At 71.9% G+C, this 54263-nt stretch carries 59 protein-coding genes (2 of these 59 only partly in view); 17 read left to right on the forward strand and 42 right to left on the reverse strand.

Going from position 1 to position 54263, the window contains the following annotated elements; all coding sequences use genetic code 11:
- Positions 1 to 199, forward strand: partial view of an NAD(P)/FAD-dependent oxidoreductase gene (locus tag MKK68_RS15310; RefSeq protein ID WP_244031025.1) — the 3' end only. It extends 701 nt beyond the left edge of the window; the window shows 199 of its 900 coding nt (coding positions 702–900); its start codon lies beyond the left edge, outside the window; its stop codon occupies positions 197 to 199.
- A gap of 286 nt (positions 200 to 485) precedes the next feature.
- Positions 486 to 704, forward strand: a complete 219-nt coding sequence (locus MKK68_RS15315) for a hypothetical protein (RefSeq protein ID WP_147842991.1) — start codon at positions 486 to 488, stop codon at positions 702 to 704.
- A gap of 19 nt (positions 705 to 723) precedes the next feature.
- Here MKK68_RS15315 and MKK68_RS15320 read toward each other — a convergent pair whose 3' ends face one another.
- The 3 genes from MKK68_RS15320 to MKK68_RS15330 all read right to left on the reverse strand — a co-directional run bounded on the left by MKK68_RS15320 (position 724) and on the right by MKK68_RS15330 (position 4490).
- Entirely contained in the window at positions 724 to 1536 is an 813-nt protein-coding gene (locus tag MKK68_RS15320; protein WP_244031027.1) for a hypothetical protein, read from the reverse strand.
- Between the two features lie 108 nt (positions 1537 to 1644).
- On the reverse strand, positions 1645 to 3723 hold the full coding sequence (locus tag MKK68_RS15325; protein ID WP_244031040.1) for a M3 family metallopeptidase: 2079 nt from the start codon (positions 3721 to 3723) through the stop codon (positions 1645 to 1647).
- Between the two features lie 89 nt (positions 3724 to 3812).
- Positions 3813 to 4490: an alpha/beta fold hydrolase gene (locus MKK68_RS15330; protein ID WP_244031041.1), complete on the reverse strand. Its 678-nt coding sequence runs from the start codon at positions 4488 to 4490 to the stop codon at positions 3813 to 3815.
- Between MKK68_RS15330 and MKK68_RS15335 the strand changes: the two genes are divergently transcribed.
- Positions 4489 to 5538 carry an extensin family protein gene (locus MKK68_RS15335; protein ID WP_313899232.1) on the forward strand — a complete coding sequence of 350 codons (1050 nt, stop codon included), beginning with the start codon at positions 4489 to 4491 and terminating at the stop codon, positions 5536 to 5538. The genes MKK68_RS15330 and MKK68_RS15335 overlap by 2 nt on opposite strands.
- Before the next feature lie 122 nt (positions 5539 to 5660).
- Positions 5661 to 6764 carry a L,D-transpeptidase gene (locus MKK68_RS15340; protein WP_243937373.1) on the forward strand — a complete coding sequence of 368 codons (1104 nt, stop codon included), beginning with the start codon at positions 5661 to 5663 and terminating at the stop codon, positions 6762 to 6764.
- Between the two features lie 104 nt (positions 6765 to 6868).
- Here the strand turns inward: MKK68_RS15340 and MKK68_RS15345 are convergent, their stop codons facing one another.
- From MKK68_RS15345 to MKK68_RS15365, 5 genes are read right to left on the reverse strand one after another with little or no spacing between them, the layout of a single operon-like run.
- Entirely contained in the window at positions 6869 to 7066 is a 198-nt protein-coding gene (locus MKK68_RS15345) for a DUF2283 domain-containing protein (protein ID WP_244031043.1), read from the reverse strand.
- Positions 7050 to 7379: a DUF4258 domain-containing protein gene (locus MKK68_RS15350; protein WP_244031045.1), complete on the reverse strand. Its 330-nt coding sequence runs from the start codon at positions 7377 to 7379 to the stop codon at positions 7050 to 7052. Before MKK68_RS15350 ends, MKK68_RS15345 begins: the two co-directional genes overlap by 17 nt.
- 57 nt (positions 7380 to 7436) lie before the next feature.
- Positions 7437 to 8159 (reverse strand): ABC transporter permease subunit, encoded by a 723-nt coding sequence (locus tag MKK68_RS15355; protein WP_409566098.1) that lies wholly within the window; start codon positions 8157 to 8159, stop codon positions 7437 to 7439.
- Positions 8160 to 8164: 5 nt separating this feature from the next.
- Positions 8165 to 9340, reverse strand: a complete 1176-nt coding sequence (locus MKK68_RS15360; protein WP_243949491.1) for an ABC transporter permease — start codon at positions 9338 to 9340, stop codon at positions 8165 to 8167.
- Positions 9337 to 10266: a glycine betaine ABC transporter substrate-binding protein gene (locus MKK68_RS15365; protein ID WP_409567250.1), complete on the reverse strand. Its 930-nt coding sequence runs from the start codon at positions 10264 to 10266 to the stop codon at positions 9337 to 9339. The genes MKK68_RS15360 and MKK68_RS15365 overlap by 4 nt, the downstream gene beginning before the upstream one ends.
- 271 nt (positions 10267 to 10537) lie before the next feature.
- Here MKK68_RS15365 and MKK68_RS15370 point away from each other — a divergent pair, with 271 nt between their 5' ends.
- Complete coding sequence (locus tag MKK68_RS15370) at positions 10538 to 10927, forward strand: response regulator (RefSeq protein ID WP_147729180.1); 390 nt, start codon at positions 10538 to 10540, stop codon at positions 10925 to 10927.
- A 7-nt stretch (positions 10928 to 10934) separates the two neighbouring features.
- Here MKK68_RS15370 and MKK68_RS15375 read toward each other — a convergent pair whose 3' ends face one another.
- The gene (locus tag MKK68_RS15375; RefSeq protein WP_243949495.1) at positions 10935 to 11315 is read right to left on the reverse strand and encodes a YraN family protein; all 381 of its coding nucleotides are present in this window, start codon (positions 11313 to 11315) and stop codon (positions 10935 to 10937) included.
- Positions 11302 to 12270 carry a 16S rRNA (cytidine(1402)-2'-O)-methyltransferase gene (rsmI, locus tag MKK68_RS15380; RefSeq protein ID WP_147843564.1) on the reverse strand — a complete coding sequence of 323 codons (969 nt, stop codon included), beginning with the start codon at positions 12268 to 12270 and terminating at the stop codon, positions 11302 to 11304. The genes MKK68_RS15375 and rsmI overlap by 14 nt, the downstream gene beginning before the upstream one ends.
- A 195-nt stretch (positions 12271 to 12465) precedes the next feature.
- On the opposite strand from rsmI, the gene MKK68_RS15385 reads away from it, so the two are divergent.
- Positions 12466 to 13716, forward strand: coding sequence for a penicillin-binding protein activator (locus MKK68_RS15385; RefSeq protein WP_244031046.1), 1251 nt, complete (start codon positions 12466 to 12468; stop codon positions 13714 to 13716).
- A gap of 14 nt (positions 13717 to 13730) precedes the next feature.
- Here MKK68_RS15385 and MKK68_RS15390 read toward each other — a convergent pair whose 3' ends face one another.
- From MKK68_RS15390 to rph, 4 genes are all read right to left on the reverse strand, one after another.
- Positions 13731 to 14036 carry an EamA family transporter gene (locus MKK68_RS15390; protein WP_243949497.1) on the reverse strand — a complete coding sequence of 102 codons (306 nt, stop codon included), beginning with the start codon at positions 14034 to 14036 and terminating at the stop codon, positions 13731 to 13733.
- A 228-nt stretch (positions 14037 to 14264) separates the two neighbouring features.
- Positions 14265 to 15443: a radical SAM family heme chaperone HemW gene (gene hemW / locus MKK68_RS15395; RefSeq protein WP_147844311.1), complete on the reverse strand. Its 1179-nt coding sequence runs from the start codon at positions 15441 to 15443 to the stop codon at positions 14265 to 14267.
- 49 nt (positions 15444 to 15492) lie between these two features.
- Positions 15493 to 16125 (reverse strand): RdgB/HAM1 family non-canonical purine NTP pyrophosphatase, encoded by a 633-nt coding sequence (gene rdgB / locus MKK68_RS15400; RefSeq protein ID WP_243937362.1) that lies wholly within the window; start codon positions 16123 to 16125, stop codon positions 15493 to 15495.
- On the reverse strand, positions 16122 to 16835 hold the full coding sequence (rph, locus tag MKK68_RS15405; protein WP_147728963.1) for a ribonuclease PH: 714 nt from the start codon (positions 16833 to 16835) through the stop codon (positions 16122 to 16124). Before rph ends, rdgB begins: the two co-directional genes overlap by 4 nt.
- A 148-nt stretch (positions 16836 to 16983) precedes the next feature.
- On the opposite strand from rph, the gene hrcA reads away from it, so the two are divergent.
- On the forward strand, positions 16984 to 18078 hold the full coding sequence (gene hrcA / locus MKK68_RS15410; RefSeq protein WP_244031049.1) for a heat-inducible transcriptional repressor HrcA: 1095 nt from the start codon (positions 16984 to 16986) through the stop codon (positions 18076 to 18078).
- Positions 18079 to 18264: 186 nt separating this feature from the next.
- Here hrcA and MKK68_RS15415 read toward each other — a convergent pair whose 3' ends face one another.
- A complete protein-coding gene (locus MKK68_RS15415; RefSeq protein WP_244031051.1) occupies positions 18265 to 19092 on the reverse strand; it encodes a DUF1236 domain-containing protein in 828 nt (275 codons plus the stop codon).
- A 244-nt stretch (positions 19093 to 19336) separates the two neighbouring features.
- On the opposite strand from MKK68_RS15415, the gene MKK68_RS15420 reads away from it, so the two are divergent.
- Positions 19337 to 20686: an MFS family transporter gene (locus MKK68_RS15420; protein ID WP_147729610.1), complete on the forward strand. Its 1350-nt coding sequence runs from the start codon at positions 19337 to 19339 to the stop codon at positions 20684 to 20686.
- A gap of 30 nt (positions 20687 to 20716) precedes the next feature.
- On the opposite strand, the gene MKK68_RS15425 is transcribed toward MKK68_RS15420, so the two are convergent.
- Positions 20717 to 21097 (reverse strand): glutathione S-transferase N-terminal domain-containing protein, encoded by a 381-nt coding sequence (locus MKK68_RS15425; protein WP_244031053.1) that lies wholly within the window; start codon positions 21095 to 21097, stop codon positions 20717 to 20719.
- Between the two features lie 199 nt (positions 21098 to 21296).
- A complete protein-coding gene (locus tag MKK68_RS15430) occupies positions 21297 to 21854 on the reverse strand; it encodes a superoxide dismutase family protein (protein WP_147729999.1) in 558 nt (185 codons plus the stop codon).
- Between the two features lie 133 nt (positions 21855 to 21987).
- Between MKK68_RS15430 and MKK68_RS15435 the strand changes: the two genes are divergently transcribed.
- Together MKK68_RS15435 and MKK68_RS15440 are read left to right on the forward strand one after the other, a co-directional pair.
- Positions 21988 to 22755 carry a TlyA family RNA methyltransferase gene (locus MKK68_RS15435; protein ID WP_243937359.1) on the forward strand — a complete coding sequence of 256 codons (768 nt, stop codon included), beginning with the start codon at positions 21988 to 21990 and terminating at the stop codon, positions 22753 to 22755.
- The gene (locus MKK68_RS15440) at positions 22742 to 23992 is read left to right on the forward strand and encodes a class I SAM-dependent RNA methyltransferase (protein ID WP_244031055.1); all 1251 of its coding nucleotides are present in this window, start codon (positions 22742 to 22744) and stop codon (positions 23990 to 23992) included. Before MKK68_RS15435 ends, MKK68_RS15440 begins: the two co-directional genes overlap by 14 nt.
- Before the next feature lie 148 nt (positions 23993 to 24140).
- Here MKK68_RS15440 and MKK68_RS15445 read toward each other — a convergent pair whose 3' ends face one another.
- From MKK68_RS15445 to MKK68_RS15480, 8 genes are all read right to left on the reverse strand, one after another.
- Complete coding sequence (locus MKK68_RS15445) at positions 24141 to 24359, reverse strand: hypothetical protein (RefSeq protein WP_243931806.1); 219 nt, start codon at positions 24357 to 24359, stop codon at positions 24141 to 24143.
- 37 nt (positions 24360 to 24396) lie between these two features.
- Positions 24397 to 24870, reverse strand: coding sequence for a hypothetical protein (locus tag MKK68_RS15450; RefSeq protein WP_244031057.1), 474 nt, complete (start codon positions 24868 to 24870; stop codon positions 24397 to 24399).
- 240 nt (positions 24871 to 25110) lie between these two features.
- Positions 25111 to 25875 (reverse strand): SOS response-associated peptidase, encoded by a 765-nt coding sequence (locus MKK68_RS15455; RefSeq protein ID WP_244031059.1) that lies wholly within the window; start codon positions 25873 to 25875, stop codon positions 25111 to 25113.
- A 56-nt stretch (positions 25876 to 25931) separates the two neighbouring features.
- Positions 25932 to 26936: a magnesium transporter CorA family protein gene (locus tag MKK68_RS15460; RefSeq protein ID WP_147728142.1), complete on the reverse strand. Its 1005-nt coding sequence runs from the start codon at positions 26934 to 26936 to the stop codon at positions 25932 to 25934.
- Positions 26937 to 27022: 86 nt separating this feature from the next.
- A complete protein-coding gene (locus tag MKK68_RS15465) occupies positions 27023 to 27883 on the reverse strand; it encodes an SDR family oxidoreductase (RefSeq protein WP_243931801.1) in 861 nt (286 codons plus the stop codon).
- 33 nt (positions 27884 to 27916) lie between these two features.
- The gene (locus tag MKK68_RS15470; protein WP_147859566.1) at positions 27917 to 28759 is read right to left on the reverse strand and encodes an SDR family NAD(P)-dependent oxidoreductase; all 843 of its coding nucleotides are present in this window, start codon (positions 28757 to 28759) and stop codon (positions 27917 to 27919) included.
- The gene (locus tag MKK68_RS15475; protein WP_244031061.1) at positions 28756 to 29523 is read right to left on the reverse strand and encodes an enoyl-CoA hydratase-related protein; all 768 of its coding nucleotides are present in this window, start codon (positions 29521 to 29523) and stop codon (positions 28756 to 28758) included. The genes MKK68_RS15470 and MKK68_RS15475 overlap by 4 nt, the downstream gene beginning before the upstream one ends.
- Positions 29524 to 29725: 202 nt before the next feature.
- Complete coding sequence (locus tag MKK68_RS15480; RefSeq protein ID WP_244031069.1) at positions 29726 to 31471, reverse strand: acyl-CoA dehydrogenase; 1746 nt, start codon at positions 31469 to 31471, stop codon at positions 29726 to 29728.
- Positions 31472 to 31615: 144 nt separating this feature from the next.
- Between MKK68_RS15480 and MKK68_RS15485 the strand changes: the two genes are divergently transcribed.
- On the forward strand, positions 31616 to 32629 hold the full coding sequence (locus MKK68_RS15485; RefSeq protein WP_244031073.1) for an L-threonylcarbamoyladenylate synthase: 1014 nt from the start codon (positions 31616 to 31618) through the stop codon (positions 32627 to 32629).
- Positions 32630 to 32807: 178 nt separating this feature from the next.
- Here MKK68_RS15485 and wrbA read toward each other — a convergent pair whose 3' ends face one another.
- Positions 32808 to 33407: an NAD(P)H:quinone oxidoreductase gene (wrbA, locus tag MKK68_RS15490; RefSeq protein ID WP_244031075.1), complete on the reverse strand. Its 600-nt coding sequence runs from the start codon at positions 33405 to 33407 to the stop codon at positions 32808 to 32810.
- A gap of 140 nt (positions 33408 to 33547) precedes the next feature.
- Here wrbA and MKK68_RS15495 point away from each other — a divergent pair, with 140 nt between their 5' ends.
- On the forward strand, positions 33548 to 34441 hold the full coding sequence (locus tag MKK68_RS15495) for a LysR family transcriptional regulator (protein WP_244031078.1): 894 nt from the start codon (positions 33548 to 33550) through the stop codon (positions 34439 to 34441).
- A 21-nt stretch (positions 34442 to 34462) separates the two neighbouring features.
- Here the strand turns inward: MKK68_RS15495 and greA are convergent, their stop codons facing one another.
- The 5 genes from greA to MKK68_RS15520 all read right to left on the reverse strand — a co-directional run bounded on the left by greA (position 34463) and on the right by MKK68_RS15520 (position 38800).
- Positions 34463 to 34930: a transcription elongation factor GreA gene (gene greA, locus MKK68_RS15500; protein WP_244031079.1), complete on the reverse strand. Its 468-nt coding sequence runs from the start codon at positions 34928 to 34930 to the stop codon at positions 34463 to 34465.
- 83 nt (positions 34931 to 35013) lie between these two features.
- Complete coding sequence (locus MKK68_RS15505; protein WP_243949523.1) at positions 35014 to 36000, reverse strand: MDR family oxidoreductase; 987 nt, start codon at positions 35998 to 36000, stop codon at positions 35014 to 35016.
- A gap of 99 nt (positions 36001 to 36099) precedes the next feature.
- Positions 36100 to 36705, reverse strand: a complete 606-nt coding sequence (locus tag MKK68_RS15510; protein WP_244031081.1) for a hypothetical protein — start codon at positions 36703 to 36705, stop codon at positions 36100 to 36102.
- A gap of 204 nt (positions 36706 to 36909) precedes the next feature.
- Entirely contained in the window at positions 36910 to 38064 is a 1155-nt protein-coding gene (locus tag MKK68_RS15515; RefSeq protein WP_147862922.1) for a cell wall hydrolase, read from the reverse strand.
- 199 nt (positions 38065 to 38263) lie between these two features.
- A complete protein-coding gene (locus tag MKK68_RS15520; RefSeq protein ID WP_147843704.1) occupies positions 38264 to 38800 on the reverse strand; it encodes a hypothetical protein in 537 nt (178 codons plus the stop codon).
- A gap of 124 nt (positions 38801 to 38924) precedes the next feature.
- On the opposite strand from MKK68_RS15520, the gene MKK68_RS15525 reads away from it, so the two are divergent.
- From MKK68_RS15525 to MKK68_RS15540, 4 genes are all read left to right on the forward strand, one after another.
- Complete coding sequence (locus MKK68_RS15525) at positions 38925 to 40316, forward strand: aminotransferase (RefSeq protein ID WP_244031083.1); 1392 nt, start codon at positions 38925 to 38927, stop codon at positions 40314 to 40316.
- 199 nt (positions 40317 to 40515) lie between these two features.
- Positions 40516 to 40740: a hypothetical protein gene (locus tag MKK68_RS15530; protein ID WP_147843706.1), complete on the forward strand. Its 225-nt coding sequence runs from the start codon at positions 40516 to 40518 to the stop codon at positions 40738 to 40740.
- Between the two features lie 147 nt (positions 40741 to 40887).
- A complete protein-coding gene (locus MKK68_RS15535) occupies positions 40888 to 41808 on the forward strand; it encodes a metallophosphoesterase (protein ID WP_244031085.1) in 921 nt (306 codons plus the stop codon).
- A 61-nt stretch (positions 41809 to 41869) separates the two neighbouring features.
- The gene (locus tag MKK68_RS15540) at positions 41870 to 42316 is read left to right on the forward strand and encodes an ABC transporter ATPase (protein ID WP_147843707.1); all 447 of its coding nucleotides are present in this window, start codon (positions 41870 to 41872) and stop codon (positions 42314 to 42316) included.
- A gap of 15 nt (positions 42317 to 42331) precedes the next feature.
- On the opposite strand, the gene MKK68_RS15545 is transcribed toward MKK68_RS15540, so the two are convergent.
- The 10 genes from MKK68_RS15545 to MKK68_RS15590 form a co-directional block, all read right to left on the reverse strand.
- Entirely contained in the window at positions 42332 to 42661 is a 330-nt protein-coding gene (locus MKK68_RS15545; protein ID WP_244031087.1) for a type II toxin-antitoxin system HicB family antitoxin, read from the reverse strand.
- Positions 42658 to 42864 (reverse strand): type II toxin-antitoxin system HicA family toxin, encoded by a 207-nt coding sequence (locus MKK68_RS15550; protein ID WP_244031089.1) that lies wholly within the window; start codon positions 42862 to 42864, stop codon positions 42658 to 42660. The genes MKK68_RS15545 and MKK68_RS15550 overlap by 4 nt, the downstream gene beginning before the upstream one ends.
- 130 nt (positions 42865 to 42994) lie before the next feature.
- On the reverse strand, positions 42995 to 44527 hold the full coding sequence (locus tag MKK68_RS15555; RefSeq protein WP_147727895.1) for an acyl-CoA carboxylase subunit beta: 1533 nt from the start codon (positions 44525 to 44527) through the stop codon (positions 42995 to 42997).
- 220 nt (positions 44528 to 44747) lie between these two features.
- Complete coding sequence (locus MKK68_RS15560; protein WP_244031094.1) at positions 44748 to 45542, reverse strand: ATP12 family chaperone protein; 795 nt, start codon at positions 45540 to 45542, stop codon at positions 44748 to 44750.
- 41 nt (positions 45543 to 45583) lie between these two features.
- A complete protein-coding gene (locus MKK68_RS15565; protein WP_147729967.1) occupies positions 45584 to 46243 on the reverse strand; it encodes an HAD-IA family hydrolase in 660 nt (219 codons plus the stop codon).
- 22 nt (positions 46244 to 46265) lie between these two features.
- Entirely contained in the window at positions 46266 to 46631 is a 366-nt protein-coding gene (locus tag MKK68_RS15570) for a hypothetical protein (protein ID WP_243985685.1), read from the reverse strand.
- 166 nt (positions 46632 to 46797) lie between these two features.
- The gene (locus tag MKK68_RS15575) at positions 46798 to 48333 is read right to left on the reverse strand and encodes an RluA family pseudouridine synthase (protein WP_244031096.1); all 1536 of its coding nucleotides are present in this window, start codon (positions 48331 to 48333) and stop codon (positions 46798 to 46800) included.
- 70 nt (positions 48334 to 48403) lie between these two features.
- A complete protein-coding gene (locus tag MKK68_RS15580) occupies positions 48404 to 49651 on the reverse strand; it encodes an Hsp70 family protein (RefSeq protein ID WP_244031097.1) in 1248 nt (415 codons plus the stop codon).
- 70 nt (positions 49652 to 49721) lie between these two features.
- Positions 49722 to 50051 (reverse strand): GlpM family protein, encoded by a 330-nt coding sequence (locus tag MKK68_RS15585; protein WP_244031099.1) that lies wholly within the window; start codon positions 50049 to 50051, stop codon positions 49722 to 49724.
- A gap of 8 nt (positions 50052 to 50059) precedes the next feature.
- On the reverse strand, positions 50060 to 51373 hold the full coding sequence (locus MKK68_RS15590) for a replication-associated recombination protein A (RefSeq protein WP_244031101.1): 1314 nt from the start codon (positions 51371 to 51373) through the stop codon (positions 50060 to 50062).
- 314 nt (positions 51374 to 51687) lie between these two features.
- Here MKK68_RS15590 and MKK68_RS15595 point away from each other — a divergent pair, with 314 nt between their 5' ends.
- Positions 51688 to 53205 (forward strand): putative bifunctional diguanylate cyclase/phosphodiesterase, encoded by a 1518-nt coding sequence (locus MKK68_RS15595; protein WP_243949541.1) that lies wholly within the window; start codon positions 51688 to 51690, stop codon positions 53203 to 53205.
- 30 nt (positions 53206 to 53235) lie between these two features.
- Here the strand turns inward: MKK68_RS15595 and MKK68_RS15600 are convergent, their stop codons facing one another.
- Positions 53236 to 54263, reverse strand: partial view of a Do family serine endopeptidase gene (locus MKK68_RS15600; protein ID WP_244031110.1) — the 3' portion only. 472 nt of this gene lie beyond the right edge of the window; the window shows 1028 of its 1500 coding nt (coding positions 473–1500); its start codon lies beyond the right edge, outside the window; it ends in the stop codon at positions 53236 to 53238.

Here is a 54263-nt window from a genome sequence, read left to right on the forward strand (position 1 = left end):
GCTCATCCGGCAGCTGGGCTGCGCCCTGAACGAGGCCGGCGTGGTGCCGACGCGCGATTACGAGAAGACCGACGTGCCGGGGCTCTACGTAGCCGGCGACGCCTCGCGCCGGGTGCAGTTCGCGATCGTCGCCGCCGCCGAGGGCGCCATGGCGGCCTTCGCGGTCAACACCGAGCTCCTGCGCGAGGACACCCGCTGACGTTTCCGAGAGACGCGATTAGCCGTGCATCCGCAGGGTGCATTTCGCGGGGCTGCCGACGACTTGCGAAGCCACGTCGCGCCGGATGCGTAGTCTGGAGATCTGCCGAAAGGCGAAGTCGGCGTGCGATTTCACACCAGGGCCGGGGCGCTGCAATGCAATGATGAAAAAATAGTTCCGTTCTCGAAACTTTCGGAACTTGTTCAGGTTGTCCCCGTTACTCACGTACGGCCGAGGTTTCCTGGACCGCCGGTGCCGACGCTCCGCTGTCTCTGCAAGGCCGGTCATGCCCGTCTTCGACGCCAAAAACCTCGGGACCCAGTTCGAAGGCCAAGCCTTGCTCGCGGCGATCCTGCACCCGACGCGCATCGCCCAGACTCGCGCCCTCACCCATGGCCGCCAGCGCGCCGAGCGCGCCGCCGCCATGGCGGACCCGATGACGATCGAGCCGCGCTACCCGGTCGGCGCCGGCGTGCTGACCCAGACGCCGATCGCCTCGACCTGACGGCGTTGCGCGCCGCGTCCTACCAGGGCTGCGGCGTGACGAGGCCCTGACGCGTCACCACGACCCATTCCCACCCGCGCCGCTCGACGGCTTCGACCCGCCCGACTCCCGGAATGGCGTCGCCGATCGCGACCTCCACCAGGCGGCGGCGGCGATCCTCCAGCATGGCGGTGCCGTCGTACACGTCGCGGACGGCCCAGGACTCGATCACCGCCGGCTTCGGCTTGGCGTCCGGGATGCTCCCGGTCTGGACCGGCTCGGGCTTCGCGACCGGAGCCGGCGGCGCGGCGGACGCGACGGTGCGCTTCTCGGCTTGGGCCGCCGCCGCCGCGAGGCGGGCGCCCTGCTCCTTCTCCGCCTGCTCGATCCGCTCGCCGAGGGCGGCGATCTTCGCCACCAGGGCGGATTCGGTCTTGCCGACCTTCTCGGTCAGCGCGGCGCTGCGGGCCTTCGCCTCGCTGCGCGCGGCGTCCGCAGCGTCCTTGAGGGCCGCGACCGACTTGTCGAGGCGATCGGAAGCGATGGCGAGGCGCGACGCCTCCGAGCGGTTGGCCTCGAGCGCCGCGTTGATCTCGGCTAGGACGACCGCCGTCCCCTGAGGCCGGGGCGTCGCCAGGATCGCGGTGCCGGCGCCGAGCACCGTGCCGACCGCGAGTGCGGCGCCCGCCAGCCCCATCGTCACCGCATCGAACCGGCGGACGGCCCTGGCAGCCGTCGGCACGGGCGCCGCCGCCTTGCTCTCGGCGGGCTTCGCGCCGGAGACCGCGGCCTTCAGCAGGGCCTCCGGCGAGGCGGCCGATTTCTCCACGGCCGAATCGATGATCGTCGTCATGGCCCTCGCCTCCGCGTCCGGCATCTCTGTCGAAAGCTTTGGTTAAGGACGTTTGTTTACCGAAGGGTTACCGCGCCGCGCGTGCCGAGGCGGCGCGGGCCTTCCCCCTCAGGCCGCCAGCCCGCGCTTGCGCAGCAACGGCTCGGTGCTCGGCAGGCGCCCGCGGAAGGCGGTGTAGGCCTCGCGCGGGTCGCGCAGGTTGCCGGCGCCGTAGACGTAGGTGCGCAGGCGCGCGGCGGTCGCCGGATCGAAGATGTCGCCGGCCTCGCGGAAGGCGTCGAAGGCGTCCGCATCCAGCACCTCGGACCAGAGATAGCTGTAGTAGCCGGCCGCATAGCCGTCGCCCGAGAAGATGTGGGCGAAGTGCGGCGTGCGGTGGCGCATTTTGATCTCGGCCGGCATCGCGATGCGCTCGAGCGCGTCGGCTTCGAAGGCCCCCACGTCGAGCCCGTTCTCGCCCTCGGCCGAGAGGTGCAGCGTCATGTCGACGATCGCCGACGCGGTGTACTCGACGGTGGCGAAGCCCTGATTAAAGGTGCGGGCGGCGAGCAGCTTCGTCAGCAGCGCCTCCGGCATCGGCTCGCCGGTGCGGTGGTGGCGGGCATGGGTCCGCAGCACCTCCGGCTGCTCCAGCCAGTGCTCGTAGAGCTGCGACGGCAGCTCGACGAAGTCGCCCGACACGGCGGTGCCGGCGAGCAGCGGGTAGGTCACGTCGGAGAGGAGGCCGTGCAGGGCATGGCCGAACTCGTGGAAGAGGGTCCGGGCGTCGTCGAAGGACAGCAGGGCCGCCTCGCCGGCGGGCGCCTTTGCGAAGTTCATCACGTTGACGATGATCGGCTTCACGTCGCCGGTGAGCCGTTCCTGCGAGCGGAAGGCGCTCATCCAGGCGCCGCTGCGCTTCGACGGCCGTGCGAAGTAATCGCCGAGGAAGGTGCCGACCTCGGAGCCGTCGGCGTTCGCGACGCGCCAGGCGCGCACGTCCGGGTGGTAGCGCGGAACGTCCTTGAGCTCGGTGAAGCGCAGGCCGAACAGGCGGGAGGCCGTGTCGAACGAAGCGGCGATCACCGAATCGAGCGGCAGGTAGGCCTTGATCTCGCTCTCGTCGAGATCGTGCTCGGCGCGCCGCAGCTTCTCGGCGTAGTGACGCCAGTCATGGGCCTGGAGGGCGAAATTGCCGCCCTCGGCCTGGACGATCGCCTGGAGCCGGTCGCGCTCGGCCCCGGCCTGCCTGCGGGCCGGGGTCCAGACCTCGCGCAGCAGGCCCATCGCCGCGTCCGGGGTCGCGGCCATGGTGTCGTCGAGCTTGAAGTGGGCGAAGCTGTCGAAGCCGAGGAGCCTGGCCCGCTCGGCGCGCAAGCTGACGATCTCGCGGATGATGCCGCGGTTGTCGGTGGCCCCGCCGCCCTCGCCGCGGCGGATCCAGGCCTCGTAGGCGCGCTCGCGCAGGTCGCGCCGGGTCGAGCACACCAGGAACGGCTCGATCAGCGAGCGCGACAGGGTGATGGCGTGGCTGTGCGCGCCCCCGCGCTCCTTGGCGGCGTCGGCCGCCGAGGCGATCAGGAAGTCGGGCAGGCCGGCGCGGTCCTCCGCCGCGTCGAGGGGCAGCAGGAAGCTGCTCTCGTCGGCCAGCAGGTTCTGGCTGAACTGGGTTCCGAGTTCCGACATCCGCGCCGCGATCTCGGCGACGCGGCGCTTGTCCTCGGGCCCGAGGTCGGCGCCGGAGCGACGGAAGCGGGTGCGGTAGCGGGACAGAACCCGGCGCTCCTCGCCGCCCAGGCCTTCGGCGTCGGCGTCGACCGCCGAGATGCGCGCCCACAGGTCGGGGTTGAGGTAGATCGCGCTGCTGTGGCGCGACAGCTTCGGGCCGATCGTTCGCTCGATCGCCTGAAGCTCGGGGTTCGTGTGGCTGCCGGTGAGGTTGTAGAACACGCCGGCGACTCGATCGAGGGCCAGGCCCGCCCGCTCCATCGCCGCGACGGTGTTGGAGAAGGTGGGCGCCGCGGTCTCGCCGGCGATCGCCGCGATCTCGGCCTTGTGGGACGACAAAGCCGCCTCGAAGGCCGGCAGGTAGTGCTCGGGGCTGATGCGCTCGAACGGCGGAAGCTCGGCCGGCGTGCCCCAGGCCGTCTCGGAGAAGGGGTTGTCGGCCGGAAGGTCGGCGAGCCCGGGGTTTTGCGCTGTCGTCATCTGAAAGGTCCCGATGTCGCGCGCCGTGCCCTGGCCGGCGGCGTTCCGGCCTGGGCCGTCGACGGCCGGCGATTCGACGCGCTCCCGCTTCAGATAGGCCCGAACCCACGCTTCAGGAAGGCGATACCGCGTGCCACCGCGTCGGCATCGGTTCGCGGATCGAAGGCGTGGCCCTGGTCTTCGTAGAGGTGGACGCGGCAGCTTCCGCCCGCCTCGGCCATCCGCCGGTGCAGGTCCTCGGGGTGACGCCGACCGACCAGGGCGTCGCGGGCGCCGTGCAGCGCCAGCACCGGCGGCAGTGCGAGGGGGCCGGCGCTCGGGCCGCTGCCGAGTTCCGGCGGCAGGAAGGCCGAGCGCAGCACCAGCGCCGCGATCGCCTCGGGCGCCCGCGCGGCGAGCGCCAGCGCGAGGGCGCCTCCGAGCGAGCGGCCGACCAGCGCCGCCGGGCCGGGGACCTGCGCGCGCACGATCTCGAGGGCATCCCGCCATGCGCCGAAATGCCGGCTGATCCCGGAGAACCCGACCCGCGCCTCGCCGGTCCGCTCGAGATAGTGCGGCAGCAGCACCGCGAAGCCGGCTTCCGCCAAAGCTGCGGCTTCGGCGCGGACCGGACGGTCCGGGCCCGGTCCTTCCGCGTCGTGCAGCAGAATGACGGTCGCCGTGGCCGTCGCGTCCTTGCCGCGCGGCGCGAACCGCTCGATCGTGACGGGCCGTCCCTCGCACAGGATCGTGTCGCGGGTGACGGCCGGATGGGGTGGATAAGTCATGGCGTCAGGTCGGTCTCGACGGTTCGCGGCGCTCGCGCTCGCCGGCACGGCCCTGCTTGCCACGACGGCGGGACGGGACGCGAGGGCACAGGAGTCGAAGCCGCATCCGCCCGAGGCGACCGTCCCCGTGCCGCCGCCGCTGCCGCCCGAGCGGCCCGCCGAGCTGAAGCCCGCGACGGCGCCGGGCGCGACGATGACCGACCCGCCGCGCCCGCCGGAGCGCCCCGCCGCGCTGACGGCGCCGGCGACACCGCCCGCGACGCCCGAGACGAAGCCCGCCGCGCCGCCCGCCGATCCGGCTGCCGTCGCGCCGCCCGCACCGAGGCCGCCGGAACGCCCGGCCGACCTCGTCCCGAACGCGTCCTCCGGCGCACCGCCGGTCCCGGCGGAGGCCAAGCCCGGCGACAAGGCCGCCGACAAGCCCGGCGAGATGCCGGTGCCGCCGCCGCTCCCCCCGGAGCGCCCGGCCGAGCTGTCGGGCGAGGCGGCGCTCGCCCTCAAGGTCGCGGCGCCGGACGACACCGCCTGCCGGGTCAGGCTGAAGCGCCTCGGCGCGGCGTTCGAGCCGCTGCCGGCGATCGTCAACGGGCAGTGCGGCACGCCGCTGCCGCTGAAGGTGACGGGGCTGCCCGACGTCGCGCTTCCGCAATCGACGACGCTGACCTGTGCGGCCGCCGAGGCGCTGGCGCGCTGGGCGACCGAGGCGCAGGTCGCGGCCGAGCGCGAGCTGAAGCAGCCGCTGACCGGGATCGCGATCGGCACCTCCTACGAGTGCCGCGGGCAGAACCACGACGTCGAGGCCAAGCTCAGCGAGCACGCCTTCGCCAACGGCGTCGACGTGATGAGCTTCACCTTCGCCGGCCGTCCGCCGATCGCGGTCGGGGCGATGCCGGAGGGCTCGGCCGAGGGGCGCTTCCTCGATGCGGTGCGGGCGCGGGCCTGCGGGTTCTTCCGCACGGTGCTCGGCCCCGGCTCAAACGCCGCGCACGCCAACCATCTCCATCTCGACGAGCGCGAGCGCAACGCCGGGCACCGCCTGTGCCAGTGAGGGCGGTCGCGGAAACCTGATGCCGCCGTGCCGTTTGGCGGGGAACGCTCACGCTTCGCCGACACTTGATCGCGTGGAGCGAATCGGCTCCGGGAGCCTCGACCATGACGTGCGGATCGACGATGCGGACCGGCCTCGCGGCCGTCGTCCTGGCCTGCCTCGCGGGCCAGGGTCTTGCCGCATCGGATAAGGAGCCGGCCAAGGCGTCGGGCAAGAACGAGCCCGCGGCGCCGAGCGCGCAGGCGATCCGGGACGCGACCTTCGCCGAGCCGGCCCAGGATGCGAAGACGGATGCGAAGAAGGACGAGGCGAAGTCGTCGGGGGCCGCGAAGGCGAACGACCGGCCCGATCCGCTGACGATCAAGGTCCAGGTGCTGCTCGACCGGGCGCGGTTCTTCCCCGGCGCCATCGACGGGCGCGACGGCGAGAACCTCCAGGGCGCGCTCTCGGCCTACGCCGTGGCGCAGGGCCTGCCCGCGACGAAGACGCTGACGAAGGACGTCTTCGACAAGCTCGCCGCCACCGGCGGCGATCCGGTGGTCGCCGACTACACCATCACTGAGGCGGATGCGGCCGGCCCCTATGTCGAGACGATCCCGCCGAAGATGGAGGCCCAGGCCGACCTGAAGGCGATGAGCTACACCAACCCGCGCGAGATGCTGGCCGAGCGCTTCCACATGAGCCGCGACCTGCTGAGCCAGCTCAACCCGGACAAGCCCCTCGACAAGGCCGGAACGGTGATCCTGGTCGCGGGCGTCGCGCCGATGGGCCTCGACAAGCCCAAGGCCAAGGACCTGCCGCAGGACCCGAAGGTCGACCGCGTCGAGGTCGACAAGGGCAGCCGCGACGTGCGCGCCTTCGGCAAGGACGGCAAGCTTCTGGCCTACTATCCGGCCTCGATCGGCAGCGAGGAGAAGCCCGCGCCGAGCGGCGAGACCAAGGTGAAGGGCGTCGCCTTCGACCCGTTCTACACCTACGATCCGAAGTACCGCTTCAAGGGCGTGAAGAGCCGCAAGAAGTTCTCGATCCGCCCCGGCCCGAACAACCCGGTCGGCCTCGTCTGGATCGACCTCGCGATTCCCTCCTACGGCATCCACGGCACCCCGGAGCCGGAGAAGGTCGGCAAGACCGAGTCGCACGGCTGCATCCGGCTGACCAACTGGAACGCCCGCGACCTCGCCGCCCACGTCGCCCGCGGGGCGAAGGTGTCGTTCAAGGACGAATAGAGCGGGCGCTTGCATCTCGTCGAGGCGACCGGCTCCGAACCGCCGTTCGGCCTCATGTCCTTCCGGCGAGCGAGCTTCCACCTTGCTTGGAAATGCTCCTGCGATCAGGCCGCCGTCAGGTGCCGGAGGTCCGCACCGGTGGACAGGTGCTCCGATGCATCGAGGATTTCGACCGCCACGATCCGACCGGCGGCATCGAAATCGAGGACTAGGCCGGGATGGACTTCCTCGCTTTCGACGACGGGGGCATCCGCGAAGCGCACGTAGAGCGCATCGGTCTTAGCGTCATACCGCGACTTCACGTGAGCGCCTCCGGCTGCGATCGAAGAATGCGGTCACGACGTGCACGCCATCTTCGGTCGGCACATATACCACGCGCAGCATCCTGCCGTCGCGCTCCGGCACCGAGCGATAGGCCCGTCTTCGTTCCGGGTGCTTCGGGTCCGTCTCGGTCTCTTCCGGCTCTGCCACGGTGCGTTCGATCCACACGCGCTCCAGTGCTCGATCCACCAAATTGCCGAGGGCATGCGTACCGTAGGTGATCCGCACACGCCCTCCCAAAAGACCGAAGCCAATTTCGCGTGCGACGAAGCCGGTGGACGTCGCGTACCTCACGTAGAGTATTTTCCTATTCAGGCCTATTGGATTCGCGCTTCGTCGTCGAAGAGGCGATCAGCGGCGAAGCAGGCCTGCCGCCGCGACCATCAGCGCGTCGCACAGGAAGGCGAGCGCCGCCGTCGCGGCGGCGCCCTGGAGCATCGGCACGGTGTTCTGGTTCTGGAGGCCGGCGACGATCGGCGTGCCGAGCGTCGCGGCGCCGGCCAGCGCGCCGACCGCGGCGGTCGCCACGGCGAGGACGAGGGCCGTGCGCAAGGTCTCGACGATGGCGGGCGCGGCCAGCGGCAGCTCGATCCGCGTCAGGGTCTGACGGGCGGTAAGCCCAAGCGCTTTGGCGGCCTCGCGCGTCTCCGCCGGCACCGCCTCCAGGGCGCCGACCGTGCCGCGGAGCGTCGGCATGATGCCGTAGAGCACCAGGGCCAGCAGGGTCGGCGGGCCGCCGAAGCCGAGCACCGGCAGGGCGAGCGCCACCACGACCACCGGCGGCACCGCCTGCGCCGCGGCGGCCAGCGTATCGATCCCGCCCCGGACCGAGGCCGCGCCGGGGCGGGTCGCGAGGATCCCGAGGCCGATTCCCGTGATCGCGACGAGGACGAGGCCGGTCCCGGCGAGGATCAGGTGGTGCAGGGCGAGCGCACCGAGATGGTCGAGCGGCAGCGCCCGCCGCGGCGTCTCGCCGAGCGCCGAGACGATCGCCGCGGCGACGGTCGGATGACTGAAGCACGCGAGCACGAGGCCGGCGGCGACGGCTCCGAGGGCCGGGTGCAGGGCACGCAGCCGGGTCATGCCGGCGTCCCGCGCCAGCGATCCTCGGCGAGGCTCAAGGTCCGCTCGACGACGAGCGAGAGCGCGACGATCGGGATCGCGCCGAGCAGGATCAGGTCCGGGGCGAACTGCGCCATGCCGTCGAAGACGATGCCGCCGAGGCCGCCGGCCCCGACCAGCGCCCCGAGGGTCGCGAGCCCGATCCCCTGGACGCAGGCGACGCGCAGCGCCCCAAGCAGGATGCCGGCGCCGATCGGCAGCCGCACCTGGAACAGGATCGTTCGTGGGGGCAGGCCGAGGGCCTCGGCCGCGTCGAGGGTCGCCGGGTCCGGCGCTGCGAGCGCTAGAGCGAGGCCGCGCCACAGCGGGAGCAGCAGATAGGCGGCGATGCCGATCACCGCCGGCACCGGCCCGAGCGCGCCGAGGCCGGCCTCGCGGAGCGCCGGGACCGCCTGCAGCAGGCCCGAGGCGACGGCGACCAGCGCGCCGAGCAGGGCCACGGCCGGCACCACTTGGATGCCGCCGACCAGCACCTCGACGAGGCCCTGCCCGCGTCGCCACAGCGAGAGCAGCACGGAACCGCCGACTGCCAGCAGCACCGCGCTTCCCGAAAGCAGCAGATGCCGCACCAAGGCTTCGCCGACCACGTCCTTGCGCGCCGCGAACTCGACGGCGAGCGACAGGCTCCCAAGCGTCCCGGTCGAGCCGGCCAGCGCGACGAAGCCCAGGAACGCGGCCGCGAGCGCGCCCTCGAGCCCGGGGACGGCCATGCGGCGGGCGAGGTGGGCGAGCCCGCCCGCGAGCAGCAGCAGCGCCGTCCAGGCACCGGAGGCGAGGCCGGCGCGGGCGGCCGGCGGCTCGCCGGCGAGAAGGTCCCCGGCCGTGCTGCCCAGCGCCAGCATCAGCAGCCCGAGGGCCAGGGCGAGGAGCACGGTGGCGGCGCCGACGCCGATCCGCGTCCGCCCGATCCGGGCGAGCAGCACCGCGCCCAGCACGAGCCCGGCCACCGCCTCGATCTCCGGCCCGAATCCGGGCAGGGCCCCGAGGCCGTCCAGCGCGTAGACAGGCTCGCCGACGACGAGGCGGTTCTTCGCGATGCGCAGCAGCGGCAGGCCGTAGACCGCACCGAGGAAGGCGGCGGCGAACAGCGGCGGGCCGATGCCCCCGCGTCGATCCTCCGTTGCGGGCGTCAAGCGATGAAGCCGGCGTCGCGCAGGAACGTCCGTGCCACCGTCTCGGCGACCTGGCCCTCGACGGTGATGCGGGCGTTGAGCCGGCGGAGCGTATGGGCATCGAGGCGCGCGAACACCGGATCGAGCTTCTCGCGGATGCGCGGGTGGCGCGCCAGGGTGTCGGCGCGGATCACCGGGGCGACCTCGTAGACGATCTGCGCGCCCTTCGGATCGCTCATCACGGTCAGGTCGAGGGCGTCGAGCGCCCCGTCGGTGCCGTAGACCATGCCGGCGTTGACGCCGCTGATGCCCTGCGCCGCCGCCCGCGCGGTCACCGCCGTGTCGCCGCCGGGCAGGCTGATGATGCGGTTCATCGGCAGCGAGAACCCGTAGGCCGCTTCGAAGGACGGCAGGGCCGCCGGGCTCTCGACGAACTCGGTCGAGGCCGCGAGCAGGATCAACCCGCGCCGCACGGCCCCGGCGAAATCCGCCATGGTGGCGAGCCCTTCGCGCCGGGCGAGGCTGCCGCGCACCGCGATCAGCCAGGTGTTGTTGGCCGGCGCCCGCCCGAGCCAGACGAGGCCCTTGGCCCGATCCGCCGCCGCGATCGCGGCGTAGGCGCCGTCGGCCCGCTTCCAGGCCGGATCGCCCTCGGTGCCGGTGAAGAAGGCGCCGTTGCCGGTGTATTCGGGATAAAGGTCGACATCGCCCGACATCAGGGCCGAGCGCACGATCAGCGTCGGCCCGAGGCCGAGGCGGCGCTGCACCGGGATGCCGAGATCCTCCAGGCACAGGGCGATCATGCTGCCGGTGAGCGTGCCCTCGGTGTCGCTCTTCGAGGCGACCACCACCGCGCCCTGCCCGCGCGCGGGCGCCGCCGCGATGGCGGCGCCGAGGCCGACCAGCACGGCGCGGCGGTCGCAGATCGGAACGGGGCGACCCCTCACAGGAAAAATCCGGTCGTGTCAGGAAAAGATCGGCCCATTGCGGGTTCTGCCCTCACGCGGACCGTGCCACACCCTATCGCGAAATGTATCGCCGTGTAACATTGCCGACGGAACAGCCCGCGCCGGACGCTTGACACAACCGGCGTTCCGGGCGACCCCTCAGCCGCCCGGTGTACCCGCTTGGTTCTCCTGGCGCGACGATCGGATCCGACCAGCCATCATGGCGACGTTCCGTTGAAGCGGAGCGGATCGACAAGGAAGACACCTCGGCGTGAGCGCGGAACCGAACGACGACGTTCTCCAGGGTAAGCGGGTGCTCGTCGTCGAGGACGAAGCCGCGATCTCGATGCTGCTCGAAGACATGCTGCTCGATTTCGGCTGCACCGTGGTCGGCCCGGCCGCACGCCTCTCGACCGCCCTGGAGATGGCCGAGGGCGAGACCTTCGAGGTCGCGATCCTCGACGTGAACGTCGCCGGCGAGCCGATCTACCCGGTCGCCGAGGCGATCGCGAAGCGCGACCTGCCGCTGATCTTCTCGACCGGCTACGGCGGCGCCGGCATCCGCGAGCCGTTCCGCGATCGCCCGGTGGTGCAGAAGCCGTTCAGCCAGGCCGACCTCAAGCGCACGCTCATCGGCGCGATCAGCGCCGCGCGCGCCTGACCGTCCGCTACAGGCCCTCGATCGGGAACGCGTCGACGAGGTGGACCGGCCAGCTGCGTCCGCCGATGAAGACCGCGTCCGCCCGCAGGGTCAGGCTCCCGGCGAACGGATGCCGCGCGATCCAGCTCCGCACCGCGCGCGAGAAGCGTTGTCGCTTGACCCGGCCGATCGCGCCCTGCGCCTCGATCAGCGTCGCGCGCGCCTTGACCTCGACGAAGGCGATGGTGCCGCCGCGGCGCACGATCAGGTCGATCTCGCCGCCCGACGCGCTCACCCGCATCGCTAAGGGACGATAGCCCTTCAGCATCAGCGCGCCGAGCGCCAGCCATTCGGCCCGGCGCCCGCGGCGTTCGGTCGCCTTCCGGCGCGCGGCATCAGGCGTCCGCATCGGTCTCGCGAGCCAGCACCAGCGCACGGTTGTAGACGGCGCGGCGCGGCTGCCCGGTCTCGTCGGCAACGAGGCTTGCGGCATCCTTGATCGAGTGCCGCGCGAGCGCGACGCGCAGGGCCGCGTCGAGGCCGGCATCGGCCTCTTCCGGGGTGGCCTCGTCCGGCGCGGTCCCGATCACCACCACGACCTCGCCCTTCGGGGCGCCCTCCTCCGCGAAGGTGTCGTTGAGGCTGGCCAGGGTGCCGCGGCGGATCGTCTCGAACATCTTCGTCAGCTCGCGCGCCACGGCCGCGGGACGGGTGCCGCCGAGGACCTCCGCCGCGTCCGCCAGCATCTCCGGCAGGCGGTGGGGCGATTCGAACAGGACCAGCGTGCCGGGCACGGTCGCCAGCGCCGAGAGCCGGTTGCGGCGGGCGCCGGCCTTCTGCGGCAGGAAACCCTCGAAGAAGAACCGGTCGGTCGGCAGGCCGGCGGCGACGATCGCCGTCATCACCGCCGACGGGCCGGGAATCGGCGTGATGCAGATCCCCGCCTCGATCGCCGCCTGGACCAGCTTGAACCCGGGATCGGAGACCAGCGGCGTGCCGGCATCCGACACCAGCGCCAGCGCCTCGCCATCCAGCATCCGCCGCACCATGCGCTCGCGGACGGCGGCGTTCGAATGCTCGTGGTAGGCGACAAGCGGCGTGGTGATGCCGTAGTGCATCAGCAGCGTCCGGGTGACGCGGGTGTCCTCGGCGAGCACCGCGTCGGCGGCGGCCAGCGTCGCGAGCGCCCGGATTGTGACGTCGCGCAGGTTGCCGATCGGCGTCGCCACCACGTGCAGGCCCGGCGCGAGCGGCTCCGCTTCCGTCGCCAGCCCGAAGGCGGTGAAGGTCGCAACCTTGGTCGCGGTGGATTTGGCCGGCCCGTCCCTGCGGGGGCGGCGTGCGGGCTCGATTCGCTGTGTCATCGCGCGGACCTTGCCACGCCAAGCCGCCGAGCGGAATTTGCTTGCGGCCGCCGAACCGCCGCGAACCCCCGCTGATTCGTGTTTTCCGGGCGCGCGCGCGATCCTGCGACATCGGCGCGTTTACTTTTCGGGTCCACGCTTTAAGCCAGAGCCACGATCCCGCGTGGACGATCTTTACGGGAAGGAAGTTTCGCGATGGCGCGATGTGTCCCGCCCCGCGCCCTCCGGGCCGGCGCCGCCCTCGCCGTGATCCTCGCCCTTGCCGGCTGCATCGGCGTTCCGGATCGGGCGCGTTCCGTCCGCGCCGCGCCGCCGCCGCGGGCCGAACTCGCTCCCGACCTCGCACCGCCCGCCGACGCCGTTCCCGGCTCGACGCCGGCCGCCGCCTCGGCGTCGGGCCGGATCGGCATCGGTTCGGTCAAGGTCGCCCTCGTCGTGCCGCTCTCGGGCCAGGGGGCCAATCTCGGGGCGGCGATGCGCAACGCGGCCGAGCTCGCGATCGAGGAATACCAGCAGCCCGACCTCCAGATCCTGGTGCGCGACGACCGCGGTTCGCCGGACGGCGCCCGCGAGGCGACGAGCGCCGCCATCGCCGAGGGCGCCGAGCTGGTGCTCGGCCCGCTCTTCGCCGCCAACGTCGCGGCCGCCTCGGCGACGGCGCGCGCCGCGGGCAAGCCGGTGATCGCGTTCTCGACCGATGCGAGCGTCGCCGGCCCCGGCACCTACCTGCTGAGCTTCCTCCCGCAGGCCGAGGTCGACCGGATCGTCGACGAGTCGGTCGCGGGCGGGCGCCGCTCCTTCGCCGCGCTGATCCCCGAGAACGCCTACGGCAACGCCGTCGAGGCGCAGTTCCGCGAAGCGGTGGCGCGCAAGGGCGCCCGTCTCGTCGGCATCGAACGCTACGCCCCCGGCGCGCCGGAGGCGGCGATCGCGCGCCTCGGCGGCCTGATCACCGGACCGGGCGCCCAGGCCGACACCCTGTTCCTGCCCGAGACCGCCGACGGGCTGCCGAATGTGGCGGCCGCGCTCACCAAGGCCGGCTTCGCGCCGTCCCGCGTCCGGCCGATCGGCACCGCGGTGTGGAACGAGCCGCGGCTCTTCGCGCTGCCGGCCCTGCAGGGCGGCCGCTTCGCCGCGCCGGACACCGGCGGATTCGGCAACTTCGCCGGGCGTTACCAGGCGCGGTTCGGCACGAGCCCGCCGCGGGTCGCCTCGCTGGCCTACGACGCGGTCTCGCTCAGTGCGGCGCTCGCGCGGCAATACGGGACCCAGCGCTTCGCCGACGCGACCCTGACCAAGAGCGCCGGGTTCGCCGGCGTCGACGGCACCTTCCGCTTCCGCGCCGACGGCCTGAGCGACCGGGCGCTCGCCGTCCACGAGATCCGCAACAACGCGTCGAGCGTGGTCAGCCCGGCGCCCCGCGCCCTGGCCAAACCCGGCACCTGAGCCTCCACCGCGCGTCAGTCGTGGCCGATCATCGCCGCGCCGGCCGCGACGACCGTGCAGGCGGCGATGCGGCCGGCGGTCCGGCGCTCCGCCAGGAAGGCGCGGCCGAGGAGCGCGGCGAAGACCACGCTGGTCTCGCGCAGGGCCGAGACCGGCCCCATCGCCCCGAGCCGCATCGCCCAGATCACCGCCGCGTAGGCCAGCAGCGAGGCGGCGCCCCCGCCGACGGCGCGCGCGACCGCGGCGGGCCGCCCGCCGAGGGCCGCCGATCCGCGCGTCAGCAGGAGCCAGAGCGGAAACGCGCGGTGGACGGTGACCATCGCCGCGGTGTCGAAGACCTGGCAGCTCGACCGCGACGGTGATGAGGAGCCCGAGCCCGCCGACTGTGAAGTTCATCACGCTGATTGGTCCAGAGCCGGTCGGCGCCGCCGCGCAGCAGCGTGTTCCACCCGGCATGCAGCAGCGGCGCGAGCAGCACGAGGACGATGACGGTCGGTGTCATCGCCGGCTCACGGATCGGCTTTCGACGCGCGCGGAGGCGTACGGCATCACGCCGCGAGGCTCGCGACCACGGCGTTGAGCACCGGAGCGCCGCGCGCGGTCGCGGCGATGCGGCCGCCGTCGAGCCGCGCCACGAGGCCGTCGCCGATCAGCGCCGCGACCCGCGACCCGTCGAGCGGGCGGCCCTTGAGCGCGGCATAGCGCGCCGGGTCGATGCCCTCGGACAGGCGCAAGCCCATCATCAGGAACTCGTCGCCCTGGTCGGCGCCGGCGATCGTCTCGGTCTCGGCGATGCCGTGGCCGTCGCGCTCGACCCGGGCGAGCCAGGCCTCCGGTGCCTTCTCGGTGACGGTGCCGAGGCGGCCGGCCTCCGTCACGAGACGGCCATGCGCGCCGGGGCCGATGCCGGCATATTCGCCGTAGCGCCAGTACAGCAGGTTGTGGCGCGACTGCGCGCCGGCACGCGCGTGGTTCGAGATCTCGTAGGCCGGCAGGCCCGCCCGGTCGCAGACCTCCTGAGTCACGTCGTAGAGCGCGCGGGCGGTCTCGTCGTCGGGCGGCACCAGCCGGCCGGCGGCGGCGAGCCCGTAGAACGGCGTGCCGGGCTCGATGGTGAGCTGGTAGAGCGAGAGGTGCTCGGCCGCCCGGCCGATCGCCTCGGTGAGCTCGCGCCGCCACGCCGCGGCGGTCTGGTTCGGGCGCGCGTAGATCAGGTCGAACGAGCTGCGGTCGAACGCGCCCTGCGCGACCCGGATCGCGGCGAAGGCCTCCTCGGCGCTGTGCAGCCGCCCGAGGCTCTTGAGCGAAGCGTCGTCGAAGGCCTGGACGCCGAGGGAGACGCGGTTGACCCCGGCCGTGCGGTAGCCCCGGAAGCGCCCGGCCTCGACGCTGGTCGGGTTGGCCTCCAACGTGATCTCGGCGCCGGGCTCGACGCCCCAGGCTGCGGCGATGGCATCGAGGATGCCGGCGACCGTCGCGGGCTGCATCAGCGAGGGCGTGCCGCCGCCGAGGAAGATGCTCGAGACGGTGCGGCCGGGGGTGCGCCCCGCCACGTGCGCGATCTCGGCGCGGAAGGCCGCGAGGTAGCGCGCCTCGTCCACCGGCGCGTGGCGGACATGGCTGTTGAAGTCGCAATACGGGCACTTCGAGGCGCAGAAGGGCCAATGCACGTAGACGCCGAAGCCCGCATCGCGGGTCGGGTGGTCCGGGCCTGAACGGTCGGTCATCGCACGCGATGTGCTCGCGTGCGCGCCGTTTGGCAATCGCCCGATCCGTTCAGCCCGGCCGGCGCAGGCATGCGGCGGCGAGCTTCACGAAGGCACGGGCCCGGTGCGAGAGGGCGTCGCCGGTCTGCCAGTCGACCCCGTGCTTCTCCTCCGACGCGATCTCGCCGAAGGTGCGGTCGAAGCCGTCGGGCCGGAACATCGGGTCGTAGCCGAAGCCGGCCGTGCCGCGCGGCTCGACGAGGTCGCCGAAGACGCGGCCCTCGAACAGCTCGGTGTGGCCGTCGGGCCAGGCCAGCACCAGGGCCGAGACGAAATGCGCCCGCCGGTCCCTCGCCCCGCGCAGGTCCAGCTCCGCGAAGATCCGCGCCATCGCGCCGGAAAAGTCCTTGGACGCCCCGGCCCAGCGGGCGGAGAACAGCCCGGGCGCCCCATCGAGCGCATCGACGCACAGGCCGGAATCGTCGGCGAAGGCCGGCAGGCCCGCGGCGTTGGCGGCGGCGACCGCCTTGATCGCGGCGTTCTCGGAAAACATCGTGCCGGTCTCGTCGGGTTCCGCGAGCCCGAGCTCGCCGGCCGAGACCGCCTCGACGCCGAAGGGCGCGAGCAGCTCGCGCATCTCCACCAGCTTGCCGGCATTGTGGGTCGCGATCACGACCCGGCCCGAGAGGATGCGGTGGCTCATGCGATCGCCTGCTTCTGGAGGGCGACGAGGTCGGCGACGCCGCCCTTGGCGAGCCGGAGCAGCGCGAGCAGCTCGTCCTCCGAGAACGGCTTGCCCTCGGCGGTGCCCTGAACCTCGACGAGGCCGCCGGTGCCGGTGATGACGAAGTTGGCGTCGGTCTCGGCGCCCGAATCCTCGGCGTAGTCGAGGTCGAGCACGGCGGCGCCCTTGACGATGCCGCAGGAGATGGCGGCGACGTGGTCGCGCAGCGGGTCGACCGAAATCATCGAGCGGGCGCGCATCCAGGCGAAGCACTCGTGCAGCGCGACCCAGGCGCCGGTGATCGATGCCGTGCGGGTGCCGCCATCGGCCTGGATCACGTCGCAGTCGACGGTGATCTGCTTCTCGCCCATCGCCGGCAAGTTGGTGACGGCGCGCAGAGATCGCCCGATCAGCCGCTGGATTTCCTGCGTCCGGCCCGAGGGCTTGCCGGAATTGACCTCGCGGCGGGTGCGCTCGTGCGTGGCGCGCGGCAGCATGGCGTACTCCGCCGTGATCCAGCCCTTGCCGGAGCCGCGCAGCCAGTGCGGCCCGCGCTCCTCCAGCGAGGCGGTGCACAGGACCCGGGTCTCGCCGAAGGTCACGAGGCAGGAGCCCTCCGCGTAGCGGGCGACCGAGCGCTCGAGCGTGACCTTGCGCAACTCGTCGGCCGCGCGCTTCGAAGGCCGCATGCGGCGTTCTCCTGATTCCCGAATTCGAGCGGGGTGCTTAGGCTGCGCCGCCACACGCGGCAACCCGAAGCGCCCGAGCGCCGTATGAGAAGCCCATGGATTGATCCGCAGGCTTTAGCGGGACACAATCATCGGCCAGGAACCGCGCGTGACCGAGTTTTCCCGACCCTTCTCCCAACCGCCGCAGGCGCAGGCCCTCGCCGCGCTGAACGAGCGTGCCCGCGAGATCTTCCGGCAGATCGTCGAGGGCTATCTCTCCACCGGCGAGCCGATGGGATCGCGCAACCTCGCGCGCATCCTGCCCATGACCCTGTCGCCGGCCTCGATCCGCAACGTGATGTCCGACCTGGAGCAGTCCGGGCTGATCTTCGCGCCGCACACCTCCGCCGGGCGCCTGCCGACCGAGCTGGGCCTGCGCTTCTTCGTCGACGCGATGCTCGAGCTCGGCAATGTCGGCCGCGAGGAGCAGGAGCGGATCGAGGCGCAGATGCGGGCGGCGGCCTCGCGGCACACCTTCGATTCGGCGCTGGCCGAGGCGTCGAGCCTGCTCTCGGGCATCTCGCGCGGAGCCGGCGTGGTGCTGACGACCAAAACCAACGTGCAGCTCAAGCACATCGAGTTCGTGCGGCTCGATCCGGCACGCGCCCTGGTGGTGCTCGTCTCCGACGACGGCTCGGTCGAGAACCGCCTGCTCGACCTGCCGCCGGGCCTGCCGGCGAGCGCGCTGCAGGAGGCGTCGAACTACCTCAACGCCCGCCTGCACGGCCGCACCCTCGGCGGCCTGCGCGCCGAGATCGAGGCGGGCCGCCAGGCCATGAAGCGCGAGCTCGACGCGATCACCGAGCGCCTGGTCGATGCGGGCCTCGCCGTGTCCGTCGGCCCGAGCGAGGCCCGCCAGCTCATCGTGCGCGGGCAGGCCAACCTGCTCGACGACCTCCGCGCGATCGAGGACCTCGAGCGGATGCGGCTGCTGTTCTCGGACCTCGAGACGCAGAAGGACGTGATCGACCTGCTCGCCCGCGCCGAGGGCGGCGACGGGGTGCGGATCTTCATCGGCTCGGAGAACAAGCTGTTCTCGCTCTCCGGCTCGTCGCTGATCGCGGCGCCGTTCCGCGACGGCTCGCAGACCATCGTCGGCGTCGTCGGCGTGATCGGCCCGACGCGCCTGAACTACGCCCGCATCGTGCCGATGGTCGACTACACGGCGCGGGTCGTCTCGCGGATGCTCGACCGCGGGACGTAGGGCCGGGGCCGCTCGCCCGATGCGCCGCCGCGCCCCTCGGTTGGCGCGGGATGTCGGCTCGCGAAGCACATCGGGAGAGGGGGAGCGCCGTATCCGGACGACGCACCCGCCTCTCCCGACCCTTGCCGCCACGAGGCCCACCCTCCCCCGCAGAGGAGGGAGGGCAGGCCGGCGCGGGTTTTCGCCTCAGCCGCGGATCACGTCCACGATCTGGTAGGTGTCCGGATCGACGATGACGATGTCGTCGTCCACGAGGACGTAGCTGTAATCCTCGTATTCCGGTGCCAGCTCGACGATCGCCGGCGGGAGGCGGTGCAGTTCATAGCTGCGGGCGATCGCCGTGCCGACGGTGAGCGCGAAGGCGCCGGCCGCCAGGCGCGGCACGCCGCTGCGGAACAGGTCCTGGCGGAACCGGGTGCGCTCGGCGCCGCCGAGACGCCCATAGGCGCCGCGGGCCTCGCCGCCGCCGCGCGGACCGCGGGCGCCGCGATCCGGACGACCGTCGCGGTCGCCGCGGGTACCCGGGCCGTCGCGATCGCCCCGGCCGTCACGGGCGCCGGGACCATCACGGTCGCCGCGTCCGTCGCGCGCCGCCGGACCGTCGCGATCCCCGCGGGGGCCGCCGGTCTCGTTGCGCCCGGGGCCGCCGCGCTCGTCGCGGGCGCCGGGCTTGCCGCCGGGGCCGTCGTCGCGCATCGCACCGCCGCGTTCCGCACCGCCCGGCGCCCCGCGATCGGCACCCCCGCCCGGCCCGCCGCGCTCGGCCGCGCCGCCCGCCGGGCCGCCGGCGTCGTTCCCGCGCATCGCGCCGCCGGCACCACCGCCAGCACCGCCGCCAGGGCCTGCACCGCCGCGCATGCCACCGCCGGCGCCGCCGCCAGCACCGCCCGCCGGTCCGCCGGCGCCGCCGCCCGGCCCGCCGGCACCGCCGCCGGGGCCGCCCTGGCCGAAGGCCGTGGCCGTGCCCAGCACCAGCACGGCGGCCGTCACCGTTCCGCGAAAGATCTTGTTCATGGCGCTCGATCCCGTCCCGTTATTGTTGAAAGGCCACGTCCGTCGCCGACCGACGAAGTCACCGCCCCGAAACGGTACAGTCCCGAAAAGCGTTCCGTCGGCGCGTGCCTCTCGGAGACGACGTGACACGGGCGGTGGGCATCCTCGTTCGCGCGCCCACGCGGCCTAGGCGGTCCCGGTCCCCGCCTGTAACGTCGCCCGTATCAAGAATGCACCGTCCGAACGACGGAGACAGGGAGCCAGCATGTCCGACTCGATCGGGATCGCGCCAACCGCCGAAGACGTGGCGGCCGACCGCAGCCGCCGCATCCGGGCGATCGTCGCCTCGTCCTCCGGCAACCTGGTCGAATGGTACGATTTCTACTGCTACGCCTTCTTCGCGATCTACTTCGCGTCGTCGTTCTTCCCGAAGGGCGATTCCACCAGCCAGCTTCTCCAGACCGCCGGCATCTTCGCCGTGGGCTTTTTCATGCGGCCGATCGGCGGCTGGCTGTTCGGGCGCATCGCCGACCGCGTCGGGCGCCGGACCTCGATGGTCATCTCGGTCCTGATGATGTGCATTGGCTCGCTGTTCATCGGCCTGCTGCCCACCTACGAGACCGTGGGCGCCGCAGCCCCCGTGCTGCTGCTGCTGGCGCGCATGCTCCAGGGCCTCTCGGTCGGCGGCGAGTACGGCACCAGCGCCACCTACATGAGCGAGGTCGCGCTGAAGGGTCAGCGCGGATTCTTCGCCTCGTTCCAGTACGTGACGCTGATCGGCGGCCAGCTCCTGGCCTCGCTGGTGCTGATCGTGCTGCAGTTTGCGCTCACCGAGGCGCAGCTGCACAGCTTCGGCTGGCGAATCCCGTTCTTCCTCGGGGCGGTGGCCGCCATCGTCGCCCTCTACCTGCGGCGCTCGCTCGCCGAGACCGCGGGCTCCGACAAGGAGAACGCCGGCACCTTCTCCGAGCTTGCCAAGCATTGGCGCGCGTTCTGCGTGGTCCTGGCCTACACCGCCGGTGGCTCGCTGGTGTTCTACACCTTCACCACGTACATGCAGAAGTATCTTGTCAACACCGCGCATTTCGACAAGGGCACGGCCTCGCGCACGATGACTGCGGTGCTGCTGGTCTACATGATGGTCCAGCCGCTGTTCGGTGCGCTGTCGGACCGGATCGGGCGCAAGGCCAACATGCTGCTCTACAGCGGCCTCGGCACGCTGATGGTGGTGCCGCTGATGACCGCGATCGGCGCGACGCAGGACCCCTACGTCGCCTTCGGCCTGATCACGCTGGGGCTGCTGGCGGTGAGCTTCTACACGGGGATCAGCGGCATCGTGAAGGCGGAGCTGTTCCCAACCAAGGTCCGCGCGCTCGGCGTCGGCCTGTCCTACGCCCTCGCCAACGCCACCTTCGGCGGCACCGCCGAATACGTGGCGCTGTGGTTCAAGGAGGCGGGGATGGAATCGAGCTTCTTCTGGTACGTCACCATCCTGCTCGCGATCGCCTTCGTCGCCTCGCTGATCATGCCGAACCCGAAGGTCCACGGCTATCTCGACGGCGACGGCACGGTGGAGGAGGCGCTCGGAGGCAAGCCGCGCCTGGCGCGGGCCTGAGCCCGGCCCTGCCGTCGCGCGGAATGCCCGTCAGGCCGTCCGGGACCGGTTCTTGAGCTCCGTGTTCTCGCGGTAGAGGGACTGGAGGTTCTTGAAGACGCCGCCGAGATAGGCCTGGTAGGTCGGCAAGGCATCGGGCGCGACGCCGGCGCGCTCCGCGAAATGGGCGACGATGGCATCGGATTCGGTCGTGAACCGGCCGGGCGCAAGCTCGGCCGTCGGGAAGGTCACCGTCTCGACCGCCGGCGCGAGCCGGCTGCGGATCGACGTCTCCGCCGCGTCGCCGGGGACGAACTCGCGCAGGTCCGCCCGATCCAGCTGCCCGGTTTCGAGCAGGAACAGGCGGACCTTGAAGCAGAACGGGCAGCCCGCCTTCAGGTAGACGGTCGGCTTGAACGCGGCGTCGGTCATCGTCGGTCATCCTCGTCGTCGAAGTGGGTCGGGCAGTCCCGCGGTAGCGGGCCGGAAGCGCTCGGCGGCGCGGCCGGGGACCGCGCCGCCGCGTCGGATCCGACCGATCCGCCGGTCGGCACGGGCCGGGACATCCCTCGCCGGGCGTCGGCCGCCTTCGACCGAGGGCCTCGTGCCCCTCAGTGGATCGTCGTGCGGGTCACTTGATCACCGCGCAGCCGATGCGGTTGCCGGCGCCGCCGATCGGCTGCGTGGTGTGGTCGTCCTCGTTGGCGTGGACGATCAGCGCCGAGCCGTCGCCGTCCTGGAGGCCGCCGTCGCCCGTCAGCGGCGTCTCGCTAGAGACCTCGGCGTTCACCGAGCCGTCGGCCGCCGCGTAGACGTTGGGCAGGTCGCCCTCGTCCGGGCCGTCGGGGTTGAGCAGGCCGTGCTTGCTCTGGTCGTGGTTCACGTGCGCCTTCGAGTTCATGAACTTGTCGGTGTCGGAGCAGTCGCCGACCGCGTGGAAGTGGATGCCGTGCCAGCCGGGCGGCAGGCCGCCGGCCTTGATCGCGATCCGCATCACCAGCGCGTTCGCGCCGTCGCGGATCGTCAGCGTCCCGATCGGCTCGCCCTTGTTGTTCTTGATCTCGCCGGTGAAGGTCTGGGGTGCGGCGGCCGGGGCCGACTCCGCGGCCGGCGGGGTCTGCGCGAGCGCTCCGGTGGCGCCGGATGCGAAGCCGACGAGGGCTGCGAGCAACGGCAGGGTGCGTGTCATGTGATGGCTCTCCTCTCCACGTCGGGCTAGTTAGGCCGTCATCCGGTCCTCCGACAGGGCTTTCTTCGATCGCGCCGCCCGGGCAGCCCGGCGGCCGGACCATTCGTGACCCCTTCCCCGTGAACCAGCCTCGATGACGCGCGACAGGATCAGGGCCGACCTCCTGCTGGTCGAGCACGGCCATTTCGAGAGCCGGGCGCGGGCGCAGGCCGCCATCGCCGCCGGCCTCGTGCGGGCCGACGGGCGCGCGGTCACCCGCGCCTCCGAGCGGCTGGCGGCCGACGCGGCGATCGAGGCCAGCGCGCCCCACCCCTTCGTCTCGCGCGGCGGCCTGAAGCTCGAGGCGGGCCTCGACGCCTTCGGCCTCGATCCGGCCGGCCTCCCCTGCCTCGACGTCGGCGCCTCGACCGGCGGCTTCACCGACCTGCTCCTGCGCCGCGGCGCGACGCGGGTCGTCGCGGTCGATGTCGGGCACGGCCAGCTTCACGCCAGTCTGAGCGCCGACCCACGGGTCACGAACCGCGAAGGGACCGACATCCGAACCCTCGCGCCGGGCAGCCTCGACCCTGCCCCTTGCCTTGCCAGCATCGACGTGAGCTTCATCGCCCTGCGCCTCGTGCTGCCGGCGGTGGCCGGGCTGCTGGCGCCGGGCGCGCACCTGATCGCGTTGATCAAGCCGCAATTCGAGGCCGGCCGCGAGCGCGTCGGCCGCGGCGGCATCGTCCGCGACGACGCCGTCCACGCGGAGGTCTGCGATGCGGTGCGCCGCACCCTCGCCGGCCTCGGCTTCACGATCCTCGGCCTGATCCCCTCCCCCGTTCGGGGCGGGGACGGCAACACCGAATTCCTCGTCGGCGCACGCGCCGATCGACCGCACGAAAGACCCGATGACCGCATCTGAAACCGTCACGATCCGTCGCCTCGGCGCGCGCGGGGACGGCATCGCCGAAGACGGCACGGCGATCGCCTTCGCGCTTCCGGGCGAGCGCGTCGCGATCCGGCGCGACGGCGGGCGCGGCGAGCTCCTCGGCATCGAGACGCCCTCGCCCGATCGGATCGCCCCGATCTGCCCGTACTTCACCCGCTGCGGCGGCTGCGCGACACAGCACCTCGCGCCCGAGCCCTACGCCGCCTGGAAATACGCGCAGGTCGCCAACGCCCTGGCCCAGGCCGGGCTCGACCGCGCTCCCGATCCGCTGATCGACGCCCACGGCGAGGGCCGCCGGCGCATCACCCTGCACGTCCGCGAGGTCGAGGGCCGGGCCGAGGCCGGGCTGATGGCCGCGCGCAGCCACGCCCTCGTCGCGATCGACCATTGCCCGATCACCGTGCCGGCCCTGCATCGGGCCCCCGAGATCGCGCGGGCGCTCAGTGCGCCCCTCGGGCACGGGCGAAAGCCCCTCGACGTCGCGGTGACCGCGACCGAGGCCGGGCTCGACGTGGACCTGCGCGGCCACGGCCCGGCCGAGGCCGGCGTGCGCGCCACGCTGGTGCGGCTCGCCGGAGAGCTCGACCTCGCCCGCCTGTCGCTGCACGGCGACGTGGTGGTGGAGCGCAAGGCCGTCACGGTGGCCTCGGGCGACGTGCGCCTCCATCCGCCGCCGGGCGGCTTCCTCCAGGCGACGGCGGCCGGCGAGGCGACGCTGTCTGGGCTGGTGTGCGACGCCTTCACCAAGAAGACCAAGCGCGCCGTCGACCTGTTCTCCGGCTGCGGGCCCTTCACCCTGGCGATGGCGCGCACCGCCACCGTCCACGCGGTCGAGAGCGAGGCCGGCGCGCTGGCGGGCATCGCGCGGTCCTATCGCTCCGCGCTCGGCCTGAAGGGCGTCACCACGGAAGCCCGCGACCTGTTCCGCCGCCCCGTCCTCGCCCACGATCTGAACGGCTACGACGCCGTGGTCTTCGATCCGCCGCGGGCCGGCGCACAGGTGCAGGCGAAACAGATCGCGGAATCCAAGGTGCCGCTGGCCGTCGGCGTCAGCTGCGAGGCCGGGACCTTCGCCCGCGACGCGGCGACCCTGGTCGCGGCGGGCTTCGGCCTGGAGCGGGTCACCCCGGTGGACCAGTTCCGGTACTCGGGCCACGTCGAGATGGTCGGGGTGTTCCGCAGGGCGGTCGCGGTCAAGCGCCGGCTGTAGCGGTCGGCGGCCGCCTCGACGCGGTACCGAGCCCGCGCGGACGCGACGGAGCGTCACGCCTCCCGGAGGCAGGGAAGAGGTCGAACCTCGTCGCTCCGTGCGGGTCGGTCGCCGCGAAGGCGCGGGGCCGCACACGGGGTGGGGCCGGCTACGAGCGGTCGGCCTCGGCCGTCACGAAGGTCAGGCAGCGGGCGCGGGCCTGCGGATCCCTGATGCGGTCGAAGGCTCGGACGAGGGCCAAGGTCTCGGCCTCTCGGGATTCGGGCTCGCCCCCCGTGAAGAACGTGCTGACCGGCTCATCGAGCGTTTGCGCGATCCGCTCGAGGCTCGCGCGCGCGATGGACAGATGGGCATCCGGCTTTTTCACAAGACGACCTCATAGGCACGGCCTCCCACGGAGCCAATCAATTTATCGAGACTCCGGCCGCCTTCGGCCCAAGGCTGTTGGCGAGATGGCGACCCAGGATCACCAGGGCCTTCCTCACGATGTCGGCGGCCTCGTCGTTCCCGGTCGCCACAGCTTCGCGGTAGGCGGCGGAGAAGTCCTCGACGACCGCATCGAGCGCCTCGCCGTTCATGTCGGCCAGGAGAGTCTGGACGGCGCCGACGGAGACGGCCCGCTTCGGTTCCTGCCACGCCGGGGCGAAACGCGTGCTCGAGGATCGGATCGCCTCGCGCGACCGATCGATCGCCAAGCGGGACAGCGCCATCAGATCGTTCGAATGCCCGATGCGCCGACGGCTCTGTCGGATCCGGGTCTTGAGAGCTGCTTTCTCGCATCGATAAGCAATCATGGATATGATCTCGCAGGTGATGAAATCGATGATCGTGCAAATGCGAAAGCAATAGACGATAGGGCACTGACAGTTTTGCGTCAAATCAACGTCTGATGTTCAGGTTTGTTTGTCGCGTGACCTGGGCATCAGGCTTTCGTGGATCCGGTGCGCCAATGCGGGCCACGTCGTGCCTCGATAGGGTCGGGGGCACGGCTGCCGCGCCCCAACCAACGAAAAAGGATCATAGGGCGGTTGGATGCTGCACGTTCACTCGGCCGGCGAGAAGTGAAACCAACATAAGTTGTATGTCGGCCTCACGTTTCTGTTACCGCGTGTGCCGGTTCAGAACAGGCTGCCTTGCGCGTCCTCGTCGCTGGACCGCGGTTGTTCGGCTGCTGGACGATCCGCCGGTGGGATGGCCGGCTGAGGCCGGCCGACTGGCACGATCAACACCGCGTCGTCATTGCGAACGGCGTTCACCCGGTCGGAGACCGGGTCGAGGCGGAGCCAGTCGTCCGGGCATGGCCGGCAAAGGGCCGCCGCCTCGGCCTGATCCACCGCGCGGGTGTCGAGCCAGGGTGCGACCTGCTCCGGCGCGAGGATCGCGGGCATCCGGTCGTGCACCGCCGCCATGGTTCCGTTGGCGCCCGTCGTGACGATGGCCGCCGTGTCGATCTCCGAGCCGTCCGCCCCGAGCCAGGATTCCCACAGGCCGGCGAGCGCCATCGGCGCGCCGTCCGCGCGGCGGATCGCGAAGGGCGTCCGCACCGCGCTGCGTCCGGTGCCCTCGCGCCGCCATTCGTAGAAGCCGTCGGCCAGGAAGACGCAGCGGCGGTGGCGCACCGCGCCGCGGAAGGTCGCCTTCTCCAGGATGGTCTCGACCCGCGCGTTGATCACCAGCGGAAAGGTCTTGGGGTCCTTCAGCCAGCTCGGCCAGAATCCCCAGCGCACCAGCCGGAAATGCCGCGCGCCGCCCTCGGCGATCACGATCGGCACGGGCTGCGTCGGCGCCACGTTGTAGCGCGGCGGGAAGTTCGGGCGCTCCGGGTAGCCGTAGAATTCGGCGAAGCGTTCGGGCGCCTGGGCGATGAAGAAGCGTCCGCACATCCCGAGAGGTTCCTATCCGCCGGCGATCGCCGCCCGCGGCGGCGCGCGGCGGCCGTCTAGAGCCACTTCTTCCAGCGGAAGAACACGTAAGGCAGCACGGCGGCGACGACCATCATCACCACTGCCATCGGGTAGCCGAAGCTCCAGTCGAGCTCCGGCATGGTCTTGAAGTTCATCCCGTAGATCGAAGCGATCAGCGTCGGCGGCATGAACACCACCGCCATGACCGAGAACAGCTTGATGATGTTGTTCTGCTCGAGGTTCACCAGCCCCAGGGTCGCGTCGAGCAGGAACTGGATCTTCGAGGACAGGAAGGTCGCGTGCTCCTCGAGCGATTGCAGGTCGCGCAGGGTCGAGCGCACGTCCTCGCGCAGCTCGCGCGGGGCCTTGGCCGTCCGGTAGGTGGCCGAGAGCGAGAGCAGGATGCGCTCCATCGAGACGAGGCTCTCGCGCTGCTTCGAGATCAGGTCGCCGTGGCGGCCCAGCGCCCGCAGCGTGTCCTGGAGCGCGGTGTTGCGCGCGCTCGGATCGGCCTGGACTTCGAAGATCTTGCCCGAGAGCCGGTCGATGCGCTCGCCCTGGAGCTGGAGCACGTCCGCCGCGCGGTCGATCACCGCCTCGATCAGGCCGGCGAGGATGGTCTCGCCCGAGGGCGTCCCCGTCGGCCCGCTGCCGGTCGCCCGGCCGGCGCGCTGGGTGTACATCCGGAACGCCTGCGGCTCCTCGTAGCGCACCGTCACGAGCTTGCGGCCCTGCAGGATGAAGGTGATGCCGGCGAGCCCCGGATCCTCCGAATCGCTGACCTTCGAGAGCACGCGCCCAGTCATGTAGCGGGCGCCGTCCTCGACGTAGAGCAGCTCGGAGGGCTCGATGTCCTTCATCTCCTCCCGCGTCGGCACCTGGATGCCCATGAAGGCCTCGACCTTGAGGTCCTCCTCCCGCGTCGGCTTGATCATGTCGAGCCAGACGGTGTCGTCGGGGATCGGGTCCTGCAGCTCGAGGGGGCGGCGCTCCAGCAGCATCTGGCCGGTGCCGGTGACCGGCTGGTGGATGAAGATCACGAAGAGCGAACCTGGGGATGGGCGCTCTGTCGAGCGCCGTCATGGGCGGGGGCGCTCACGCGAGCGCCGTTCAGGGACGAACGCGCTCAGTCGAGCGCGTGGGGCGGCGGCGCGCTTGCATCCGGCACGAAGAAGTCCGGCGCAAGGGGCACGCCCGCGGTGACGCGGTATTGCGAGAAATCCGTGACGCCGTTCTGCGACAGGAACGTGTCGTCGATCAGGAATTGGCCGGTGATCTCGCGAGCCGGCTTCAGAAACAGGGTATGGGCCGCGTCGGCGATGATCTCGGGGGTGCGGCTCGCCCGCATCAGCGCCTCGCCGCCGAGCAGGTTGTTGACCGCCGCCGTCGCGATGGTGGTGCGCGGCCACAGCGCGTTCACGGCGATGCCGGCCTTGCGCAGCTCGCCGGCGAGGCCGAGCACGCACAGCGACATCCCGAACTTCGCCATCGTGTAGGCGAGGTGCGGCGAGAACCACTTCTCCGCCATGTCGAGCGGCGGCGACAGCATCAGGATGTGCGGGTTCTGCGCCTTCTCGAGATAGGGAAGCGCGTATTTCGAGACCATGTAGGTCCCGCGCGTGTTGATCTGATGCATCAGGTCGAAGCGCTTCATCTCGGTCTGGCGCGTCGGGGTCAGCGAGATCGCGCTGGCGTTGTTGACCACGATGTCGACGCCGCCGAACGTCTCCGCGGCGCGCGCGAAGGCGTCGCGCACCGAATCCTCGTCGCGCACGTCGACCACCAGCGGCAGCGCCCGGCCGCCGGCCGCCTCGATCGCGGCGGCGGCGGTGTGAATCGTGCCCTCGAGCTTGGGGTGGGGCGTCTCGGTCTTGGCCGCGATCACCACGTTGGCCCCGTCGCGGGCCGCGCGCAGGCCGATGGCGAGCCCGATGCCGCGCGAGGCGCCGGTGATGAACAGGGTCTTGTCGGCCAGGGTACCGGTCATCGCTTCCTCCGCGCGTGGGTCGGGCGTTGCGTGTCAGGGCTTGATCCGGAACCGGGCGGGCTGCGTCCCGTCGGCATCCGTGAAACCGTATTCCGCCGCGATGTCGCCGGCGTGGATCACCCGGCCCGACCGGGCGATCACGTCGGGGTCTGCGGCGAGCGCCGCCAGCGCGCGGCCGGCATAGAGCGGGCTCTCGGTGGCGAGCGCGCCCTGCCCGAGGTCGCAGACGCGCTCGGTCCGCACGAAGCCCGGCGAAAGGGCGAGCGCGGTGACGCCGTGCGGGCGCAGCTCCTCCCCGAAGGCGAAGGCGAGGCGGTTCGTCGTCGCCTTGGCGAGGTCGTAGTAGACGTCGCCGAGGTAGCCCTCCTCGGTGCCGAAGGAGACCAGCGCGATCAGGCCCGATCCGGCCGCGATCATCGCCGGCGCCACGGCGCGGGCGAGCAGCAAACCGGGATAGGGGCCGACGCGGGCGAATTCCGCGAACGGCTCGGCCGAGCGGCGCCAGAACGGCGTGCCCCATCCGGTCCCGTCCGGGTAGCGCTCGCCGTCGTAGCCCTCGTTGCCGCCCCAGACGCTCGAGACCGCGACGTCGATGCGGCCGAAGCGGCGCAGGGTCCAGTGGACGAGCGCGTCGACGGCGCGCTCGCTGGTGTGGTCGCAGAGGTAGTGATGGCCCTCGCCGCCGGCGGCGTCGACCTCGCGGCTGGTGTCCTCGATCGATTCGGCGCGCTGCTCGGTGCGCGGCCCGGTCTCGCTCGACCGGGCGGTGACGACCACCGTGGCGCCCGCCTCGCCGAGCGCCCGGGCGATGCCCCGCCCGACGCCGCGCGAGGCGCCCGCGACGAGGCAGATCTTCTGGCCGAGGTCGGGCGTCACGGCCTCGGGCCGGGCTTCGACCGGGCGAGGAATGCCCGGAACGCGCCCTGCGCCTCCTCCGTGCGCAGCTGCCGGTCGAACGCCTCAGCCTCGGCGTCCAGCGCCGCCTCGACCGCGGCCTGGTCCCCGCGGATCAGCTTTCGCGAGGCGGCGAGCGCGCCGCGCGGCAGGGCGGCGAGGCGCGCGGCCTGGCCGAGCGCGTGCTCCAGCAGCATGCCGGAGGGCATCACCGCGTTGACGAGCCCGAGCGATTCGGCCGCATCCGCGCCGAACATCTCCGAGAGCAGCAGCAGCTCGGTCGCCTTGAGGCGGCCGATCCGCCGCGGCAGCAGGTAGCTCGAGGCCGCCTCCGGCACGAGGCCGAGCTCGACGAAGGGCATGCGGAAGCGCGCCGCCGGGCTGGCATAGACGAGGTCGCAGTGCAGTGTCAGCGTCGTGCCGATGCCGACGGCGATCCCGTCGACCGCCGCGACCATCGGCGTCGCCGTGCGCGCGAGCTGCCGGATGAAGCGGAGCGAGGGCGCCTCGCTGAACGCCTTTTCCGCCCGCGAGACGAAGTCGGCGATGTCGTTGCCGGCGCAGAAGATGCCGGGCACCCCGGAGAACACCACCGCGCCGACGGCATCCGACGCGTCGGCCGAGGCCAGCGCCTCGCGCATCGCGTCGTACATCGCCCCGGTGAGCGCGTTCTTCTTCTCGGGCCGGTTCAGCGTGATCGACCGGACGCCGTCCGCGCCGTCGGTGATCGCCACGTGCTCGCTCATCTCCGCCTCCCCCTGATCATTCATTCCAGGCCTCACCAGCGACCGATCGATGTCACCGTTTCGGTTCCAGACCCATCATCCCAGGGCGCCGAAGGTGCGCCCGGGATCCGGAGCCGCCGCTCGGGCTCAATGAGGCGCCACCTGCGGTTCTGGATTCCGGTCTCCGCATCGCGGACCCGGAATGACGGGCGGAAGGCTTGCGTCATGCCATCAGAATTGCGGCCGCATCGTCCAGGAACCCGCCGCCGTCGATCACCACCTGGGCCAGCCCGTCGGCGGCCGGCAGCAGGTTCTCGGCGAAGAAGCGCGCGAGCGCGATCCGCGCGGCGTGCGCCGGATCGGTCTCGCCCGCCTTCAGCGCGGCGCGGGCGGCCAGCGCCTCGCGGGCGAGGCAGGCCGCGCCCTGGGCCAGGCCGAACAGCCGCAGGTACGGCGTCGCGCCGGCGAGGGCCGCGTCGGGCCAGTTGGACCTCAGGCTCGCCAGCTGGTGGCTGGTGGCACGGTCGAGGGCCTCGATGCCGGCGCGCAGCCGCGCCGGCGCGTGGCCGAGGGCCGGGTCGGCGGCCTTGAGCAGGGCTTCGGCGACCCGGCGCATGGCGGCGATCTGCGCGCGCACCGTGGCGCCGTCGTTCAACGGGAGCTTGCGCCCGGTGAGGTCGATCGCCTGGATGCCGTTGGTGCCCTCGTAGATCCCGAGGATGCGGGCGTCGCGCATCGCTTGCGCCGCGCCGGTCTCCTCGACGAAGCCCATGCCGCCGTGCACCTGCACGCCGAGGGAGGCGACCTCGTTGGCGATGTCGGTCGAGAACGCCTTGGCCACCGGCGTCAGCAGCGAGGCGCGGTCGAGCGCCGCCTTGCCCTCCGGCCCCTCGGCCGCGTCGAGGGCGGCCGCGGTCAGGTAGCAGATGCCGCGCGCGGCCGCGGTGCAGGCCTTCATCGTCAGCAGCATGCGCTGCACGTCCGGATGGGCGACGATCGGGCTCGTCTCGGCGGAGCCCGGCGCTTTTCCCTGCCGGCGCTCGCGGGCGTAGGCCAGCGCCCGCTGCGTCGCCGCCTCGGCGATGCCCACGCCCTGCAGCCCGACATTGAGGCGGGCGTTGTTCATCATCGTGAACATGCAGGCGAGCCCGCGATTCGCCTCGCCGATCAGCCAGCCGACGGCGCCGCCGTTGTCGCCGAAGGCCATCGAGCAGGTCGGCGAGGCGTGGATGCCGAGCTTGTGCTCCAGGCCCGAGCAGCGCAGGTCGTTCTCCGACCCGTCGGGGAGCACCTTCGGCACCAGGAACAGCGAGATGCCGCGGGTGCCCGCGGGCGCATCCTTCAGGCGGGCGAGCACGAGGTGGACGATGTTCTCGGCCATGTCGTGGGCGCCGTAGGTGATGTAGATCTTCGAGCCGACGATGCGGTAGCTGCCGTCGCCGGCCGGCTCCGCGCGGGTGCGGATCGCGGCCAGGTCCGAGCCGGCCTGCGGCTCGGTCAGGTTCATCGTCGCGGTCCACTCGCCGGAGACGAGCTTGCCGAGGTAGCGCGCCTTCAGATCCTCCGAGCCGTGCGCCGCCAGCGCCTCGATGCCGCCGGCGGTGAGCAGCGGGCACAGGCCGAAGGCGAGGTTGGCGCCGTTCCACATCTCGGTGCAGGCCGCGTCGAGCACCTGCGGCAGGCCCTGCCCGCCATGGTCCGGGTCGGCGGTGAGCCCGTTCCAGCCGCCGGCGACGAATGTCCTGTAGGCGTCCGCGAAACCCGGCGCCGTGGTGACGACGCCGTCCGCGAGCGTCGCGCCGTGCCGGTCGCCGATGCGGTTCAGCGGGGCGAGCACGTCGGCGGCGAGGCGTCCGGCCTCGGTGAGGATCGCGTCCGCGTCCTCGATGCCGAGCGCGCCCGTGCCGTCGAGCCCGGCGATGTGCTGCAGGGTGAACACCATCTCGGACACGGGTGCGCGGTAGCTCATCGGCTGTTCCTCCCGCCCGGCCCGGTTCGACCGCGCCTCGGCGTCTCGTTTGACGGTCGGCGCGGGGGCACGCTAGGCCCACGCCCTCCGCTGACGGCATACGCCCGAACCGGCCCCGCCGTCACCGCCGGAGATGGTTTATATATGAACGATCTCGCGTCAATCCCCGCCCCGGCCTCGGGCCGGCGCCCGACGGCCCGCCTCCCGGGCGACGGATCGGGCGTGGCGGAGGCGGCGCGCCTGATCCGGGCCGGCGCCTGCGTCGCCTTCCCCACCGAGACCGTCTACGGCCTCGGCGCCGACGCCACCGATGCGGAGGCGGTCGCCGGGATCTTCGCGGCGAAGGCGCGCCCGCGCTTCAACCCGCTGATCGCCCATCTGCCCGGCCGCACCGCCGCCGAGGGTCAGGGCACGTTCGACGACCACGCGCTTCGGCTCGCGGAGGCGTTCTGGCCGGGCCCGCTCACCCTGGTGGTGCCGGCCTCGGGCGGCACCACCGTGTGCGACCTGGCGCGTGCCGGCCTGCCGAGCGTGGCGCTGCGGGTTCCCGCCAACCCGCTCGCCCGCGATCTTCTCGCCGCAATCGGCCGCCCCGTCGCCGCCCCGTCGGCGAATCGCTCGGGCCGGGTCAGCCCGACGCGGGCCGACCACGTGCTCGCCGACCTCGACGGGCGGATCGCGGCCGTGCTCGACGGCGGCGACACCCCGGTCGGGATCGAATCGACGGTGATCGCCTGCCTCGGCGGCCCGCCGCGGCTGCTCCGGCCCGGCGGCATCACCCGCGAGGCGATCGCGGCCGTGCTCGGGACGGCGTTGGCCGCACCGGCGCAGGACGATGCGGCCCGGCCGATCGGCCCCGGCCTCCTGGCCTCGCACTACGCGCCGCGGGCCGCGTTGCGGCTCGACGCCGAGGTGGTCGAGCCCGAGGAGGCGGTGCTGCTGTTCGGTGCGTCGCGCCCGGTGGGGATCGAGCGCGCGCGCGCGGTCTCGAACCTCTCTCCGCGCGGCGACCTCACGGAGGCGGCGTCCCGCCTGTTCGCCGCCTTGCGCGACCTCGACGCGTCGGGATCCGCGATGATCGCGGTGTGCCGGATCCCCGCCGACGGCCTTGGCGAGGCGATCCTGGACCGGCTCGGACGGGCCGCCGCCCCGCGCTGAAAAAAACTTTCGTCCGGCGTGGAACCAGGGGTCGCGAGGGCTGTTTCCCCATCACGAAGGCCAGTTCAGCCCCCAATGGCCTTTTTCCTTCCAGGCTCGGAGCAATCCGAGCCTTTTTTCTTGCGCTTTTCCGGCAGCGGCGGGCCAAGGCAGCGAACCGCCCCGGCCCTCGACGGCGTCAGCCCGCCAGCTTGGCGGCGATCCCGGCCACGTGCCGGCCCTGGAACTTCGCCCCCTCGAGCTCGATCGCGATCGGCTGGCGCGAGCCGTCGCCGCCGGCGATGGTGCTGGCGCCGTAGGGCGTGCCGCCCGACACCGTCTGCACGTCGCTCATCCCCTTGAACGAGTAGGGAAGCCCGACGATCACCATGCCGTGGTGCAGCAGCACGGTGTGGAAGCTGGTGATCGTGGTCTCCTGCCCGCCATGCTGCGAGCCGGTGGAGGTGAACACCGAGCCGACCTTGCCGACGAGGGCGCCCGTCGCCCAGAGGCCGCCGGTCTGGTCGATGAACTGCTTCATCTGCGCGGCCATGTTGCCGTAGCGGGTCGGCGTGCCGAAGATGATCGCGTCGTAGTTGGCCAGCTCCTCGGGCTTCGCGATCGGGGCCGGCTGGTCGAGCTTGTAATGCGATTGCTTGGCGACCTCCTCCGGCACCAGCTCGGGCACGCGCTTCACGTGCACCTCGGCGCCGGTCTCGCGCGCGCCCTCGGCGGCGGCGTGGGCGAGCTGCTCCACGTGGCCCCAGGACGAATAGTACAGCACCAGGATCTTCGTCATCGTCGGCTTCCGTTCGCATGGCCGGGCGGCGATGCCGGGATCGGCGGCCGCCTCGCGCTCACCCGAAGATCGTACCCGCCGGGCTTTGCGCAAATGCCCCGATCTGCAAGAACGATCTTGCGTGAATGCAAGGTCGATGGATGGCGACGCCCTGGGACGACTTTCGGCTGGTGAAGGCCATCGCCGACCATGGCGGATTGACCGCGGCCGCCGCACGCCTCGGCATCAACCACTCGACCGCGTTTCGGCGCCTTGCGGCGATCGAGGCGTCCGTCGGCGCACGCCTGTTCGAGCGCTCGCGTGCGGGCTACGCGGCGACGCAGGCCGGGATGGCGATGGTCGAGGCGGCCGGCGCGATGGAGGAGACCGTCGCGCGTTTCGCCCGCGACGTCGCCGGGCGCGCCTCGGAACCGACCGGCCTTCTCCGCATCACCGCGCCGTCGGGCTTGGTCACCGACCTGCTGATGCCGATCCTCGCCGATTTTCGCACCCGGTGCCCGGGGATCCGCCTCGACGTGGTGGTGTCCGACGACGCGCTGAACCTCTCGCGCCGCGATGCCGATGTGGCGGTCCGCGCCAGCAACGACCCGCCGCAGAACCTGTTCGGGCGCCGCCTCTCGACCGTCGGTTGGGCCCTCTACGGCCGCGCCGACGATACGGATCGCGACCCGCGGCGTGCGGATTGGGTGGCGCCGTCGGAGCAGGTCGGCGACGGCAGGTTCCTGCGCTTTGTCGCCGAGCACGGCGACCCGGACCGCATCGTGATGCAGCTGAACACGGTCGCCGGCCTGTGCGAGGCTGTGGAGGCCGGCATCGGCATCGGCCTGCTGCCCTGCCTCAGCGCCGATCGGCGGCCGGGTTTGCGCCGGCTGCGGCCACCCGATCCCCACTTCGCCGACGGCCTGTGGATGCTGACGCACCCGGACCTGCGCCATTCGGTGCGGGTCCGGGCCTTCATGGATTTCGTCGGCGATGCGGTCGTCGCGCTGCGCCCGGTCATCGAGGGCCGTACGGCGAACGACGGAACGGCTTAGCCGGGCGGGACGAACCGACGATCAGCCGGCCTTGATCTCGGTGATCTCGACCTCCTGCCCGTTCACCTCGACGACGTCGCCGACGCTCTTGCCGGTGATCGCCTTGGCGAGCGGGGCGACGTAGGCGATCGAGCCCTTGGCCGGATCGGCCTCGTCCTCGCCGACGATGTGGAAGGTCTGGCGGGTGTCGTCCTCGCGCAGCACGGTCACCGTCGAGCCGAAATGCACGGTGTCGCCCTCGACCGTCTCGACGAGCTGGGCCGTGCCGAGGCGCGTGGTCCAGTAGCGCAGGTCGCGCGTGACGCGGGCGGTGTCGGCCTTGTCGTCGAGCGTCAGCTGAGCCTGCTCGGCCTGGAGGCGCGCGACCTCCTGCTCGATCTGCGCGAGCCCCGCCGGGGTGACGAAGTTGGTGTGGGGGGAGATCGGGCGGTCGGGGAGGTCCTCGAAGGCTTCCCCGCCCTCCTTCTCGCGAACGAATGCACTGCTCATGGGTCGAGAATGCCCCGGCTTGCGCCGCGGTTCCGTCCCGAAGCCGACTCATCGCCGGGGCGATCGGCGTTCGGCGTCGCGCGTCAGCCGATCTCGACCACCGTCCGGCCGCGGATCTTGCCCGAGAGGATGTCGGCTCCAAGGCCGCCGACCTCGGCGAGGCCGACGCGGTTCGTCATCGCCGCAAGCTTCTGCAGGTCGAGCTCGTCGGCCAGCCGCGCCCAGGCGGCGCGCCGCTTCGCCTGCGGCGTGGTCACGCTGTTGATGCCCAGCAGCGACACGCCGCGCAGGATGAAGGGGGCGACCGAGGTCGGCAGGTCCATGCCCTGCGCCAGGCCGCAGGCGGCGACCGCTCCGTCGGCCTTGGTCTGGGCGAGCACGTTGGCGAGCGTCGTCGAGCCGACGGCGTCGACGGCCACGGCCCAGCGCTCCTTGCCGAGCGGCTTGCCGGGCTTGCCGAGCTCGTCGCGGTCGACGATCTCGGCGGCGCCGAGGGACTTGAGATACTCCGCTTCCCCGGCGCGCCCGGTCGAGGCCATCACGTGCCAGCCGGCTCGCGCCAGCAGCGCGACCGCGACCGAGCCGACGCCGCCCGAGGCGCCGGTGACCAGGGCGGGACCGTCCTTCGGGGTCAGGCCGTGGGCGTCGAGCGCCATCAGGCAGAGCATCGCGGTGTAGCCGGCGGTGCCGATCGCCATCGCCTGCTCGGGCGACAGGCCGGCGGGCAGCGGCACCAGCCAATCGCCCTTCACCCGCGCCTTCTCGGCATAGGCGCCCAGATGCGTCTCACCGACGCCCCAGCCGGTGAGAACCACCGCGTCGCCGGGCTTGTAGTCGGGGTGGTCGGAGGCCTCGACGACGCCCGAGAAGTCGATGCCGGGGATCATCGGGAAACGGCGCACCACCGGCGACGCGCCGGTCATCGCCAGCCCGTCCTTGTAGTTCAGGCACGAATGGGTGACGCGGACGGTGACGTCGCCGTCCATCAGGTCGGCCTCGTCGAAATCGGTGAAGGACAGGCTCTGACCGGCCTCGCCCTTCTCGATCACCCAAGCCTTGAACCGCGCCATGCTCGCCTCCCGATGCGTTCGGGGGACCTGTGGTGGGAGCGGCGCGAAATCAACCCGCCGGAGGATCGGGCTCCGGCGGGGCGTTGCGGGCGGAGACTCTCAGTAGCCGTCGTAGAGGCTGCCCGAGGAGAAGCCGAGGCCGACGCCGATATCGGCCGAGCTCGCGCCGGCGATGCCGAGCGCGTCCGGGATCGAGCCGAACCGCGGCCCGCCATAGCCGACGCCCTGGTAGCCGCCACCGTATCCGCCGCCATAGCCGCCGCCGACCGGCACCCAGCCCGAGCGGGCCGGCGCGACGAGGACGCGGCGGCTGACGCTGGCGTATTCCGGCGGGATCGTCTCGGGGATCGACTGGGCCGGCTGCACCAGCACGCGGCGGTGCTGCACCGCGAACTGCGGCGGGGTGGTGACCCAGCAGCCGATCAGCTCGCCGTAGGGCCCGCGCCGGGTCTGCCAGGTCCGGCCGCCGGGCGACACCATCACCCGCTCCGACACGGTGTCGTAGACCGGCGGCGTGGTGCGGTAGATCGTGCGGGGCGGCCGCACCAGTACGTTTTCCTGCACGGTGTCGAACACCGGCGGGGTCGAGACGTGGCGGTAGCATTCGGAGCCGTAGCAGCCACCGGCCGAAGCGGGCGATGCGACGAGGACGGCACCGGCGAGGGCGGCGAAGAGCAGGGTGTTTCGGGCGACCGGCGCGGTCATGACGGCTTCCTCTGATACGCGGAACGAAAGGGATGACGCGAAGGGCGCGCACATCTCGACGCTCAAGAGGCCGTCGGGTTGCTGTACAAGCAAGCACTATCCGAAAGTAGGGTAAAATTAACCCTCGATCCGGAGTACGTAGTTACCGTCTACGTAAGTAAATCCTCGATGAACTGCATTGCGGAATTTCGCTGCTCTTCGATCCTACGTCTGCCCGGGCTTGAGCTCGTAGAAGATGTGCCGGCCGATGACGTCCATCTTGCGCAGGCGCCGCGACCAGCCCGGCTTGACGTAGTCGGCATGGTAGTGCGTCGCGTCGCCGACCTCGGCGAGGTAGGTGCGCCCCTCGATCACCGACTGCGCGATGCGGGTGGCGGTGGCCCACGAGCCCGAATCGGTGATGCGCAGGGCCTTGCCCTCGCAGGCGAAGGAGAACTGGCAGCCCATGTAGCGGTGTCGGTTCTGGTAGACGACGCCGCAGACGTTCGACGGGTAGAGCCCGCTCTTCACGCGGTTCAGCACCACCTGGGCGACGGCGGCCTGGCCGGCCTCGGGCTCGCTGCGCGATTCGAAGTACACGGCCTCGGCGAGGCAGCGCTGCTCCTTGTCCATGGCGTCCGGCCCGATCAGGTCGGCGTAGCGATGGCGGGCGTCCTCGGGGACCGATTGCGCCACCGGCGGCTCCGTCCGGTCGGTGCGGATGGTGAGGCCCGGCAGCATCAGGCTGGCCGAGGCGACCTCGACCGGCGTCGCGTCGGCCGGCGCCGGCGTCGTCGAGGACAGGGCGACCGCGCGCGGCACCGGCGGCGTCGAGCCGTCGTCGCGGCGTTCCTCCGCGGCTTCGGCGATCGCGTCGTCGTCGCCGGGCGTGCCGGTGTCGGCGCGCCCGAGCCCGAGATCGGGGACGGGGACGAAGCCGGCGTCCGGCTCGAGGTCCGGGTTCCAGGTGGCGGTCCCCGGCGTCAGCAGGCCGGTGACGTTGCCGGTGAGGTTGGCGAAGAGCAGCGACGTGCCGGCTTCGCGCAACGATGCCGCGGTGCGCTCGAAGCTCGGGCCCGGCGCGCGCGCCGGATCGCCCTTGCCGCCGCGCTGCACGATCGGGAACACCCGCGCCTCGGCCTTGAGATCGGCCTGCAGCGGCGCGTCGCCGACCCGGCGCCGGGCGCGGACGGCGTCCGCCCGCTCGATGGTGAGGAGGGCGCCGGCGCCGTCGCGGCGCAGGCTCGCGCCGATCAGCACGGTGCCGGCCGGCAGGGCCGGGACCAGGCGTGCGTCGCTCTCGGTCAGCCGGCTCGACCCGAAGCTGGTCTCGGTGCCGGCGCTCGCCGTGAAGGAGACCAGCAGCCCGAGGCCGGCCATCCAGGGCGTGAAGGCGGTGCCGAGCCCGATGAGGCCCCGTCCGCGTCGTCCTCGTCTCGTGCCCACGCCGAACCGACCCGTACTGGAAAAGCCACGCCCGACGATCCTCCCGGCTGGTTCCGGTACGAGGATGGCGGTCGCGGATTTATCGCGCGGTATGGTTGCGGAGGGGTTAAAGGCCCCCGATCGACGGTTGCCCTCAGGCGGCGCGGACGACCGCGATGTCGAAGGTCGGGCCGTGCGGGCCCATGCGCTCGCGCATGGTGATGCGGTCGTCGGGCGTCAGGGTCCCGAGCGGCACGTCCCGGTCCGGCAGCACCACCGTCGTCGCCTTGTTGAGGTGGACCAGCACGTGGCGCTTCATCGGCAGCGAGGCCGCGGCCCAGGCCTTCAGCTGCCCGTAATACGGCTCGCGCGTCCACGCCTTCGGCTGGCCGGGGTCGACCTGCACGTTCATGTTGCGGTTCACCGGATCGAGGCTGAGCACCATCTTGGCGCGGTCGGGCTTCCACTCGGGGCCGAGCCAGCTCTCCGTCATCCACAGGCAGTGGAAGGCGCGGCAATGGTCGGGCCGGTCGGCGTGGATCGCGCAGCCGCGCCCTGCCCGGGTGTGGCGGCACCATTGCCCGGCGACGCTCTCGACCGCGGGCACGTCGTAGACCTTGCAGCACAGCGTGCAGGCGCCGCAGGCGCGGCCGGGGGCCGGCATCGCGACGATGGTGGCGGGATCGAGCATCGCGTCGAGGCTTCGCGGTTACGAAAGGGGCCCGGCCGAGGCCGCGCGGTTCTGCCGGGGTACCTGAGCCCGCATCGGGTCGGTAGTGTGGCGGGCCTACGCGCCACAGCACCGGATCGCCCGCATGCTCTCGAACCTCGCCGTCCGCGACGTCGAAACCCTGATCCACCCCTACACCAATCTCGATGCGCACCGGGGCGCCGGGCCGCTGGTGCTCGAGCGCGGCGAGGGCGTCCATGTCTACGACACGGAAGGCCGCCCCTACATCGAGGGCATGGCGGGGCTGTGGTGCACGGCGCTCGGCTACTCCAACGGCGAGCTCGTCGAGGCCGCCCGCGCGCAGATGGGCAAGCTCCCGTTCACCCACCTGTTCTCCGGCCGCAGCCACGATCCGGCGATCGAGCTGGCCGAGGTGCTGAAGGAGCTGATGCCGGTCCCGACCTCGAAGATCTTCTTCACCTCGTCGGGATCGGAGGCGAACGACACGCAGGTCAAGCTGGCCTGGTACCTGAACAATGCGCTGGGCCGACCGAAGAAGAAGAAGATCATCGGGCGCCAGCGCGGCTATCACGGCGTCACCATCGCCACCGCCTCGATGACCGGGCTGCCGGCCAACCACACCGACTGGGACCTGCCGCTGCCGGGCTTCCTCCATGTCGGCTGCCCGCACGTCTACCGGTTTGCCGAGCCCGGCGAGACGGAGGCGGCGTTCTCGCAGCGGCTGGCCGACGAGCTCGAGGCCACGATCCTGCGCGAGGGGCCGGAGACGGTGGCCGCCTTCGTCGCCGAGCCGGTGATGGGCGCCGGCGGCGCCATCGTCCCGCCGGAGGGCTACTTCGCGGCGATCCAGGCGGTGCTCGCCCGCTACGACGTGCGCTTCATCGCCGACGAGGTGATCTGCGGCTTCGGCCGCCTCGGCACCTGGTTCGGCAGCGAGGCGCTGGGGATGCGGCCGGACACACTCTCCTTCGCCAAGGCCCTGACCTCGGGCTACGTGCCGCTCGGCGGCGTCTCGATCGACGAGCCGCTCTACGAGGCGATGCGCGAGCAGAGCCGGAAGATCGGCACCTTCGGGCACGGCACCACCTATTCCGGCCACCCGGTCGCCTGCGCCGTCGCCCTGAAGACCATCGAGATCTACAAGCGCGAGCGCATCGTCGAGGGCGTGGCGGCGAAGGCGCCCTACTTCCAGGCGCGGCTGTCCGCGTTGGCCGAGCACCCGATCGTCGGCGAGGCGCGCGGCCTCGGCCTGATCGGCGGGCTCGAGATCGTCGCCGACAAGGCCTCGCGCCGGCAGTACGAGCCGAAGGCCGGGGTGGCCGCCCGCTGCGTCGCCTTCGCGCAAGCGGAAGGGCTGATCGTGCGCTTCCTGATGGGCGACCGCATCGCCGTCTGCCCGCCGCTGATCATCACCGCGGACGAGATCGACGCCCTGTTCGACCGCCTGACACGGGCGCTCGACCGGACCGCGGCGTGGATCCGCGCGGAAGGGCTGGAGGCGATGCCATCCCTCTAGCACCGTACTGCGCCCCCTGGAATGCTGCGACGCGGCAGTGTTTTCTTAAGCCTGCGTTCATCCCGGCTACACCCTTATCGTTCATCCGCCGGCTCATGACCCGGGGATGATCTCGAATCGCCCGCCACCGCCCTGGAGCGGCGTGGGGGCACGAAGCGACGGCGCGACCGTCACGCGAACGACCACAGGACGCAAACCCATGTACGCCCCCGATGCGATGCAAGGTTCGGAGATGCAGGCCCAGGCTCACGAGCCCGAGCGCCGGCAGATGGACCAGGCCGAGGCCCGCTACGGCTTCCGTCCCCTCGCGCTTCCGGCGCTCGCTGCCGCCGCCCACTCGGTGAAGCCGGCCGGCAAGGTCGCCCCGCGGACCAACCGCAAGGGCGTGCTCGGCATCGTGCACGAGGATGCGCCGATCGACTGACCGATCGCGCGAACCGCCCCGTTCCCGACGGTTCGGTTCAGACTTTCTCGACGGGTTCGCGTCATCGTCGCCCGCTCCCAGCCCGCGCCGCGCTTTCGCCGGAGTGCCGCGCTAGGAGCGCCCGACAGACGCGAACCCGAGGCTTCCATGCTGATCCTGCCGAGCCGCAGGCAGGTCCTGACCGGAATCGGCGGCACCTTCGCTGCGGCGGGGCTTTCGACCGGCGCCTACGCCTTCGGCGTCGAGCCGCTGCATCGCCTCGTGGTGACCCACTACGCCCCGCGCCTGCCGGGTTGGGCGCCGGGGCTCGCCCTCAAGGTCGCGGTGCTCGCCGACTTCCACGTCTGCGAGCCGTTCATGCCGCTCGACCGCGTCGCCGAGATCGTCGACGCGACGAACGCGCTGTCGCCCGACCTGATCCTCATGCTCGGCGACTATCCGGCCGCCGGCCGCATCGCCTGGAAACGCGTGCCGCTGCCCGAGTTCGCGCGGCTCGCCGCGGGCCTGCGCGCGCCGCTCGGCACCTACTCGATCCTCGGCAACCACGATTGGTGGGACGACGCGGCCGCTCAGGCGGCCCGCGGCGGCGTGCCGGAAGCACGCCGCGTGCTCGAGGCGGTCGGCATCCCGGTGATGGAGAACGACGCGCTGCGCCTTTCCAAGGACGGGCACCCGTTCTGGATCGCGGGGCTGGGCGACCAGCAGCCGTTCCTGGTCTTCGACGACGACAGCGGTCGCGACGACCTGCCCGCGACGATGGCCAAGGTGACCGACGCGGCGCCGGTGATCCTGATGATCCACGAGCCGGACGCCTTCGTCGACGTGCCGGAGCGGGTGTCGCTGACGCTTGCCGGGCACACCCATGGCGGCCAGATCCGCCTGCTCGGCCGTTCGCCGGCGATCCGCCCGATCCACGGGCACGACTATTCCTACGGCCACGTCGTCACCGACGGGCGCCACATGATCGTCTCGGGCGGGTTCGGAGTCAGCCGCATCCCGGTCCGCCTCGGCGTGCCGCCCGAGATCGTTCTGCTCGAGCTCGGGTCGAGCCCGTCGCCTACCGCCTGAGCGGCGAGACGCCTCACGCGCCGGCGCTGGCCGTTTCGCGCACGCACGCTACGTTCTCGGCATGCGCGCGCTCCTCGTCGGCCTCATCCTCGCTCTGCCCGTCCCGGCGCTCGCCGACGAATGCGGCGACCTGATCGACAAGGTCGCCAAGGCGACGACGGCGAGTCCCGGCAACCGCAGCGCCGACTTCGCCAACTTCACGGCCGGCGACGGCACCACCCTGACGCTGTCCTGCGGCGGCCCGCAGCTCTCGTCGGTCGGCGCGCAGTTCCGCGGCGACGCCCCGCCCGACGGCTACTACGCCCTGTTCGGCAAGGCCGGCCACGCCGTCACCGGCATCGCGGCCGACGTGATCGAGGCGGCGGCCCACAAGGCCCGCGAGGCGGCGAGCCGCCTGCGCCACAGCAACGTCGACGCCGGCGGCGCCCGCATCACCTGCTCCGTCTCGGGCACCGACAAGGGCCCCCTGACGATGTGCGCCGTGATCGAGCACAGCGACCGGAGCTGAGCGCGGAGGGCCGCCTCAATCGGCCGCCTGCTCCAACGTGCGGGCGACCCACTTGTTGAGGCTGATTCCGGCCCGGCGCGCTGACGAGACCAGCGCGCGATGCAGGCCCGGCTCGACGCGCACCACGAACTGCCCGGAAAAGGCCTTCTCCGGCTCTTCCCCGCGCTCGGCGCAGAAGGCTTGGTAATCCTCGACGCTGTCGGCGAGCGCCTGCTTCAGCTCGTCGACGGACCGGCCCTGGAACGTGATCACGTCGCGGAGATCCAAGACCTCGCCGTGAAAGATATCGGCTTCCGCATCGTGTTCGACGGAGGCTTCGTAGTTCCGATACTGCATCGTCGTCATGGCGTGACTCCAGCCTCGATCAGGAAGCGTCGCACCGACTTGACCGCGCCCTTGTCCGTCTCCTCCTGCGGATGAGGCCGGTGAAACACCGCCCGCACCCCGTGCAGGGCCACCCGGATCCGCGACCCGCGGCCTTCCGTGATCTCCGCGCCGCACGCGCTCATCAGGGACTCGATGTCGGACCAGACGACACCCGAGCGCACGGGGTCGGCGAAGATCGCCGCCAGCGTCGTCCGATGCCGTCCGCCGAGCTTCGTATGATATTAGCAGCCAGTATCACAAGACGTGCCTTCGCGGTGCGGTCGACGACCCGCACCTCGTTGCCTCCCGCCCTCAGAGCGGGATGTTGTCGTGCTTCTTCCAGGGCTGCTCCATCTCCTTGGTGCGCAGCATGCCCAGCGCCCGCGCGATGCGCTTGCGGGTGGAATGCGGCATGATCACCTCGTCGATGTAGCCGCGCTCGGCCGCCACGAACGGCGACAGGAAGCGGTCCTCGTACTCGCCGGTGCGCGCGGCGATCTTGTCGGTGTCGCCGAGCTCGCTGCGGAAGATGATCTCGACGGCGCCCTTGGCGCCCATCACCGCGATCTGCGCGGTCGGCCAGGCGTAGTTCAGGTCGGCGCCGACGTGCTTGGAAGCCATCACGTCGTAGGCGCCGCCGAAGGCCTTTCGCGTGATGATCGTCACCAGCGGCACCGTCGCCTGGGAGTAGGCGAACAGCAGCTTGGCGCCGTGCTTGATCAGGCCGCCGTATTCCTGCGCGGTGCCCGGCAGGAAGCCCGGAACGTCGACGAAGGTCACGATCGGGATCGAGAAGGCGTCGCAGAAGCGCACGAAGCGGGCGGCCTTGCGCGAGGCGTCCGAGTCGAGGACGCCCGCCAGCACCATCGGCTGGTTGGCCACGAACCCGACCGTGCGGCCCTCGATCCGGCCGAAGCCGGTCATGATGTTGCGGGCGTAGGCCGCCTGGATCTCGAAGAAGTCGCCCTCGTCGACGACCCGGCGAATCAGCTCGCCCATGTCGTAGGGCTTGTTCGGGTTGTCCGGGATCAGCGTGTCGAGCGACTTGTCGAGCCGCAGCGGGTCGTCGAAGCTCTCGATCTCCGGCACGCCGTCGATGTTGTTGGCCGGGAGGAAGTCGAGCAGCCGGCGGATCTGGAGGATTGCCTCGACGTCGTTCTCGAACGCGCCGTCGGCGATCGACGACTTCGTGGTGTGGACCTTGGCCCCGCCGAGCTCTTCCGCGGTGACGACCTCGTTGGTGACGGTCTTCACCACGTCGGGGCCCGTGACGAACATGTAGCTCGTGTCGCGGACCATGAAGATGAAGTCGGTCATCGCCGGCGAGTAGACGTCGCCGCCCGCGCACGGCCCCATGATCACCGAGATCTGCGGGATGACGCCGGACGCCGCGACGTTGCGCCGGAACACCTCGCCGTAGCCGCCGAGGGCCGCCACGCCCTCCTGGATGCGCGCGCCGCCGGCATCGAAGATGCCGATGATCGGGGCGCGCATCTTCAGGGCCATGTCTTGGACCTTGATGATCTTCTGCGCGTGCGTCTCGGAGAGCGAGCCGCCGAACACGGTGAAGTCCTTCGAGAACAGGAACACGGTGCGGCCGTTGACCGTGCCCCAGCCGGTGACGACGCCGTCGCCGGGGATCTTCTGCTTCTCCATTCCGAAATCGGTCGAGCGGTGCTGCACGAACATGTCGAACTCTTCGAACGACCCGTGGTCGAGCAGGAGCTCGATGCGCTCGCGCGCCGTGAGCTTGCCGCGCTTGTGCTGGGCGTCGACCCGCTTCTCGCCGCCGCCGAGGCGGGCAAGCGACCGGCGCTCCTCGAGCTTTTCCAGAATGTCCTTCATGGGTCGAGCGGTCCTGCCTCGGGCGTCGGAAGAGTCTTGTCTTGCCTAAGCTGGCCGAGGAGGCCGGCCCGCTCAAGCTTCGAAGCGCCTTAGCACGCGGTTCCGCGCCGGGGAATTGAACCTGATTTGGCGAGGCGACAAGGCGAATTTTCCGGTGCGCGACCGCTCCGGCAAAGCCTGGCCCGCCACCTCGCCGGGCGCGCCAGCGCGACCACTTCGCTCAGCGCGCGAGCGCCGCCACCTCGGCCGCGGCCAGGAACTCGACCTTGCGCCCGGCGAGCCGGGTCGCGGCATCCTCGTCGGCGCCCCAGACGGCAGCCTGGTAGGTCTCGTCGACATGGGCCGCGTCCCAACCCTCCTCCGCGGTGAGGCGGCCGGCGAGCACCGCCAGCGCGATCAGCAGAGAGCCGCTCAAGGTCGTCAGGGTGTGGAAGGCGGCGAGCCGGAACGGGTCGTCGATCGCCGACACCGCCCGGCGCAGGGCCGCGACCGAATCCTCCGGCTGCGCGACGTGCATCACGCCCTCGCTCAGGATCAGCCGGGCGCCCAGCGCCTCGCGCGCCCACGCGACGATCGGGTCCCAGGCTTCGGCTTGTGCCGCGACCAGGCGCTCGGGCGAGCCGGCGCGATAGGCGACGAGGTCGGTGCCGGCGTAGGGCCACAGATCCTCGGCCACCGTCGCCATGCGCGGGGCGACGCCGTCGATCGCGGTGTTGATCAGACGGGTAAACGGCATCCTGGCCGGATCGATGGTCTCGCCCTGCGCCGCCCACTCGGCGGCGAGGCGCTCGGCCAGCGCCCGCGTCGGCGCCGCCAGCGGGTTGCGCGCCGGCGTGTTGGCCGGGCGTCCGTCCAGCGTCAGGCGGAAGCCGCCCGCGCCCTCCGCGAACCCGGTCTCCTTGTAGAAGCGCTTCGGCAGCACCGGCTTGCCGTGGTCGCGCACCGCCCGCATCGGGTCGGGGCGCGGGGTGTCGGAGGGCTGGCCCAGCCAGTCTTGCGTGACGTCGTCGCTCATGGTTCGGAGATAGGCGATCGGGTGCGGTTTCGCGAGCCCGATCAGCCGCCGGACCCGTCCCGGAACAGGTCGCCGAGAGCCGAGGCCGTGTCCACGACAGTCACGGCGCCGGCGCCGAACAGGGCGCCGGCGGGATGATAGCCCCAGGCGACGCCGATGGCCGCGGCGCCCGCCGCCACCGCCATCGCCATGTCGTAGCTGGTGTCCCCGACCATCACGGTCGCCGACGGGCCGACGCCCGCCTCCGCCATCGCCTGGAGCAGCATCGCGGGATCGGGCTTCGAGGGTGCGTCGTCGGCGGTCTGGGTGGTGGCGAACCACCCTTCCCAGCCGTTGAAGGCGACGAGGTGGTCGACGCCGCGCCGCGACTTGCCGGTGGCGATGCCGAGCCGCACGTCGTCGCGGGCGTGCAGCCGCGCGATCAGCTCGCCCATGCCGGGAAACAGCGGCTCCTCGTAGTCCGGGTCGAGCCGGAGGGCGTTGAACGCACGCTTGTAGCTCTCGGACAGCTCGGCGACCGGGCCGTCGTCCCCGACGAGGCGCCGGAACGCCTGGGGCAGCGAGAGGCCGACCACTGAGAGCGATTCGGCGCGGCTCGGCGCCGGAAGCCCATTCTCGGCGAACGCCGTGCCCTGCGCGGCGACGATCAGGTGCTGGCTGTCGACCAGGGTGCCGTCGACGTCGAAGACGACGAGCTTCACGTGCCGGGACGGCAGGGCCGCCTCACGGCCTGCGCTCCGCGGGAGCCGGCGCCGATGGCGTCGGCGGGGCCGACGCGGGCGCCGTCGCGGCCGTCGGGGCCGCCTGCTGCTGCGCCGCCGACGGGGTGCGCGGCCGCTCGTAGCCGAGCTTGCACCGGATCAGGAATCGGCGCCGCCTGCCGCCGTGGAGCGCGCGCGCATGCGAGGCGCGGTTGCACGCGGCGTACGAACGCCGCCGCTTGTCGCCGCTGCGGGCGCTGGGCGGCCCCGCGCGGCCCAGCGACGGCTGCGCCTGCGCGCTCGGGGGCGCCGCGGGCGCGGCCGTCGCCAGCGTCTCGGGGCCGAGCAGGCCGAGGGCGGCGAGGCAGGCCAGCGTCGTGAGCTTCATGTCGATCAGGTCTCACCACGAGGGTCGATGTCGGCCGGGTGCCCAGGGCGGATGGCCGCCGGCCCAATGCACTTCGAGGATATGAGCCTCGTGGGGCGGTTGCCAACCCTCGCGGCCCGCGCGGTGCATGACGGCCGGGCGCCGCCGCGATCACGAACGCTTGGCCTCACGCCTCCGGCGCGTCGACGATCGGGTCGTAGCGCGCGGCATCGAAACCGAGCAGGTTCCAGCTCTGGGCCATGTGCGGCGGCAGCGGCGCGCTCACGTCGATCGGCTTGCCGGTGCGCGGATGCGGGATCACGATCCGGCGGGCGAGCAGGTGGAGCCGGTTCTGGATGCCGCCGGGCAGCGCCCAGTTCTCGACCGAGAAGTATTTCGGGTCGCCGACGATCGGATGCCCGATATAGGCGGCATGCGCCCGCAATTGGTGCGTCCGCCCGGTCACCGGCTTGAACGACAGCCACGACACCTTCTGCGCCGCCTGGTCGACGGTGGCGTAGTAGGTCAGCGCGTGGGTGGCGCCCTCCTCGCCGTGCTGGGCGATCCGCATGCGGGCGTCGGCATCGGTCGGCTCCTCCTTGACGAGGTAGGTCGAGACCCGGCCCTGCGGCGTGCGCGGCACGCCGGCGGTGAGCGCCCAGTAGATCTTCCGGGCCGCCCGCGAGCGGAAGCTCTTGGCGAGCGTCGCCGCCGCGACCCGGGTCTTGGCGACGATCAGGCAGCCGGCGGTGTCCTTGTCGAGGCGGTGGACGAGGCGCGGCTTCTGCCCGTCTGGGCCGGCCAGCGCCTCGAGCAGCCCGTCCACGTGCCGGACGGTGCCCGAGCCGCCCTGGACCGCCAGGCCGAACGGCTTGTTCAGCACCATCATGTCCGCGTCCTCGTAGAGGATCAGCGAGCGGATGAACTCGGCGTCGTTCTGGTCCCGCACCGGGTTGCGCGGCCGGTCGGCGGGCTGGTCGAGCTTGAGCGGCGGCACCCGCACCGCCATGCCCGGCTCGAGTCGGTCGTTGGGCTTGGCGCGCTTGCCGTCGACCCGCAGCTCGCCCTTGCGGACGATGCTCTGGACCCGGGCGAAGGGCAGCTGCGGGAACCGCGCGGTGAGGAAGCGGTCGATCCGCATCCCGGCCTCGTCGGTCTCGACGGTCAGCGTCTGCACGCCGGACGCCAGCGTCGCCGAGGCCGCCGCGCGCTGCTGGCGCCGGGTCGGTCCCTCGGCGAGGGGCGCCGGCATCTCGTCGGCCGGCCGCGGACGGGTCGCCCGCGCGATCGCCGGCTTGGTACGGGACGGCTCGGCGCGGGTCTGCTCCGTCGAGCCGTGCTCCTCCGGCGCCGGGCGCCGCGGCGCGCGGGCAGGCCGGGGGGCCGGCTCGGCCCCCTCGACCTCGCCCCAGGGCGACCGTCCGGTCGCGTCGTCGCCGCGAAGCTGCGCGGCGCGCTGGGCCGCGTCCAGCGCCGAGCTGCGCGGACCGGTGCCGGCGCGCTCGGGCCGGCCGAATCGCGGCTTCCCGGGACCGCCGGCGCGGGGGGCGCGGCTCGCGCTCTTGCCGAAGGCGGCCTTTCCGGCCGCGGCTTTGCCGGCCGCGGACTTCGCGGCGGGCGGACGGCCGGAGCCCTTGCCGACGGTCTTGCCTGCGCCCTTGTCCGGGCCCCGGCCGGAGCCTTTCCCGGCCGAGCCGCCGCCGCGTGGTGGATTACCTGTCATGCGAGGGCGTTAGCACCCGCCCGCGGCGGCGACAATTCGCCCTCGCCGCACGGCAGGCCGGCGTCGCGGCTCAGGCCGCCCGGCGGATCGCCTCGATGGTGAGACCGATGCCGACCGAGCCGAAGGTGTCGCCCTCGACGACACGGGCGCCGGGCAGGCAGGACGTCAGCCCTTTGCGGACATGCGGCAGGCCGGTGGAGCCGCCGGTGAGGAACAGCGAATCGATCCGGTCCGCGCGCAAGCCCGCCTGGGCGAGGCAGCGCCCGACCCGCTCGGAGATCCGCACCGCCAGCGGTTCGGTGTGGGACACGAGGGCCGTCCGGTCGACCGAGGCCGCCAGGCCCGGCTCGACCCAATCGAGATCGACCTCGGAGGCGCCGTCGTTCGAGGCAGCGATCTTGGCGCCCTCGACGGCGATGGCGAGCGAATGCCCGCGCTCCAGCTCGACCACCGTGCGCAGGCGCTCGACGAGGTCCGGACGCGCGCCGTCGCGGATGATCTCGGCGATCTCGCGCAGGGTCTTGGCGTTGTAGAGCCGGTTGATGCTCGACCACGTGGCGAGGTCGTGGAAATAGGCGTTCGGCACCGAGAGCTCGGGGCGCTTCATCGGGCTGCCGAGGCCGAGCAGCGGCATCACCGTGCCGAGGCTGAGGAAGCGGTCGAAGTCGGTGCCGCCGATGCGGACGCCGTCGTTGGCAAGGATGTCGTCGGCCCGCTCCGCCTTGGCATGCCGCTCGGGCGACAGCCGCACGATCGAGAAGTCCGAGGTGCCGCCGCCGATGTCGGCGATCAGCGCGATCTCCTCGCTGCGGACGCTCTGCTCGTGGTCGAGCGCCGCGGCGATCGGCTCGTACTGGAACGAGACGTGGCGGAAGCCGATGCTCTCGGCGATCTCGCGGAGGGTGTCCTCGGCCCGGCGGTCGCCCTCGGCGTCGCCGTCGACGAAGTGGACCGGGCGCCCGTGCACCACCGTGTCGAAGGTCTCGCCGGCCGCGGTCTCGGCCCGCGCCTTCACCGCGGCGAGGTAGCGCCCGATCACGTCGCGGAAGCGCACGCGCTCGCGCCCGACCTGGGTCGTCTCCTCGATCAGGCCGGAGCCCAGCACCGACTTGAGGCTGCGCATCATCCGGCCCGGCGTGCCCTCGACATAGGCCTCGGTCGCCGCCCGGCCGATCACCGCCTCGCGGTTCGGCTCGAAGAAGATCGCGCTCGGGATGGTGACGTGGCGCCCCTCCAGCGGGACGAGGCGCGGACCCGGCGCGGTGCGGTGTCCGAGGGTCGTGTTCGACGTGCCGAAATCGAGGCCGCAGGCCGCCATCGGGTCTTTGTCTTTCGCGAAGGGTCGGGGGGCGGGTGCCCTACAGGCTGGCGGGCCCCCGGTCCAGCGTTCACAGCCAGCGCGGTGCGAGGAAGATCGCGAGCGCGGCCAGCAGCCATGCACAAAGCCCGCCGAGGAGGGCGACGCGATGGTCGCAGAACCCGCCGAGCCACCACGCCACGGCGAGGAAGACGAGGTAGGCGGGAATCGTGCGGACGCCCGCGAGGCAGGTCTCGCGGAAGGCGCCGGCCTCGCCCTTCGCCCCGACCGCGAGCAGCGCGATGATCGCGAAGGTCGGCGCCAGCGGCAGGATGCCGGGCAGGACGTTGCCGCGGCGCGAGGCCAGCACGATCGCCATCGTCATGAGGCCGCCGGCCACGCCTTTCAGGAGGACGTCCATGCCGGCGCTCACCCCTCCTCGCGCCGCTCCCGGCGCAGCTGCTCCCAGTGGGCGAGCCGGTCGCGGTAGCGGCTCTCCATGCCGCGGTCGGTCGGCGCGTAGAGGTGCTGGCGGCCGAGCCGTTCCGGCCAGTAATCCTGCCCCGAGAACGCCTCCGGCTCGTCGTGGTCGTAGCGGTAGCCCTCGCCGTAGCCGAGCCGTTTCATCAGCTTGGTCGAGCCGTTGAGGATGGTGCGCGGCGGCGGCAGCGAGCCGTGCTCCTTAGCGATGCGGGTCGCGGCCTTGTAGGCCTCGTAGGCGGCGTTCGATTTCGGGGCGCAGGCGAGGTAGATCACCGCCTGTGCCAGAGCGAGCTCGCCCTCGGGGCTGCCGAGGAAGTCGAACGCGTCCTTGGCGGCGGTGGTGATCACCAGCGCCTGCGGGTCGGCGAGCCCGATATCCTCCACCGCCATCCGCACCAGCCGGCGGGCGATGAACAGGCGGTCCTCGCCGCCGTCGAGCATGCGGCAGAGATAGTACAGGGCCGCGTCCGGGTCCGAGCCGCGCACCGTCTTGTGCAGCGCGCTGATCAGGTTGTAGTGGCCCTCCTGCGCCTTGTCGTAGTTCGGCGCGCGGCGCTGGACGAGCGTCTGCAGCACCTCCGCGTCGAGGATCTCGTCGGGCTTGGCGGAGCGCCAGACCTCCTCGCACAGGGTCAGCGCCGCGCGCCCGTCGCCGTCGGCCATGCGCACGAGCACGCCGCGCGCCTCCTCGGTGAGCGGCAGCGCCTGGCCCGTCAGGTCCTCCGCCCGCGCGATCAGCTTGGCGATGGCGCCGTCGTCGAGCGCGCGGAACAGCAGGACGCGGGCGCGCGACAGCAGCGCTGCGTTGAGCTCGAAGGACGGGTTCTCGGTGGTCGCCCCCACGAGCGTCACCGTCCCGTCCTCCATCACCGGCAGGAAGGCGTCGAGCTGCGCCCGGTTGAAGCGGTGGATCTCGTCGACGAAGAGCAGCGTCCCCTGCCCCGTCGCCCGGCGTTTGCGCGCGGCCTCGAACACCTTGCGCAGGTCGGGCACGCCGGAGAAGATCGCCGAGATCTGCTCGAAATGCAGGTCGGTCTCGTGCGCGAGCAGGCGCGCCACCGTCGTCTTGCCGGTGCCGGGCGGTCCCCAGAACACCAGCGAGCCGAAGGTCCGCCCACGCAGCAACCGCGTCAGCGCGCCGTCCGGGCCGGTGAGGTGATCCTGGCCGACGACCTCGGCGAGCGTGCCGGGCCGGAGCCGGTCGGCGAGCGGGCGGGGCGCCGACGCATCGAGGCCGGCGGTTGCGAACAGGTCGGGCATGCCGGCATCAACACCCTGCGCCCCTCCCTCGGCAAGGGCCGCCGAACGTCGGGTCGGCCTGATTCGAGCGGCCGGGATCGGCGCCGACGCGGGCGCGTGTGCCCGACGAAGGGCGAAAGGCTCCATTTACCCCCGCGACCGAAGTCTTCGTCCGGCGTCCGCCAAACGAGCCGCGCCGCCTGCCGCCGCCAGGACGCGTGAGACTCCCTTAAGCTCGCCCGTGCTCAGGGTGAGACCGATCGGGGGGACGGTTCATGATCGGAAAACGCGGCAGCTGGGGCGAAGGAGAGCTTTACGAGGTTCTCTGCTTGCTGATGATCGGTGCGTGTTTATGGGTCATCGGAATTCAATTTGAGGTTTTCTCCTGGCTCAATGCTTTCGTCCAGGCGCACCAGCTCTCCAACGAGTTCATGCTCGTGGCGCTGATGGGGATGGCGGTGTTCGTCGCCAGCCTGCGGAAGTCCCTGCTGCTGCGGGTGGCGATGCGCGAGCGCGACATCACCGCCGCCGAGGCCGAGGCGGTGGCACGCCACGACGTCCTGACCGGGCTCGCCAACCGCCGCCTGTTCCTGGAGACGCTGGAGCGCCGCAGGGCGGCCGCGACCCTGGTCCCGACCCAGGCGGTGCTCCTGGTCGACCTCGACCGCTTCAAGCCGGTCAACGACATCTACGGGCACGCGGCCGGCAACGCCGTGCTGTGCGCCGTCGCCGAGCGCCTGTCCGCCCTGACGCCCGACGCCGGCCTCGCGGCCCGGCTCGGCGGCGACGAGTTCGCCCTGCTCGTGCCGCTCGACGGCGGCAGCGACGGCCTGACACGGCTCGCGCAAGGGTTGATCGCGGCGATCGCGGCGCCGATCCAGTGGCAGGGCAACGAGCTGAAGGTCGGCGCGACCATCGGCATCGCCCTGATCTCGGCCGACCAGGCGGATGCCGACGTGGTTCTGCATGCCGCCGACCTCGCGATGTACCAGGGCAAGAAGGACGGCCGCGGCGTGTTCCGCGTGTTCAAGAGCGCGATGGACATCGAGCTCAAGGCGCGGGCCCAGCTCGAGAGCGAGCTTCGCGAGGCGATCGCGAGCGGCGCGATCGAGCCGTACTACCAGCCGGTGGTGACGCTGCCGGAGAAGACGCTGGTCGGCGTCGAGGTGCTGGCCCGCTGGCGGCACCCGGTCCGCGGGCTGCTCGCGCCGGCCTGCTTCATCGGGATCGCGGAGGAGACCGGCCTCATCGCCGAGCTCAGCATGAAGCTCCTGCGCCAGGCCTGCCTCGACGCCCGGGACTGGCCGCCCCATTTCCAGCTCGCGGTCAACATCGCGCCGCAACAGTTCCAGGACCGCTGGCTGTGCGAGCGCATCCTCGCGATCCTGACCGAGACCGGCTTCTCCCCGAGCCGCCTCGAGGTCGAGATCACCGAGACGGCCCTGGTGCAGGACCTGGAGGCGGCCCGCACGACCCTGACCTCGCTGCAGAACCTCGGCGTGCGCATCGCCCTCGACGACTTCGGGACCGGCTATTCCAGCCTGTACCACCTGCGCGAGCTCAAGTTCGACAAGCTGAAGATCGACCGCACCTACGTCGACACCATCACCATGAGCGCCGAGCGGGCCAAGCTCGTCGACGCGATCATCAAGCTCGGCGCCAGCCTCGGGCTGGTCACCACCGCCGAGGGGATCGAGACCGATGCCAGCGTCGACTGGCTTTCCGACCAGGGCTGCGACTACGGCCAGGGCTACCTGTTCGGCGCCCCGATGCCGAAGGACGCGATCACCGCGCTGATCGGCAAGCCGCTCGAGGAGATCCAGGCCACCGCCATCGCGTTCCAGGCGGCCTGAGGCCGGGATCGCGTCCGGGCCGGTGCGGCCTCAGCCGCCGAACATCGAGGTCAGCACCTCGCCGTTGCGGTTGATCGCGATCTCCCAGGCGCTCTGCACGGTGCGGGTGGCGCGCTCGACGTCCTTCGTCGTCGAGACCGGCTGCCCGTTGATCGAGACCAGCATGTCGCCCTTCTGCAGGCCGGCGCGCGCCGCGATCGAATTCTCGTCGACCGCCTGCACCGCGACCCCGTCGACGGGGAAGTCCGTCAGCATCTCCTCGGCGACGGCCGGCGAGGTGTTGATCAGCGTGGCGCCGAAGAACGGCGAGCGCGTGCGGACCTTCAGCACGTCGCGCGGCCGCGTCTCGGGCGCCGGCGTCAGCTTGACCGGGAGCGTGCTGCGGCTGGTGCCGCGCAGGATGCCGAACTTGGTCTGGCCGGTGATGCCCTTGAGCGCGAAGCGGTAGCCGAAGGCTTCCGGGTCGTCGACGCTCAAGCCGTCGACCGTCAGGATCAGGTCGCCGCGCTTCAGCCCCGCCTCGTCCGCCGGGCTCTTGGCCTGCAGGCTCGCCACCAGCACGCCGGTCGGATGGTCGAGGCCCATGCTCTCGGCGATGTCCGGCGTCACGCTCTGCACCCGCGCGCCGAGCCAGGGCCGCCGCACGGTGGTGGCGCCGTTCTTGGCGGTCTCGACCACCGCCTTGACCATGCTGGCGGGGATCGCGAAGCCGATGCCGTGGCTGCCGCCCGACTGCGAGTAGATCGCGGTGTTGATCCCCATCAATTGCCCGCGCAGGTCGACCAGCGCCCCGCCGGAATTGCCCGGATTGATCGCGGCGTCGGTCTGGATGAAGAACTGGTAGTCCGACGAGCCGACCTGGGTGCGCGCCAGCGCCGAGACGATGCCCTGCGTCACCGTCTGGCCGACGCCGAACGGGTTGCCGATCGCCATCACGAAGTCGCCGACCTCCAGGCTCTCCGAGTCGCCGAACGGCATCGGGATCAGCCCGCCGGTCGGGTTGGTGATCCGCACCACGGCGAGATCCGTGCGCGGGTCGCGCAGCACGATCGTCGCCT

The organism is Methylobacterium sp. E-016, assembly GCF_022829745.1.
Taxonomy (GTDB): Bacteria; Pseudomonadota; Alphaproteobacteria; order Rhizobiales; family Beijerinckiaceae; genus Methylobacterium.

Bases quoted from the DNA above. Each gene is read 5' to 3' on its own strand.
- MKK68_RS15315 (WP_147842991.1), top strand. From the start codon at position 486: ATGCCCGTCTTCGACGCCAAAAACCTCGGGACCCAGTTCGAAGGCCAA.
- MKK68_RS15320 (WP_244031027.1), bottom strand. From the start codon at position 1,536: ATGACGACGATCATCGATTCGGCCGTGGAGAAATCGGCCGCCTCGCCG.
- MKK68_RS15325 (WP_244031040.1), bottom strand. From the start codon at position 3,723: ATGACGACAGCGCAAAACCCCGGGCTCGCCGACCTTCCGGCCGACAAC.
- MKK68_RS15335 (WP_313899232.1), top strand. From the start codon at position 4,489: ATGGCGTCAGGTCGGTCTCGACGGTTCGCGGCGCTCGCGCTCGCCGGC.
- MKK68_RS15330 (WP_244031041.1), bottom strand. From the start codon at position 4,490: ATGACTTATCCACCCCATCCGGCCGTCACCCGCGACACGATCCTGTGC.
- MKK68_RS15340 (WP_243937373.1), top strand. From the start codon at position 5,661: ATGCGGACCGGCCTCGCGGCCGTCGTCCTGGCCTGCCTCGCGGGCCAG.
- MKK68_RS15375 (WP_243949495.1), bottom strand. From the start codon at position 11,315: ATGCGGACGCCTGATGCCGCGCGCCGGAAGGCGACCGAACGCCGCGGG.
- rsmI (WP_147843564.1), bottom strand. From the start codon at position 12,270: ATGACACAGCGAATCGAGCCCGCACGCCGCCCCCGCAGGGACGGGCCG.
- MKK68_RS15385 (WP_244031046.1), top strand. From the start codon at position 12,466: ATGGCGCGATGTGTCCCGCCCCGCGCCCTCCGGGCCGGCGCCGCCCTC.
- MKK68_RS15390 (WP_243949497.1), bottom strand. From the start codon at position 14,036: ATGGTCACCGTCCACCGCGCGTTTCCGCTCTGGCTCCTGCTGACGCGC.
- hemW (WP_147844311.1), bottom strand. From the start codon at position 15,443: ATGACCGACCGTTCAGGCCCGGACCACCCGACCCGCGATGCGGGCTTC.
- rdgB (WP_243937362.1), bottom strand. From the start codon at position 16,125: ATGAGCCACCGCATCCTCTCGGGCCGGGTCGTGATCGCGACCCACAAT.
- rph (WP_147728963.1), bottom strand. From the start codon at position 16,835: ATGCGGCCTTCGAAGCGCGCGGCCGACGAGTTGCGCAAGGTCACGCTC.
- MKK68_RS15415 (WP_244031051.1), bottom strand. From the start codon at position 19,092: ATGAACAAGATCTTTCGCGGAACGGTGACGGCCGCCGTGCTGGTGCTG.
- MKK68_RS15420 (WP_147729610.1), top strand. From the start codon at position 19,337: ATGTCCGACTCGATCGGGATCGCGCCAACCGCCGAAGACGTGGCGGCC.
- MKK68_RS15425 (WP_244031053.1), bottom strand. From the start codon at position 21,097: ATGACCGACGCCGCGTTCAAGCCGACCGTCTACCTGAAGGCGGGCTGC.
- MKK68_RS15430 (WP_147729999.1), bottom strand. From the start codon at position 21,854: ATGACACGCACCCTGCCGTTGCTCGCAGCCCTCGTCGGCTTCGCATCC.
- MKK68_RS15435 (WP_243937359.1), top strand. From the start codon at position 21,988: ATGACGCGCGACAGGATCAGGGCCGACCTCCTGCTGGTCGAGCACGGC.
- MKK68_RS15440 (WP_244031055.1), top strand. From the start codon at position 22,742: ATGACCGCATCTGAAACCGTCACGATCCGTCGCCTCGGCGCGCGCGGG.
- MKK68_RS15455 (WP_244031059.1), bottom strand. From the start codon at position 25,875: ATGTGCGGACGCTTCTTCATCGCCCAGGCGCCCGAACGCTTCGCCGAA.
- MKK68_RS15465 (WP_243931801.1), bottom strand. From the start codon at position 27,883: ATGACCGGTACCCTGGCCGACAAGACCCTGTTCATCACCGGCGCCTCG.
- MKK68_RS15475 (WP_244031061.1), bottom strand. From the start codon at position 29,523: ATGAGCGAGCACGTGGCGATCACCGACGGCGCGGACGGCGTCCGGTCG.
- MKK68_RS15480 (WP_244031069.1), bottom strand. From the start codon at position 31,471: ATGAGCTACCGCGCACCCGTGTCCGAGATGGTGTTCACCCTGCAGCAC.
- MKK68_RS15485 (WP_244031073.1), top strand. From the start codon at position 31,616: ATGAACGATCTCGCGTCAATCCCCGCCCCGGCCTCGGGCCGGCGCCCG.
- wrbA (WP_244031075.1), bottom strand. From the start codon at position 33,407: ATGACGAAGATCCTGGTGCTGTACTATTCGTCCTGGGGCCACGTGGAG.
- MKK68_RS15495 (WP_244031078.1), top strand. From the start codon at position 33,548: ATGGCGACGCCCTGGGACGACTTTCGGCTGGTGAAGGCCATCGCCGAC.
- greA (WP_244031079.1), bottom strand. From the start codon at position 34,930: ATGAGCAGTGCATTCGTTCGCGAGAAGGAGGGCGGGGAAGCCTTCGAG.
- MKK68_RS15505 (WP_243949523.1), bottom strand. From the start codon at position 36,000: ATGGCGCGGTTCAAGGCTTGGGTGATCGAGAAGGGCGAGGCCGGTCAG.
- MKK68_RS15510 (WP_244031081.1), bottom strand. From the start codon at position 36,705: ATGACCGCGCCGGTCGCCCGAAACACCCTGCTCTTCGCCGCCCTCGCC.
- MKK68_RS15515 (WP_147862922.1), bottom strand. From the start codon at position 38,064: ATGGCCGGCCTCGGGCTGCTGGTCTCCTTCACGGCGAGCGCCGGCACC.
- MKK68_RS15520 (WP_147843704.1), bottom strand. From the start codon at position 38,800: ATGCTCGATCCCGCCACCATCGTCGCGATGCCGGCCCCCGGCCGCGCC.
- MKK68_RS15525 (WP_244031083.1), top strand. From the start codon at position 38,925: ATGCTCTCGAACCTCGCCGTCCGCGACGTCGAAACCCTGATCCACCCC.
- MKK68_RS15530 (WP_147843706.1), top strand. From the start codon at position 40,516: ATGTACGCCCCCGATGCGATGCAAGGTTCGGAGATGCAGGCCCAGGCT.
- MKK68_RS15535 (WP_244031085.1), top strand. From the start codon at position 40,888: ATGCTGATCCTGCCGAGCCGCAGGCAGGTCCTGACCGGAATCGGCGGC.
- MKK68_RS15540 (WP_147843707.1), top strand. From the start codon at position 41,870: ATGCGCGCGCTCCTCGTCGGCCTCATCCTCGCTCTGCCCGTCCCGGCG.
- MKK68_RS15545 (WP_244031087.1), bottom strand. From the start codon at position 42,661: ATGACGACGATGCAGTATCGGAACTACGAAGCCTCCGTCGAACACGAT.
- MKK68_RS15555 (WP_147727895.1), bottom strand. From the start codon at position 44,527: ATGAAGGACATTCTGGAAAAGCTCGAGGAGCGCCGGTCGCTTGCCCGC.
- MKK68_RS15560 (WP_244031094.1), bottom strand. From the start codon at position 45,542: ATGAGCGACGACGTCACGCAAGACTGGCTGGGCCAGCCCTCCGACACC.
- MKK68_RS15570 (WP_243985685.1), bottom strand. From the start codon at position 46,631: ATGAAGCTCACGACGCTGGCCTGCCTCGCCGCCCTCGGCCTGCTCGGC.
- MKK68_RS15575 (WP_244031096.1), bottom strand. From the start codon at position 48,333: ATGACAGGTAATCCACCACGCGGCGGCGGCTCGGCCGGGAAAGGCTCC.
- MKK68_RS15580 (WP_244031097.1), bottom strand. From the start codon at position 49,651: ATGGCGGCCTGCGGCCTCGATTTCGGCACGTCGAACACGACCCTCGGA.
- MKK68_RS15585 (WP_244031099.1), bottom strand. From the start codon at position 50,051: ATGGACGTCCTCCTGAAAGGCGTGGCCGGCGGCCTCATGACGATGGCG.
- MKK68_RS15590 (WP_244031101.1), bottom strand. From the start codon at position 51,373: ATGCCCGACCTGTTCGCAACCGCCGGCCTCGATGCGTCGGCGCCCCGC.
- MKK68_RS15595 (WP_243949541.1), top strand. From the start codon at position 51,688: ATGATCGGTGCGTGTTTATGGGTCATCGGAATTCAATTTGAGGTTTTC.